The sequence below is a fragment of the Parabacteroides sp. AF14-59 genome, from assembly GCF_003479515.1.
Taxonomy (GTDB): Bacteria; Bacteroidota; Bacteroidia; order Bacteroidales; family Tannerellaceae; genus Parabacteroides; species Parabacteroides faecis.
The window spans coordinates 158,683-200,716 of sequence record NZ_QUHH01000012.1; the positions used below are offsets into that span (position 1 = coordinate 158,683).

35 protein-coding genes and 2 tRNA genes (1 of these 37 cut by a window edge) are annotated in these 42,034 nt (G+C 42.4%); 6 read left to right on the forward strand and 31 right to left on the reverse strand.

From position 1 onward, the window contains the following. Positions 1 to 373, forward strand: partial view of an HU family DNA-binding protein gene (locus DWW23_RS14400; protein ID WP_122353975.1) — the 3' portion only. The gene continues 233 nt to the left of window position 1, outside the view; only the last 373 of its 606 coding nucleotides appear in the window; its start codon lies beyond the left edge, outside the window; its stop codon occupies positions 371 to 373. Between the two features lie 123 nt (positions 374 to 496). Here DWW23_RS14400 and DWW23_RS14405 read toward each other — a convergent pair whose 3' ends face one another. The 6 genes from DWW23_RS14405 to DWW23_RS14430 all read right to left on the reverse strand — a co-directional run bounded on the left by DWW23_RS14405 (position 497) and on the right by DWW23_RS14430 (position 9,535). Beyond that, a complete protein-coding gene (locus DWW23_RS14405; RefSeq protein WP_122353976.1) occupies positions 497 to 1,762 on the reverse strand; it encodes a glycoside hydrolase family 76 protein in 1,266 nt (421 codons plus the stop codon). A gap of 340 nt (positions 1,763 to 2,102) precedes the next feature. Then, positions 2,103 to 2,423 (reverse strand): hypothetical protein, encoded by a 321-nt coding sequence (locus tag DWW23_RS14410; RefSeq protein WP_147382615.1) that lies wholly within the window; start codon positions 2,421 to 2,423, stop codon positions 2,103 to 2,105. Positions 2,424 to 2,472: 49 nt separating this feature from the next. Further along, positions 2,473 to 3,450 carry a metallophosphoesterase gene (locus DWW23_RS14415; RefSeq protein ID WP_122353978.1) on the reverse strand — a complete coding sequence of 326 codons (978 nt, stop codon included), beginning with the start codon at positions 3,448 to 3,450 and terminating at the stop codon, positions 2,473 to 2,475. Beyond that, on the reverse strand, positions 3,447 to 4,973 hold the full coding sequence (locus tag DWW23_RS14420; RefSeq protein WP_158583192.1) for a SusD/RagB family nutrient-binding outer membrane lipoprotein: 1,527 nt from the start codon (positions 4,971 to 4,973) through the stop codon (positions 3,447 to 3,449). Before DWW23_RS14420 ends, DWW23_RS14415 begins: the two co-directional genes overlap by 4 nt. Positions 4,974 to 4,985: 12 nt before the next feature. Further along, complete coding sequence (locus DWW23_RS14425) at positions 4,986 to 8,285, reverse strand: SusC/RagA family TonB-linked outer membrane protein (RefSeq protein WP_122353980.1); 3,300 nt, start codon at positions 8,283 to 8,285, stop codon at positions 4,986 to 4,988. Positions 8,286 to 8,518: 233 nt separating this feature from the next. Next, a complete protein-coding gene (locus DWW23_RS14430) occupies positions 8,519 to 9,535 on the reverse strand; it encodes a FecR family protein (RefSeq protein ID WP_122353981.1) in 1,017 nt (338 codons plus the stop codon). Between the two features lie 127 nt (positions 9,536 to 9,662). Here DWW23_RS14430 and DWW23_RS14435 point away from each other — a divergent pair, with 127 nt between their 5' ends. Further along, positions 9,663 to 10,253 carry an RNA polymerase sigma-70 factor gene (locus tag DWW23_RS14435; RefSeq protein WP_122353982.1) on the forward strand — a complete coding sequence of 197 codons (591 nt, stop codon included), beginning with the start codon at positions 9,663 to 9,665 and terminating at the stop codon, positions 10,251 to 10,253. Between the two features lie 34 nt (positions 10,254 to 10,287). Here DWW23_RS14435 and DWW23_RS14440 read toward each other — a convergent pair whose 3' ends face one another. From DWW23_RS14440 to hisH, 14 genes are all read right to left on the reverse strand, one after another. After that, positions 10,288 to 11,730: a TlpA disulfide reductase family protein gene (locus DWW23_RS14440; RefSeq protein ID WP_122353983.1), complete on the reverse strand. Its 1,443-nt coding sequence runs from the start codon at positions 11,728 to 11,730 to the stop codon at positions 10,288 to 10,290. A 65-nt stretch (positions 11,731 to 11,795) separates the two neighbouring features. Then, the gene (locus DWW23_RS14445) at positions 11,796 to 12,848 is read right to left on the reverse strand and encodes a DUF3810 domain-containing protein (protein ID WP_122353984.1); all 1,053 of its coding nucleotides are present in this window, start codon (positions 12,846 to 12,848) and stop codon (positions 11,796 to 11,798) included. Positions 12,849 to 12,872: 24 nt separating this feature from the next. Beyond that, entirely contained in the window at positions 12,873 to 14,936 is a 2,064-nt protein-coding gene (locus DWW23_RS14450) for an ATP-binding protein (protein ID WP_122353985.1), read from the reverse strand. Between the two features lie 104 nt (positions 14,937 to 15,040). Next, positions 15,041 to 18,733 carry a methionine synthase gene (metH, locus tag DWW23_RS14455; protein WP_122353986.1) on the reverse strand — a complete coding sequence of 1,231 codons (3,693 nt, stop codon included), beginning with the start codon at positions 18,731 to 18,733 and terminating at the stop codon, positions 15,041 to 15,043. Positions 18,734 to 18,778: 45 nt separating this feature from the next. Further along, complete coding sequence (gene smpB, locus DWW23_RS14460; protein WP_122353987.1) at positions 18,779 to 19,240, reverse strand: SsrA-binding protein; 462 nt, start codon at positions 19,238 to 19,240, stop codon at positions 18,779 to 18,781. A 13-nt stretch (positions 19,241 to 19,253) separates the two neighbouring features. Beyond that, the gene (locus DWW23_RS14465) at positions 19,254 to 19,820 is read right to left on the reverse strand and encodes a YIP1 family protein (RefSeq protein WP_122353988.1); all 567 of its coding nucleotides are present in this window, start codon (positions 19,818 to 19,820) and stop codon (positions 19,254 to 19,256) included. A 38-nt stretch (positions 19,821 to 19,858) separates the two neighbouring features. After that, a complete protein-coding gene (locus DWW23_RS14470) occupies positions 19,859 to 20,653 on the reverse strand; it encodes a hypothetical protein (RefSeq protein ID WP_122353989.1) in 795 nt (264 codons plus the stop codon). Positions 20,654 to 20,805: 152 nt separating this feature from the next. Beyond that, on the reverse strand, positions 20,806 to 21,963 hold the full coding sequence (lysA, locus tag DWW23_RS14475) for a diaminopimelate decarboxylase (protein ID WP_122353990.1): 1,158 nt from the start codon (positions 21,961 to 21,963) through the stop codon (positions 20,806 to 20,808). 62 nt (positions 21,964 to 22,025) lie between these two features. Then, complete coding sequence (locus DWW23_RS14480) at positions 22,026 to 23,342, reverse strand: aspartate kinase (RefSeq protein WP_122353991.1); 1,317 nt, start codon at positions 23,340 to 23,342, stop codon at positions 22,026 to 22,028. Positions 23,343 to 23,407: 65 nt separating this feature from the next. Continuing rightward, the gene (locus tag DWW23_RS14485) at positions 23,408 to 24,085 is read right to left on the reverse strand and encodes a cell division ATP-binding protein FtsE (RefSeq protein ID WP_122353992.1); all 678 of its coding nucleotides are present in this window, start codon (positions 24,083 to 24,085) and stop codon (positions 23,408 to 23,410) included. A 6-nt stretch (positions 24,086 to 24,091) separates the two neighbouring features. After that, positions 24,092 to 24,688, reverse strand: coding sequence for a bifunctional phosphoribosyl-AMP cyclohydrolase/phosphoribosyl-ATP diphosphatase HisIE (gene hisIE, locus DWW23_RS14490; RefSeq protein WP_122353993.1), 597 nt, complete (start codon positions 24,686 to 24,688; stop codon positions 24,092 to 24,094). A gap of 13 nt (positions 24,689 to 24,701) precedes the next feature. Further along, positions 24,702 to 25,457 (reverse strand): imidazole glycerol phosphate synthase subunit HisF, encoded by a 756-nt coding sequence (gene hisF / locus DWW23_RS14495; protein WP_122353994.1) that lies wholly within the window; start codon positions 25,455 to 25,457, stop codon positions 24,702 to 24,704. Between the two features lie 22 nt (positions 25,458 to 25,479). Then, complete coding sequence (hisA, locus tag DWW23_RS14500; RefSeq protein ID WP_122353995.1) at positions 25,480 to 26,199, reverse strand: 1-(5-phosphoribosyl)-5-[(5-phosphoribosylamino)methylideneamino]imidazole-4-carboxamide isomerase; 720 nt, start codon at positions 26,197 to 26,199, stop codon at positions 25,480 to 25,482. A gap of 6 nt (positions 26,200 to 26,205) precedes the next feature. Continuing rightward, a complete protein-coding gene (gene hisH, locus DWW23_RS14505) occupies positions 26,206 to 26,796 on the reverse strand; it encodes an imidazole glycerol phosphate synthase subunit HisH (RefSeq protein WP_122353996.1) in 591 nt (196 codons plus the stop codon). A gap of 298 nt (positions 26,797 to 27,094) precedes the next feature. On the opposite strand from hisH, the gene DWW23_RS14510 reads away from it, so the two are divergent. Further along, positions 27,095 to 27,168, forward strand: a tRNA-Asp gene (locus DWW23_RS14510). A 34-nt stretch (positions 27,169 to 27,202) separates the two neighbouring features. Beyond that, positions 27,203 to 27,279 (forward strand) — tRNA-Asp (locus DWW23_RS14515). A 141-nt stretch (positions 27,280 to 27,420) separates the two neighbouring features. Here DWW23_RS14515 and DWW23_RS14520 read toward each other — a convergent pair. Continuing rightward, positions 27,421 to 28,173, reverse strand: coding sequence for a GNAT family N-acetyltransferase (locus DWW23_RS14520; RefSeq protein ID WP_122353997.1), 753 nt, complete (start codon positions 28,171 to 28,173; stop codon positions 27,421 to 27,423). 286 nt (positions 28,174 to 28,459) lie between these two features. Here DWW23_RS14520 and DWW23_RS14525 point away from each other — a divergent pair, with 286 nt between their 5' ends. After that, positions 28,460 to 29,071 (forward strand): hypothetical protein, encoded by a 612-nt coding sequence (locus DWW23_RS14525; RefSeq protein WP_147382616.1) that lies wholly within the window; start codon positions 28,460 to 28,462, stop codon positions 29,069 to 29,071. 63 nt (positions 29,072 to 29,134) lie between these two features. Further along, positions 29,135 to 29,434: a thioredoxin gene (trxA, locus tag DWW23_RS14530; RefSeq protein ID WP_122353999.1), complete on the forward strand. Its 300-nt coding sequence runs from the start codon at positions 29,135 to 29,137 to the stop codon at positions 29,432 to 29,434. Between the two features lie 93 nt (positions 29,435 to 29,527). On the opposite strand, the gene DWW23_RS14535 is transcribed toward trxA, so the two are convergent. From DWW23_RS14535 to DWW23_RS14580, 10 genes are all read right to left on the reverse strand, one after another. Next, a complete protein-coding gene (locus DWW23_RS14535; protein ID WP_122354000.1) occupies positions 29,528 to 30,295 on the reverse strand; it encodes a hypothetical protein in 768 nt (255 codons plus the stop codon). A 47-nt stretch (positions 30,296 to 30,342) separates the two neighbouring features. Then, complete coding sequence (locus DWW23_RS14540; RefSeq protein WP_122354001.1) at positions 30,343 to 31,599, reverse strand: porin family protein; 1,257 nt, start codon at positions 31,597 to 31,599, stop codon at positions 30,343 to 30,345. Positions 31,600 to 31,608: 9 nt separating this feature from the next. Beyond that, entirely contained in the window at positions 31,609 to 32,136 is a 528-nt protein-coding gene (locus DWW23_RS14545; RefSeq protein ID WP_122354002.1) for an RNA polymerase sigma factor, read from the reverse strand. Between the two features lie 188 nt (positions 32,137 to 32,324). Then, positions 32,325 to 32,657 (reverse strand): cation transporter, encoded by a 333-nt coding sequence (locus tag DWW23_RS14550; protein ID WP_122354003.1) that lies wholly within the window; start codon positions 32,655 to 32,657, stop codon positions 32,325 to 32,327. A 36-nt stretch (positions 32,658 to 32,693) separates the two neighbouring features. Next, positions 32,694 to 34,904: a TonB-dependent siderophore receptor gene (locus DWW23_RS14555; RefSeq protein ID WP_122354004.1), complete on the reverse strand. Its 2,211-nt coding sequence runs from the start codon at positions 34,902 to 34,904 to the stop codon at positions 32,694 to 32,696. A gap of 533 nt (positions 34,905 to 35,437) precedes the next feature. Next, positions 35,438 to 35,875, reverse strand: coding sequence for a hypothetical protein (locus tag DWW23_RS14560; protein ID WP_122354005.1), 438 nt, complete (start codon positions 35,873 to 35,875; stop codon positions 35,438 to 35,440). Positions 35,876 to 35,922: 47 nt separating this feature from the next. After that, positions 35,923 to 37,404, reverse strand: coding sequence for a glycoside hydrolase family 10 protein (locus DWW23_RS14565; protein WP_122354006.1), 1,482 nt, complete (start codon positions 37,402 to 37,404; stop codon positions 35,923 to 35,925). A 108-nt stretch (positions 37,405 to 37,512) separates the two neighbouring features. Next, on the reverse strand, positions 37,513 to 38,466 hold the full coding sequence (trxB, locus tag DWW23_RS14570) for a thioredoxin-disulfide reductase (RefSeq protein ID WP_122354007.1): 954 nt from the start codon (positions 38,464 to 38,466) through the stop codon (positions 37,513 to 37,515). 52 nt (positions 38,467 to 38,518) lie between these two features. Further along, on the reverse strand, positions 38,519 to 39,193 hold the full coding sequence (locus tag DWW23_RS14575) for a LolA-like putative outer membrane lipoprotein chaperone (RefSeq protein ID WP_122354008.1): 675 nt from the start codon (positions 39,191 to 39,193) through the stop codon (positions 38,519 to 38,521). 32 nt (positions 39,194 to 39,225) lie between these two features. After that, positions 39,226 to 41,748 carry a DNA translocase FtsK gene (locus tag DWW23_RS14580; RefSeq protein WP_122354016.1) on the reverse strand — a complete coding sequence of 841 codons (2,523 nt, stop codon included), beginning with the start codon at positions 41,746 to 41,748 and terminating at the stop codon, positions 39,226 to 39,228. Positions 41,749 to 42,034 lie beyond the last annotated feature (286 nt).

Genomic DNA, 42,034 nt, shown 5'->3' on the forward strand with positions numbered 1-42,034 from the left:
CGGCTTCTTCAGTGTTTCGCTCGCTTCACGTCCGGTCATGAATAAAAAAGAGCTCCGTAGCGAATCAATTCATTTCCGTAATGTAAATTTCCGCTGCGGCAAATATCTAAAAAGTAAATTGAAGTCGATGCACCTGGAACGTATGCCGGAAGGGAAAGGCGTTCTTCCTCCTTTCGATGAACGGGTACGCAGGCTGACAGAATATCTGAACGTACATCACTATATCACTTGTAGTGACTACCGGGAACTGACAGGTTGCTCCAAATATCGTGCACTGGAAGACCTGAAGAAGTTGATAGATGAAGGAAAACTGGAGAAAGGAGGGTATAGAAGTACGAGGGTTTATTCATTTCCTTCAGCGGTAAAGGATTGATGGTGAATGAAAAACATCCACTAATGAAGGAATGAAGGATTATTTTCGGATTACATCACAAGTATAATCCCTATGGAATCAATCTCCAACATGTAGTACTATGTGAAACGATAGCCAAATACATTATTTATCTGCAGGAAACAACAGCATCAAAGCAGGTATACCGGATGCGGAGTAACTATCGATCGTTGAACCTGCTGGCAAAACTTTTTCATATTCCCCACTGCATACATTGCGTGACTTATCCCTGTTTTCCAAACCGTAACCAATCGTGCGTTTCAGAAAAGGAAGGTATTGCGTTTGCTTACAGTCATAAATCAACATAGCCACATATTGTGCAAAAATTGCTGTATAAATACCCTGTTCGATTCCATTTTCAAAGGGTAATAAATTATGTTTTGCAGACATGACATTCACAGTATAATCCGTAGCTAAAATGGCATTATTCAAATACTTTTTCTCGCCGGTCGCTTTATAAAGCAATACGGAGGCACCAATAAAGGTAGCTTGATTGTAAACGTGGGCAGTCCATGCGGGACGTCCGTTGCCATGGCGGCTATCAGCAATTTGCCCTGTTTGCTTATCCAACAAATTTTCGACACCCCATTCATAAATTTCTTTTCCTTTCGCCAGATATTGTTCTCTTGTCTGGTATTTCGGATATTCATCTGTCGACTCTTTTCTTTTCCGCGGCACATTATTATATAGAGTTAAAGCAGCAACTACAGTCGGAAAATTGATACAAGCCATCTTACCGTCGCCAGGTTTATTGGGTTTCGGGTTCTGTATAGGCTGCCATTGCCAGAACATTCCTCCATTTTCTTTATCATAAGAACCAGTATCCCCCACTTTCGGGGAACCATACCAGACTCTACTGAAACTCAATTCTGATAATGTCAGATATTCGTCAACTTTAAATAACTCATAGGCGCGTGCCAAAGAAATGGTCCACCACATGATATCATCATAAATAAACCAACCTGTATTTTCATTGTTGTCATCAAAATTAAAATTGGCATATTGCGCTTTATTACCCTCGAATATCTTTGTGCATAATCTCTTGTAAGTTGCTTGCTTATCTTTACTCTTTAATCTTTTAGCCAACTTATACGCATTCATCGCCATATCCCAATAAATCGGCTGGCACCAGATGGCCGCTGCCCCGTTGAAACGGTCTTTAGCTGAAAGGAAAGATGAATTTGTCTTGTAGATATATTTATCAGTATCGAGTAGCGTGTTGTTAAACCCCTCGTAAATAGTCCAAACATCCTCATTCGTATAGGTGAAAGACTTTTTACTTAAACTATCCAAACCTTCGGCCCGGCATACTACAGATGATGTAAATAATACAAGCAGTAAGTTTACAACTAAAAATAGATTGCTTTTCATCTTTGTTTGTTAAGTTTTTAAATTTTATCGTGATAAAGGGAACAAATCTCTCCCCAAGCGGCTGTTTGAGTATCTTTTGTTACATTGTCACGAGTTGCACCAGCGGATTTTTGAACAACCTTGCTTAGGCTGCAAAGATAAAAAAATTGCCGGCTCAATAATTCAAAATGATTGTAAAGGTTTTGATTTCTATCAAAAAGATCACCTAAGTACCTTTATAAATTCGTACTTAGGTGATCTTTTGTTTTAATTTGTATATTTAGTGTCTCAGGTTATCTCACAGAATTTCGGTTATACATTCTTTCATGTGTCCACCACCCGATAAATCAATAATGCCTCATTAGCTTCCTCTTACTATTTCACCGGCCTCTTTTTCTAAATCGAAAGACTGTATTTGGAACAGATATTCGCATTGTGAAGAGATTAAGCGGTTTATCGAACAATGAATACTCCCTTTAGGTAAGGATTCGCTGTGAATAAACGTATTGTATTTCGTAAATACAGAAACTGTAACATAACTGAAGTTGTCCTCCGTCGGCTCTTCCCAGATTAAATGAACAGCACCAGGAGCCGACTCTGCCGTTAAATTCTTGACGGCGGCAACCGAATTAAAAATCTTTTGTGGAGAAAGGAGGGTATAGAAGTACGAGGGTTTATTCATTTCCTTCATTTGTAAAACGCTGATAATAAAAAAGTAGAAGTATTTTCGTCTAATCTGCCGGTATAAAATGTATCAAAATATCTTTATTACTATAATTAGCAGCAGTCACATATTGAAGTTTATCATTGAAAAAATCTATAGCCTCTTCATGCGTATGTCCTGCATAAATACCAATCACTTCAGGACTATTCAGAACCATATCCCGAAATTGATAGGTCGTTTCAGTAAATCCTTTTTCTGGCCAGGGCTCTCGCCTTTCTATTTCGTAATAAATATCGTTATCCCTGTTCCAGTCAGGATGTCCGCACCCATAATCAATATTATGTCCCGGTAAATAAACAGGAATATGCATTGACAAAATAATAGGCAGTCCCCTACCGACCTGTTCCCGGAAAAATGCCAGTTGCTCTTGTGTTATTTCGAAAGCAGAATTATCAATCATTACAAAGTTTATATTGTGAATAATCTGAGAATGAAACATTGGATTATGTTTCTGATATAAAGCTTTTAAATTAGAGTGTATCCATTTATCTCGTTGAGAAAAAGTATCCCCCTGTTCACCCTCATAATGCCAATCGTGATTACCCGCAATATACACCCAGTTCAAGCCGGATTTATCAAGTATGGATTTGATATATTCAACCGAAGCGAGTGATGGAAAATTAATAATATCGCCACCCAGAATCACCAGTTCCGAATCTGCCTTCTTAGCCTTATCAAGAGATGCACGGAAAGCCATGTCCCGGCCATTTCCTTTCCCATAATTCTCAGGCTCAACAGCACTTCCCCCCATTCGACGGGTATAGGTATAATACTCTTCTCCACGTTCATCCTCTATTGTAAAGTGAGTATCGGAAAGAAATAATACATTAAACGGCATCTTCAACCCTTTTATATAATAATATACGTTTCCATCCTGTACCGTAATACTCTCTGCCATGCGAAAGTTCTGCCCTTCCCGGCAGCCTGCCAAAAGGCAGGCCAGGAAAGAGGCATAAAAGAAAAGCTTCATTTTTATCATCTTCATCTTTTTAATATCCACATTAAATCGTTGTTTGTATCCTTACCATTATACTGACGATCCAAAGCGATTTTCAGATTCTCTCCATTTTCATCATATTCCCGTTGCGGATACATCCAACGTTTCGGTAACTGATTAGGGACATCATTCATATTAGTCGACGGGTTAATCGGTAAAACAGGATATAAAACCCGACGGTATTCATAATACCCATCCCATGGATTTTGTAAAAAATAAATAAAATACTTTTGCTGGAAAATCTGTTTTAACTGAGTATTCACATCCGACGCAAATGCAGCTCGCCCATTCGATAGATACTCAGTTATATACTCATCGGTAATTTGGGGCCTTCCATCAACATAGGCATCAGGAGTATAGTCTTTTACGAACGACATTGCAGCACGAACACCTCGTTCATAAAACTCCTTAGCATTTCCAGACATCCATCCCCTAACAATTCCTTCTGCAATATTAAAACATTGTTCAGCATAACCTATTCTCATAATAGGTTCGCCAACCGGATTATTGATATCCCGGTAGCGTAAATTCAACTTACAACATTTACCCTCCCCATATAATTTAGTGATATCACTGAACGGCAAACTAGGATCAATAGAAATATAAGCATCGAAATCGCCATTCGCAAACCCTTGTCCTAAAGCATATTCCGAAGGTTCTGCAAAATAGAACAATCTGTTATCTTTCAACACTTTCAACGAATCGACTAAATTGGAAGATAAGACGCAATACCCGTTACTACGTGCCCACAGATCATTGAAAGGATAAACCTGTCCTCCCTTATTAGAATAGGCCAACTGGAAATTATCATCGTTACTTTCCATCAGCGGCCTGTTATTTACCAAATCACTGAACTGCGATTGAAGATTCAGGTCAGCTTCCGTATCATGCATATATAAATTAATGAGTACCTTTAGTTTAAAGCCATTCACAACTTTTACCCATTTAGCGGGATCGCCGTTTAAGATCGGATCCCCTTCGAAATTTTGACTTTTCCCAAATAGTTCAGCGGCTTTATCCAAATCTTTTAAAATAGCCAGCATTACCTCCTTCTGTGTATCATATTGGGGAGTATAAACTATTGTTTCCGGGTTCACTGCTTCCGAATAAGGAATATCCCCGAATATCAGCGACAAATAAAAACCTTTATAAGCCTTGATAAAACAAGCCAAAGCCTCGTAAGGCATTCTAATTTCGGGAACCGCGGATGCAACCATTTGGTTTGCATTGGTTATATCCAGAAAAGGAGTGAAATCCGAACGTGAAATCTTGTTATACAATTCATTTCGAATCAGTTCGGCTGTAATAGCATGCTTACTCATGAAATTATGATCGATAAATGATCCGTACTCATAATTTTGCTTGGTCATACCCATAAGTAACCCAGTAGCCAACATTCCAGGTGTTACCTGATTGGTAGCATTCGGATTATTATTAATCTCATCAAAATTCGAACAAGAGAACAGAATGGATAGAGATAAGACAATTCCTAATATATTATAGTATTTCATAATCATATATTTTTAAAAAGATGTTTTTAAATTGAACCCTATATATCTCATAGAAGGAGAATTCAAGTTGTCTGATCCTTTATCTGGATCCGAATATTTAAATTCCTTTGTCCATAACAATAAATTATTGCCAGTAATACCAACCGTTAAGTCAGTCATCTTTATTTTCTTCGTCAATGCATTCGGTACTGTATAGTTTAATGCAATTTCGCGAAGTTTAAAATATGTACGATTGTAATAAGACTGTGGTTTACCTGCATAATAATCATTAGAATAATGACGAATATAATTTTCATACGATATTTTTGTGTCGTTCGGAGCATATACACGATTATCGCTGAGAACCTGTCCGTATTCATCCCGCTCGATCGTTCCTGAAATAACTTTCACTCCAGGACCGACATAACTGATATTTTTGTTCACAACCTCATCATACCGCCATTGATTGTCAGATTTAATATGGGAACCGGAATTCCACATCACCTGGTCTGTCCAATTGTAAGCGACTCCGCCTACACATCCGTCAAAGGCAAAATGAAAGGTGAAATCTTTGTAACGCAATGTATTTGAAAATCCCCAAATCCAATCTGGTGACGAATATCCCATCAGGCCACTATAAGGTATACTTTCCGGTAATCCACTCGCTCCATGCACAATATTCCCATACGGATCAGTATCCCAAAGGGTCGTTGTAAGATAATCACAGCGCATTCCTTTTTTCACCCATGGAGCTTTGGTCGAATATTTCGGATCCAACTTCACAAAAACATCACGTTCGAACGACCAGTTGAATAGCGTATTCCACTCAAACTCTTTCGTTTTTACCGGAGTAGCTCCAATAGACAATTCAAAACCTCTTCTCTCCCGTTCCTCTTCCGAATTAATATAAGTCTGGTTGTATCCGGAACTCATACTCAACGGAGCTTTCACCGCAAAATCTTTTCTCCGTTTATTATAATAGGTTAAATCTACCCACACCCTATTATTCAGAAAGTTGACATTTGTACCCAACTCATACGAACGAGAACTTTCCGGACGTAAATCGATACCTCTGATCAATTGAGGATAATAGGCAGCCGTTTTTCCATCCCAGATATTAGTGGTGATAGAATAAGTATTGTTTATGGCATAAATATCCAAATCATTTTTATTCTGTGTCCACGATCCCCTTACTTTCAGTAAACTGATCCAGTCCGGCATTTTAACCAGCTCCGAGAGTACCAGACTGGCCGCCACTGACGGATAAAAGAAAGAACGTGTAGAGCTGGGCAATGTACTCGACCAGTCATTACGAGCAGTAACATCAATAAACAACAGGCTACCCCATGAGAGAGTCGCTTTTCCAAAAATACTGTTCACCTGTTTCTTGAATCCGTCCTGCCCGGTTTTTGCCGGATCTACAGAAGCATTCAAAGAATAAAATCCAGGGATAGAAAGGCCATTATTGGTTTCACCCCATACGTTACTTCCCTGTTTATAATTGATAGTACCACCGATCAGTCCGTCAATACCGAACTTTCCAAAGTGATGATTTGCAGTTATCAGGAAATCATTATTCATACTGAAAGCATTCTCCTGATCGACATAATAGTAACCTTTTTTATTCATAGTATAAGTTTTAGCATATTTCCACTCTTCTTTATCCTGATAATAGTCAAAACCGGAACGAAGTGTCATGCTTAACCAGGGTAACACATCGTATTTCATCGACAAAGAACCATTTGTCACATCATAATCATCGTTATGTCGTACCTCATTTGCCAGAAAGTATGGATTATCATACCAAGTATTTTCCATCCAGTTCTGCGCTTCTCCTTCTTTACCTCTTTGCCAATAATCCTTATAATCCCGGATATCATATTCAGTACCAGACCAGACTACGAGATTATAGATAAATCCACCGGAACCATATTTAGTTCCTTTATCATTTGGATAAAAGCGTTTATTATAGGTAAGATTCCCTTCGAAGCTAAATTTATCTACTTTAAAATCACCACCGACCGAATAAGTAAACTTATTCAATTTTGTATTCGGGTATTGTCCCTTATTATAAACATGCGTCAGAGATGTTCGGAAACTACCTTTCTCACTCTGATAAGAGAGATTAATATTATTATTGGTTACCAAACCTGTTTCAAGAAAATTCTTAAAATTATCTTTCCCTTTTGAAACCAATTCCTTTTCTTCCCATTCATAGGTGTACGGATTATATTGAGTTGCCATATAGCCAGCATCCAGCGGAGCTCCCCATACAAAATCACCAGTACGATATTGTCCGGCACCTCCGGAACTGTAAGATGTCTGAACTTCCGGGAATGCTACATAACCGGCTTCAAACATTGTATTACTACTGACATTTACCAGCAAACCTCCTTTCTTATTTCCTTTTTTCGTTGTAATAATAATTGCTCCCGAACCACCCCGAGAACCATAAAGGGCAGAAGCTGTAGCACCTTTCAGTACACTCATTGATTCTACATCATCAGCCGCAACATCCCGTAAAGATATATTTGTATAAGGAACACCATCTATCACCAATAGGGGTGATTCTCCACGCAATGTCAATGTCGGTGCTTCATTGAATTCCGTACTACTTTTTACATTCATACCCGCTACTTTTCCGATCAAGTTGGAAGTAACATCGATATTTTTCACACTCGTCAATTTATCTCCATCCACTTTTTGGACAGAATATCCAAGTCCTTTCTCCGAACGCATGATACCCAATGCCGTAACAACAACTTCCTCCAAATTTTGTGAATCTTCTACTAAAGTTAATTGTAAGGAATTTCTTCCTTTCACAGAGACTTCCTGGTCCATAAATCCAATAAAGCTCACCAAAACAGAAGCATTATCATCTACTTCCAAAACAAACTTTCCATCTAAATCCGTTATTGTCCCATTAGTCGTTCCTTTTTCCACGATATTAGCACCAATAACAGGTACCCCATTAGGTTCACAGACTATTCCTTCTATTTTTTTCTTTCTATTTTTCTGTTGAACTTCCTGATTTTCTGTTGAAAGAATAATCTTATTGTCTATTATCGTATAACGAACATTCGTTCCATTAAAAATATTCTCTAGTACTTTAAATATATCACTTTTCTCAGCGACAACAGAAACCTTCCGTTGTAAGTCCACATGTTTGATATTGAAAAAGAAAGAGAAGTCAGACTGTTCTTCGATCTCATCCAACACTTCTTTTACCGTTTGATCGCGCATTACCAGATTCACTGTTGCCTTCTGTGCATAACTGCCTGTTGCCTGCGCCAAACCGATAGAACATAATAGTAAGAAGACTGATAATTTCATAACTCTCGGTATTTTACTTAAAATAAACCGCAGAAACTCTGTTACCCAAAACTGTTGGGTATTAAAATGTTTTTGCATAACTTTGTACTGATCTAATTAATAAAAAATGATTTACTATGCTTGTCGCCAAACAAGCGTTTTAAATTAATTCTTTTCACCCGGTGAAATACGCCAATATTTCACCGGATGTTTTTCTTTAGGGTGGTCTACTTTTCATGATTTCTTCAATTAGGTTAATAAATTTCTATTCGAGTTTTCTCATTTGTCGTATTCTGGGGATCCAGGTAACGCCATTTTATATTCGATGATATTCCAAAGATTTCCAATATACGTTCCAGCCGCTGATGAGTAAAAGCCCCATTAAATGCTTCTTTACGAAGGCGGTCATTCGATAATACGAAACTTACATTAAACCTCTTCTCCAAGATTCGCAATGCTTCCGGCAGCGGTGTTTCCAGGAAAACAATCTTTCCGTCCTTCCAAGCCGTCTCGGTTTCACCTCTCGTCTGGATTAGTTTTACCTGCGAAGAAGTTGTATTATACATCAGTTTCTGTCCGGGTTTCATTACTATCGTGACAGGCTGCTGCTCCTTTTGGTAGGCAAAGCGAACTTTTCCTTCTACCAGGGTGGTGGATATAAATGAATCCTTCTCGAAAGCTTCTACATTAAAAGATGTTCCCAGTACTTCAATCTGCGTATGGGCGGGGGTTGAAACAATGAAACGGTGTTCAGGATCCTTCTGAACTTCGAAAAATGCTTCCCCTTTCAACTGTACATATCTCTTGTCCTGACTAAAAAAAGAAGGATAGGTCAAAGAAGATTCCGAATTAAGATAGACTTTCGATCCGTCGGGAAGATCGACTGTCGTGGTCATTCCCGGATTTGTTTTCACCTCGATCATACGGGCTATTTCAGTACGGGGGGTAAAATGATCGATCCCCCAGGTGATAAGAAGAGGGAGAAAAAGAATAGCGGCCACCCGTTGTACCCAGGTAAACCAGGCCACCTGCGGACGTTCCTTACTCATTTTACGGTTTACGGAAGCCAGGGCTTTCTCTGTATTCACCTTCGATTCCATCTGTGCCGTACCCATTACCTGGTCGATGGCATAGATTTGTTTGACAATCCGATAATTATCTTCCGACTGCCCGATCCACTCTTCCACCATCTGACATTCCTCTATCGTTGCCTCACCGGAACAATACCGGGGAAGGAGCTCCTCTGTCTGATCTATATTCAATGTTTCCATCTGCACTTTTATCCCTTTTATATATTAGACAAGGGAACTCCGACAGATTACTAAACGGATACTCACTTTTTTTGATATTTTTTTTCTACAACAAAAAAACTATCTTTGTGACCAAGGAGAAAATAGTATGAAAAACACCTCACAAGCGATAGAAGACTCACTTCTGTTATCAGCCATGCAACGTGGAGATAAAAAAGCCTATGGTACCTTATTCAGAAGATACTATCCGATGTTATGTACATATGCAAACCGGTTTGTCAGTATGGAAGATGCGGAAGAGATCGTGCAGGACGTCATGTTATGGTTATGGGAAAATCGGGAAATACAAATATTCAATACCTCCTTCAGTCAATATCTGTACAAAACAGTCTATCACAGAAGTCTCAACCAACTCACCCGCCAACAGTCGCAACTACGGGCAGAGACACGTTATTATGAATATATGCTGGAGATGTTGCAGGATATCGATTTCTATCAGGCGGAAGAACTGAAAAAACAGATCAGCCAGGCTATACATGCCTTACCGGCCAGCTACCGGGAAGCATTTGTGATGCATCGTTTTCAAAATAAAAGCTACAAGGAAATTGCCGAGATCCTGCAGGTTTCCACCCAAACGGTGAATTACCGAATCCAGCAAGCCTTAAAACAGTTACGAATCACTCTGAAAGATTATTTACCATTGATCTTGTTACTGTTTCCCAGAAACCTGATTTCATAAAGCTTGCTGAAATTCAATCTAATATCTTAACCGATCATTTACCTGCTTCCTGCAATTGTTCCGCCAGTTTATCCATATTTTCGGGACTGGATGCGACTTTGAACTGCAATTCTCCCTTTTTGTTGATTATAGCGCAATGAGGGATATATAATGCTCCGTTATTTCCGAATGTATTATAGATATCCATTTTAAAGAACTCGTTAATGATTACATGTTCCCCTTTCAGATTATAATATCCCGCCATTTTCTTCCATAAATCGGCTTCGCTCGGACGATCGATAGAAACATAAAGCAATACGATATCATTCTCTTCAGCATACTTCTGCAAGGGTTCCACATGTGCAAAAGACTGACGGCAGGGGCCGCACCAGGTTGCCCAGATATCGATAAAAATGACTTTACCCAGATAACGGTCGGTTATCTCTTTGAAAGAACGCACACTATCCGTGTTCAGAACATGAATATCCGCAGGTAGTTCCAGTTTGTTAAACGAGAGGTTTTTCCGTATCGCTTCCTCCAGAGAAGACTGAAGCATACTGCCCGGATACAACGCTTTAAACTGTTCATACAAAGCCGGCATACCCGTTGAATAACTCTCATTAACAGCATCTTCCAGGATAATATTCGCCATAGCGACTTCCTGTACACGCCCTTTCAGGTTCGCTTTATACCAGTCGAAAAGTTTCAGCTTGCCTTCATTCCGGTCTTTCGGCTGCTGCTGTGTTTTCATATAAAGTTCTATTCCGGCAATGTTCGATATCACATCGGAAAATGCGGTGGAAAAGACGTTCTCCGGTTGGTTTATATCGGCATACTCCAACATTTCCGGATAAACGGCCTCCCACTCTTTCTTTGTCTCTTCCGTACCCCGGTAATTGATCCCGAAATATTGATTCATAAAAGCCAGCAACATCTGCATACGGATATCCTGTACGGCTCTTTTCTTAAAGAGATCGTCGACTCCCGTTATTTTTTGCTCTATGCCAGCTCCATAGTCCGTCAGCTTCTTGTAAACGGAAGAGGCCACGGTGTCTTTTGCCACCTGGAATACATCCCCTTCGCGTGCCCTTAAACTGAAGACATCTTTCTGCAGGCGGGAAAGTTCTTTCACGACCTCATTCTCCCTCGCCAGCTTGTTCTCCACCTCCAGGCTGTTTTCCAGAGAGGCATCGATATCGAGCACATTTTTACCCGGTTCAACATAAACCGTTCCTAAATACTTTTGCCCATATACATAAAAAGAAAATTTTTCATTCTCCTTGCCAGGAAGCGTTATATGATACGTACTGTCAGCCTCCACAAAAAGAGTATCTCTCTGGGTAAACTGATAAATGCCATCCATTGTAGAATTATAGATGATCGTATTACCGGAAAGATTGGATACTTTCCCTTCAATGGTTATCGATCGGGGGGTACAACCTGCCAGCCCCAGGACAACTATACCGGCCAGCATATAACCGAGTCTTTGATTTTCCATCCTATTAGTTTTAAAGCTTTATACTTGATCTCTCTTGAAAAAGAATCGGTTACAAATGTAGCGGATTATTTTGTATTAAGTGCCATCAGGAGTGCTATCACTTCCGAATAATTTTTACGGCCGGAAGGGATGTTATTGCTTTTCAGGAACCAGTTATAAAGCGTATCCTGAATATCGCCGATCGTCGGACTATACAGCCCCTGCCAATAAGCCACCTTATCATTATATGCCTTTTTTATTTCAGGCGATATCGTTTCTTTCCACTGCTCAAACTCTTCTTCCGGTAATAACTGATACACATTTCCCAGTACGTAAGGCAACAAAGCGAAATAGGCAGAAAAACGTATCTCCGGCACTTCGGAACGCGAACAAACCAAAAAGCCATAAAGGTTCGCCTCGGCTTCACTGGAGATTCCCAGCACATGCGCCATTTCATGTGCATATGTGAAAGGATACTGGACCGGAAGCAGGTCCGGATTCAGATTATATTCTGTAAAGAAAGGCCCTATATATCCCAATACGCCGACACCGCTCATCAAAGACGGGATCAGCATCGGTTTCGGATGAAGATAAGCGGCAGGAGGAACCAGACCGAAACGCCCGGCTATTTCCTGATAGCCATTCTTCACCTCTTCGGCAACGACGGCATGATCGATCTTCTCGACCGGTGTAAAAGAAGCGTTCAACGAGTCGGTATAGGCCGAGAGAAAAGAGCGGAAATCATCTTCCGAATAATCGACATAAGGAATCTGCGTCCTGACAAAAAAGTTCTCCCGGAAATAATTCAGTCCCCAGGCCATATAGAACCAGACATATACCCACAGCAGGTATTCCGCCATACGCCCGGCCGTTTTTTTCCACGAACGGCGTTTTACGATCGCATATATCAGATAAACGACCAGCCCGGCAATGCTCCCGTAAATAAAACAATCACCGACAGAAAAAGGGAAAAAGGAAGAAACACGTGATAATACGATCGAAAAGAACGGATAAATTCTACGGGCATACCATTCGCCCCATACCGGTAAAGCCATCACAGTCCAGACAAAAGCCAGACAAACAACCAGGACTACCCAGCGTATACGTATCTTTTTAATCCAATCTATTCCTTTTATCATACAGACAAAGATAGAAAATAGCAGTTATTCGACAAAGGGATGCACAAATATAAAACGTGCTCCCCGGGTATAAGTAGCATCGAGGGTAAGGGTTCCGTTCAGACGATCGGCAATCACACGGCAGATCGGTAACCCTAAACCGGTACCCTGCTTGAATTCATCGATCTTTTCAAACCGGTTGAAAATACTTTCCTGCTTTTCCGGAGGAATGCCGGATCCCGTATCCGTAACAGAAAAGACAACCCGTTTTCCTTCCCGATCTACTCTATAATCCAGATTTATTTCCCCCTGTTCCGTAAACTTAGCCGCATTGCTAAGTAAGTTCAGCAGCAATTGCTGCACCCGTAAACCGTCCGTCTTCATAACGAAGTCTTTATCCGAAAATGTCAGGGTCAGGTCTACGCCCGATTGTATCCTGGGCTGTATGCTTTCCTGCACCTTCCGGCAACAATCATATATATTACAATCAGCAAGGGTCAGTTTAAAATTAGTCGAGTCGAGCCGTGACAGATCGAGTACGTCACTCACCAGGTTGAGCAGCAGATCGGAACTGTTATTAATGATATGGATAAACTCTTTCCGTTCCTCTTCGTCTGCGTCTTCCAGTAATCCGGAAAAACCGACTATGGCATTCAACGGTGTCCGTATCTCATGGCTGATATTGGCTACAAAAGCGGCTTTCATCCGGCTCGATTCTTCTGCCTCTTCCTTGGCTACACGTAGTTTCCTGGTGGTTTCGATCAGTGCCTCACGTTCTTTTTGGAGTACATTCTTCAAACGGGACGTACGGTAGGCATAGCAAAACAGCAAATACAGCAAAAAGACCAGGACCAATAATAAGATCACCAATACTTTTAACTGATCCTGCTTGTGTTCCAGACTCTTTTTCTGGTATTCCAGTTCTTTCTTCTGTATATTCTTTTCATTCAGATCGTGGATGGAACGAAGTTGGCTGATCTGTCGCGTATATGCCGAGATAATGCTCTGTTCCATAAATGTCAGCAACTCGTCATGGGTCTTCAACGCAGCATCTCTCATTCCGGTCGCTTCCTGTATTTCGATTTTCAATTTCAAGACCTCCACCGAATAATCCGTTTCCAGCGTGCGGTCGATCTCTTCAAGCGCCTTCGGATACTCTTTTATATGGAAATAATAACGGGCACGTGCCAGAAAATAAACAGACTCCACATCATTACCACAATTTTCAACAAAATAATAGGCAGCTTTATCCAATGCTTCGCGGGCACGGTCCATGTCGTTTCTGGCGACATACAGATTCAGGTAATTTGCGTACAGCACACAGTATTTACTTTTGAAAGGATAATTCATCCAACGGAGAGAGTCCTGCTTTTCCATATCCTTCAGCAGGGCTATTGCATAATCGAGCGTTTCATTCAACTGTTCTAATTTACCCAACCGTTGATAAGATATCAATAAATAGGGAATGATCTGAAGCTGATAATCCGGTGAATCGCCTTTCTGTTTCAGTAAATCGATTCCTTTCTCGAAAGCCACGACAGCATCGCTGTCACGTCCGATCAACAGATAGATCAATCCCATGTATTCATTACTGGAAATAAGTCCTTTCTGGTTACCCGTTTCTTCCGATAAAAGCTGAAGTCGCACGGCTTCATTCATCGCCAGTTCATAATTCTCCCCTATCAGATAATAACGGCAGTAACAGTTCAGAAACTCAAATACAGCATCCGGGACCTCCTGACGTGCAGTAGCAACGGAATCGACCAGATGCGCCCAAAGCTGCAGGCTATCCAGCTTTCTTTTGTTACAATAGTAACGTCCCAACTGCATGGCTGCCCAATAATACTCTTTGATCGAATCAGTCTCCCCGGCAATGGAAGCCATTTGCTTCAGATTTTCACAGCCTTCCGATGTATTCCAGTTCAGCCGGGCCAATTTAGTCAAGGCTTCCAGTTTAATCCCTGTATCTGAAGTTTCATTCAGTAAGGACAAAAGGCTGTCGCGAACAGAAACATATTGGGAATCTGCCACCGTTTCTGCCTGACTGCGCACAAGCCCCAGGAAGATCCCCGCTACAACTAATACTAGTCTTATATATATATTTCCCATAAATGCGTTACAATCGAAGCCAAAAATAGTTCTTTTCTATCAACCTTTTTTACTTCAAAACTATTATTTCAATATATATAAGATTATTATATACTTTCAGTTATTCAGGCAAAATTCTTGTTCAATAACTTCTTCGCTTCCGCTTCCGACAAGTTACGACGGGCCGCATAATCCTTCATTTGCTCTTCATCGATCGAACCAATCATAAAATACTGAGAATCAGGGTGAGCTATATAAATACCGCTTACCGTTGCCGTCGGATACATAGCACCGTTTTCCGTCAGTTTCACACCGATCTGCGACATATCCAGCAGCTTGTCCAAGGTGTAATTCAGTAACTGGTCGGGCAGCGACGGGTAACCTACCGCCGGACGGATTCCCTGATATTTCACTTTATACAGATCCGGGATGGATAAAGACTCGTCCGGAGCATAACCCCAGTATTCTTTGCGGACCTTTTCATGGAGATATTCGGCAAGTGCTTCCGCCAGACGGTCTGTCAAGGTTTGAAGCAGCATCGAATTATAGGTATCGCCTTCTTCTTCAAACTGGTTCTTCAAAGATTCGGCACCTACACCGGCTGTCACGACAAAGGCTCCGACATAATCCGTACGGTCTTCCGAAGCCGGTATGATGTAGTCGGCTAGCGATTTATAAACACCCTCTTCCTTTTTTGCCTGTTGACGCAACACAGGGATCACAAGGTCTCCTACCCGGATATTATCCCCATCGCTGTTAGCCGGGAAAAATCCGTAAATGGCCTTGCAGTATTCCACTTTCATATCGACCAGACGATCCAGCAGTTTAACGGCATCCTTGTATAACTGCATGGCCTCGGCAGCCTTCGGACGTTCATCTTCCGAAAAATCAGCCAACCACGCAGCACGACATCCGTCACATCCGTGTATCTTCGTTATGGAAGCAAAGCGGCCGCTCAGTTTCCAGGCACTAAAGAAGAAAATCCAGTTTATATAAGGTATGATTTCTTCCAACGGAATATAAGGAAGTACATGTACCCCCATCCGATCAGGAACAACCGGAGTATAGGCCGACCAGTCTATTTTCGGAGGATTGGCACGGGCTTCGCTCAATGAAACCAGTACCTCTTTCCTTTTTTCCATAGAAGCACGCAAGACCTCATATTCTTTATTGAGTTCCTCGATATAACTATCACGGGTTTTCGGGTTCAGCAACTTAGCCGCGATCAGCGGATTCTGCGAGGCATCGAGTACATGGATTACCGGATAATCATAATGGGGAGCTATCTTTATAGCAGTATGCAATTTAGAGGTTGTAGCACCGCCAACCATCACAGGTATGGTCAGTCCGGCTTTCTGCATTTCGTCCGTCACATGTACCATCTCCTCCAAAGAAGGAGTGATCAATCCTGACAGGCAGACCAGATCGGGCTGCTCGTCGATCGCTGTCTTCACGATCACCTCGGCAGGAACCATCACACCCAGGTCGATCACTTCGTAGTTGTTGCAGGCCAGAACGATCGAGACGATATTTTTACCGATATCATGCACGTCACCTTTCACGGTCGCAAAGACAACCTTTCCGGCTTTAGCCGAGCCGGATGCCGTCTTATCGGCTTCAATGGCCGGTTGCAGGATAGCGACTGCCTTTTTCATGGTACGGGCCGTCTTTACGACCTGCGGTAAAAACATTTTACCGGCACCAAACAGTTCGCCTACCTTATTCATGCCGCCCATCAGCGGACCGTCGATAATATTCACGGCACGCGGATATTCTTTCAACGCCTCCTGGAGGTCTTCTTCCAGATGGTCGCCGATACCCTTTATCAACGCATACTCCAACCGTTCTTTCAGCGGTTGCTCCCGCCAGGCTTCATGCTTTTCTTCAGGACCACCCTGCTTCTCCACATGCAGGTTCTGGGCATATGTGATCAGTTCTTCGGCTGCTTCCGGACGGCGTGCCAGAATAACATCTTCCAGCAGATTCCGGAACTCCGGCTCGATATCGTCATATAATACGGCAGAGGAAGGATTCACGATACCCATATCCAGTCCTTTGCTGATGGCGTGGTACAGGAATACGGAGTGCATTGCCTCACGTACATAATTATTTCCGCGGAATGAGAAAGAGAGGTTACTGATACCTCCGCTCACTTTTGCTCCCGGCAGATTCTGTTTGATCCATTCGACGGCACGGATAAAGTCCAGACCATATCCGTTATGTTCTTCCATACCGGTTGCGATTGCCAGTACGTTCGGGTCGAAAATAATACCATTCGGATCGAAATCGATTTTCTCCCGAAGCAAACGGTAGGCACGTCCGCAGACTTCCGCCTTTCGTTCAAACGTATCGGCCTGTCCTTTCTCATCGAAAGCCATCACGACGACAGCAGCCCCCAGTTGTTTGATACGGGCGGCATGGGCCAGGAACGCTTCTTCACCTTCTTTCAATGAGATCGAATTGACAATACTTTTTCCCTGCACACACATCAGACCTTCTTCGATCACCTCCCATTTGGAAGAGTCGATCATGACAGGCACACGGGCTATATCCGGTTCGGAAGCGACCAGGTTCAGGAAGGTCGTCATTTCCTTGACAGCATCCAACATCCCGTCATCCATATTGATGTCGATCACCTGTGCTCCGTCTTCTACCTGTTTACGGGCAATCGTAAGTGCTTCCTCGTAACTTCCCTCTTTGATCAGGCGGAGGAATTTACGGGAACCGGCGACGTTACAACGTTCGCCTATATTGATAAAGTTATTCTCTTTCTTTACTTCCAGCAATTCGAGGCCGGACAGCCACAGGCAATCCGGTTTCTGAGCAGGGATATGCGGCTTCGCTCCTTTTATCAACGCCGGATACTGGGCGATATGGGCGGGAGTCGTACCACAACAACCTCCCAGTATATTTACCAGACCTTCTTCGATAAATGGTTTGACATGACCGGCCATCTTTTCCGGTGTCTCGTCATAAGTTCCGAAAGTATTGGGTAATCCCGCATTCGGATAAGCACTTATATAATAGGGAGCATGTTTGGCTAGTTCGGCAAGGAAAGGTTTCATATCCGCCGCCCCGAAAGAACAGTTCAAACCGATACTTACCAGGTTAATGTGTTGAACCGAAGCCAGACAGGCTCCTAAAGTCTGGCCGGAAAGCGTCCGTCCTCCCTGAGCTGAAAGTGTCAGAGACAACATGATAGGTAAATCCTTGCCTTTTTCTTTCAAAACAGTTTCGGCTGCTTCCAATCCGGCTTTTACGTTCAGGGTATCGAAAGTCGTTTCAAAAAGAATAATATCCACACCTCCGTCGACCAGAGCTTCCACCTGCTCTTTATATGCCTTATATACATCTTTATAAGTAACGGCGCGATAAGCGGGATTGCTCACGTCGGGGCTCATGGAGGCCGTCTTATTGGTCGGTCCGACAGAACCGGCTACAAAGATGGTGCGGTCCGGATGCTCCGCCATGAACTCATCGGCGACTTCGCGTCCCAACATTCCTGCTGCCAGGTTAATTTCACGCACATACTCCTGCATGGCGTAATCTTCCATCGAAATAGCGTTCGCATTAAATGTATTTGTTGCAAAAATATCTGCTCCGGCATCCAGATACTGGCGGTGGATAGACTTGATGACGTCCGGACGGGTTATACACAACAGGTCGTTGTTTCCTTTCAGTTGTCCGGGAAAATCGGCGAAACGGTCGCCTCTGTAATCCTGTTCATTCAGCTTGAATCCCTGGATCATGGTACCCATACCACCATCCAAAATCAGGATACGTTCCTGCAGGGACCGTATAAATAATTCTTTATTCATAGATATGTTTTTTCTTTTTGAAAAAAGAAACGGCAGGAGTATCTCTTACCGTTTAAAAGCTCTGTCCATCTCCCGCTTATCGTCACGGGCCTTGATAGAATCGCGTTTATCATATTCCTTCTTACCTTTGGCGATGGCAACGACCACTTTTGCCAATCCTTTCTCGTTGATGAACATACGGGTCGGGATAATGGTAAAGCCGCTGTTACGGGCTGCACTGTCAATCTTTCGCAATTCCTTTTTGGTAAGCAGCAATTTACGGTCGCGGCGTGCGACATGATTGTTGTAAGTACCATAAAAATACTCGGCGATATACATGTTCTTAACCCACAACTCACCTTTTTCCATGATACAAAACGTATCGACCAGGCTGGCTTTGCCCAGACGGATAGATTTGATCTCCGTCCCGGTCAGCACGATCCCGGTAGTAAAAGTGTCGAGCAATTCATAATCGAAGGTTGCCCGCTTATTCTTTATCTGAATGTTGTTACTAATCTTTTCTTTCATCTTTTTCTAACTGTCAAAAACGTAACCCTGGCATCAACATGAACAAAACAAATTCAATCACAGCCGGAGTCAGTAAAATAATAACGGTCGTTATACCGGCAAATTTCAGGCGTTCATTTTCTTCCACCTGCATGTAAGGTCCGGCTCCTTCCCATACAATATAAAAAGTATAAAGTATAAAGATACGCAGGAAGAAAAACTCCGGCAACAGCATCAGTACGATATTCAATGCGAACATCAATGAGGATGAATAACCTACGAAACGTTGACAAAGTTTCAGGTCTTTCTCTCTCTTAAAGAATCCCTGCCAGAGTTCGTTCAGGAAGTAGGCAGCAAGATAGAATCCTCCGAAAGAGGCTACCAACGTTTTGATAGACGATTTCAAAGCCAATTCAACATCAAACTCCTTTCGCGTAAACAATACACCCAGAAAAGCAGCTACTGTAACCAGCCCGATTAACGGATATATGAATCGCGACAAGAACTCGTCGCCCTTCTCTTCTTTCCTCGACAACATATCCCAGGCCTTCCCCGGTTGGGATATAATGGCTATAACCCATTTAATTATCTCCTTATACATCTCTCTGTTTTTCTATTTAATACCCCCTTATCTTCCCCTTATTCAGTTCTTCCGTTGAATGAAATCTTTATCGTATCCGTCACGCTCCATAAACATGCTGTCGTATCTTTATTGTAGGCAGATGCATAATTTATAGCTATAGCAACTTCTTTTTCTCCATTCTCCTCTTCAAACGCCTTCGCTTTGTTATAGAACTCTTCGATATTGAAAGCATTTGTAATCAATACTTTTACAGTCTTTTCTTCTTCTGTCGGTTCAGTACCTTCCTCTCCTTCAGATCCTTCTTCTTTCTCTGTTACTTTTTTTATTGCTCTAAGATAAAGATTATAAATACGCTTGCCGTTCTCTGCTGTATACATCTTTTCAGGATCATAACTCATCATGAAACTATCCTGCTGAGATTCTGTTTCCGTATGATTGGACCATAAGAACAAACGTCCTCTGATATAGGCATTCCGTTTCAGCAATGATTCCGTCAAAACTTCGTTTTTCAATACTTTTGTCGTATCCGTCCATTGACTGTCCAAAGGCCATAAAGGAACACTTATAGGATTACCGATCAGTTCGATAGACAAACTGTCCGATCCTTGCAATTCAGGAGCCGATGAATCGAATGAATATTCTATCAGGAAACAATCGCCGCCATCACCGCTCACACTCAGATTAGAGTCATATAGGAAACGGCCGTCTTTAACATAAAAACCTTTAGTCGGACGTACCTGATAGACAGCCTCCTGCTCACCTACAGTAATCCGTGTATTCGTATCTCCCAGACAAGAGGACAACATCATCAAGCAAACAATGAGTATGCTATATAACTCTTTATTTTTCATCACTTTCAATCTTTATAAACATTCAAGTTTTACCACACCCCACATGACGGGATCGTACAAAGGTAGTAAAAAAGGAAACACTACAAACAAGAAAACCGGGAACCTTTGCAAAAACAAAGAAACCCGGCTTTCGTTATATTATTAATTAACAATTAAATCGTATCGGAATAATAGGCTTTCGGAAGCTGGCGGCAGTTATACTGGGATGCCATCACCTCTCCGTAAGCACCGGCTGAACGCAATGCGATCAGGTCGCCACGATGTGCTTTGTTCAACTCGACGTCTTTGCCGAACACGTCGGACGACTCACAGATCGGACCAACTACATCATACAATTCAACCTCTTCGTCACTGGATATATTCTCGATCCGGTGATAAGCATCGTACATTGCCGGACGGATCAATTCGGTAAAACCGGCATCCAGGATCGCAAACTTCTTCGTTTCACCGACTTTAACATACAGCACCTTGGAGATCAGTGTTCCGCATTGGGCGACAACCGAACGGCCCGGTTCGAAATGAACCTGTTGACCGGGGCGAACTTTCAGCAATTTATTGAATACTGCAAAGTAATTATCGAATGCCGGGATAGGCAAATGATTCGGGTGATAATAATCGATACCCAAACCGCCGCCAAAATTCAGATTTTCGATCCGGACGCCACGTGCCTCCAACTCTTCCTGTATTTCGTTCACCCGGATAACCAGGTTACGGAATGCCGACATATCCGTGATCTGCGAACCGATATGGCAATGGATACCGATTAGTTTCACATGTTTCAGCTTCGCCAGATTGTCCAGCACCTCTCCCAACTGACTCAGGTTGATACCGAACTTGTTTTCTTTCATTCCGGTCGTGATCTTTGCATGGGTATGGGCATCTACCTCCGGATTGATACGAAGGGCCACCGAAGCTACTTTGTTTTTAGCAGCAGCCAGCTCGTCAATGATATCCAGCTCGACAGCCGATTCCACATTAAAACAGAAAATATCGTTATCCAGCCCCAGGTTGATTTCCCAATCGGCTTTACCTACACCTGCAAAAACAATCTTACCGGCAGGGAATCCGGCATTCAGAGCAGCCTGTACTTCACCGCCACTCACACAATCGGCTCCCAACCCGTTCGCTGCTATAATAGAAAGGATACGCGGATTGGCATTCGCCTTGACGGCATAGTGCGCATGATAACCGTATTTACCGGCCTCGTTCTTCACCATATCCAATGTATCCTGCAATAACTTTACATCATAATAATAAAAAGGCGTAGGAAGTGCCTTCAGTTTGTCTATCGGGAATGTTCCTTTGAGCATATTATTTTATTATATATAAATTAAAAAAAAGGGCAGTCTCGAATAGGCTGCCCTCATATTACTTAGTTGTTAAATAAATGATCGCTTAACGCCTGCAGCGCCTTCTTCTTGTCTGCCGACTTGATCAGCAGCGATACGTTATAGTTGCTGCCTCCGTAGGAGATCATACGTACCGGCACATCCTTCATCGCATGAACGATGCGTGCTTCGAAGCCGACGTTATCCCATTCCAGGTCGCCCACAACACAAACGATTACCATATCCTGATCGACAGTAACCGTACCGTATTTCTTCAGGTCGTCTACGATTTCTTCCAGATGCTTGCGGTTGTCGATCGTTACCGATACACCTACTTCGGAAGTTGTAACCATGTCGATCGGCGTCTGGTAGTTTTCGAAGATTTCGAATACCTTGCGCAGGAAACCGGTAGCCAGCAACATACGACCGCTCTTTATCTTAATAGAGATGATATTATCTTTTGCTGCAACAGCTTTGATCTTTCCTTTTTCCGTTTCGTTAGAGATCAATGTACCCGGAGCTTCAGGCTGCATGGTATTCAGCAGGCGAACCGGGATATTGTTCAGCTTGGCAGGCAGGATACAGGTCGGATGCAGGATCTTCGCACCGAAGTAAGCCAGCTCTGCCGCTTCTTCGAAATGCAGGTTACGAACCGGCGACGTTTTATCTACGATACGCGGATCGTTGTTGTGCATGCCGTCGATATCCGTCCATATCTGGATTTCATCCGCATTCAGGGCTGCACCGATCAGAGATGCGCTATAGTCGCTGCCACCACGCTGCAGGTTATCCACCTCACCGTAGGCATTACGGCAGATATATCCCTGGGTGATATATAATTCAGCATCTTTATGCTCGTTCAGTAATTTAACCAGACGTTCCTTAATATAAACAGGATCCGGTTCTGCATTCTTGTCCGTACGCATATATTCCAGCGCAGGAAGCAGGACGGATTTCACACCTGTTTCATTCAGATATAGGTTCATCATCCCGGTAGAGATCAATTCTCCCTGAGCCAATACAACCTTTTCTTCAAACAAAGTGAACAGGTCTTTCGTAAAAGTACGGATATAATCGAAATGAGATTTTACAAGTTCTTTGGCTTTCTGTTTATATTCGTCGGTACTGTACAGTTCTTCGATATGTCCGTAATATTTCTGTGCAAGCTTATTGATGATTTCGTTTGCACCATCCGGATTTTTCTTGTACAGGTAGTCGGATATTTCAACCAACGAGTTGGTTGTACCTGACATGGCAGACAATACGACAATATTACGGTCGCCTGAGCAAATCAATTTTGCTACATCTTTCATTCTCTGTGCAGATCCCACAGAAGTACCGCCAAACTTTAAAATTTTCATTTTCTTTTCCTATAATTAAATTGTTTGTTCCTTGCTATTTTGCGTGTGCAAAGTTACATAAAAAATCATTCTCCGACATCACCGAGGCATGCATTCTCACATTTAACTATACGGGCCGGATAATTATGTACCAGTGTATAGTTATGTGTGGTCATTATCACGGCTGTACCCTTCTGGCAAATATCATGCAGAAGCTGTACGATCTGCCCGCTTGTTTCCGGGTCCAGATTACCGGTAGGCTCATCGGCCAATATAAGTTCAGGGTCATTCAGGAGTGCTCTTGCTATGACGATACGCTGTTGTTCGCCACCCGACAGTTCGTGCGGCATTTTATATCCTTTGGTCTGCATGCCTACCTGGTGAAGCACCTCTTCGATGCGTTCCTTTATCTCGCTCTTTTTCTTCCACCCGGTTGCCCGCAGGACGAACTCCAGGTTTTTAATCACCGAACGGTCGGTAAGCAGCTGAAAATCCTGAAAAACAATCCCCAGCTTCCGGCGAAGATAAGGGATGTCCTTCCGCTTCATCTTACAGAGATTGTAATCCATCAGCCAGGCTTCGCCCTGACTGATCGGAATTTCGCAATACAAGGATTTCAACAGACTGCTCTTTCCGGAGCCTACTTTTCCAATGACGTACACAAACTCTCCGCTACGCAAGCTAAAAGAAGCATTGTGTAGTATGACATTTTCGTCGCGGCAGATCTCTACGCCATCCAGTCTGAGCAGTGTTGTATCTTCCATAGCAATTTATCCTTTATGTCTTTTCTTTAATTCACGTGCCAGATCTTCCAGACGGAGACCTTTGCTGGTCAATAATACGATCAGATGATAGATCAGGTCGGATGCTTCATAAATAAAGCCTTCTTCTGTTCCGTTAGTTGCCTCGATCACGGTTTCAACAGCTTCTTCACCCACTTTCTGAGCCATACGGTTCACCCCTTTCAAAAACAGGGAAGTGGTATAGGAACCTTCAGGCATTTCCTGACGGCGCTGTTCGATAAAGTCCTGCAGATATTTCAGGAACATGATATCTTCCACATTCTTTTCACCGAAACAAGTATCAGCACCTGTATGGCAAACCGGACCAGCCGGAACTGCCTTGATAAGGATCGTGTCGTTATCGCAATCCACCATCATACTCACCACCTGCAGGGTGTTGCCGCTGGTTTCCCCTTTCATCCACAAACGGTTCTTCGTACGGCTGAAGAATGTAACCTTACCGGTTTCCCTTGTTTCTTCATAGGCTTCTTCATTCATAAAACCCAGCATCAATACTTTGTTGGTATTGTTATCCTGAACGATTGCCGGGATAAGTCCGCCCATTTTTTCAAAATCTAATTTCATCTTATTCTTGTAATTATATTCTTACATTGATTCCTTCCTTATTCAAATACAGCTTCAGGTCGGCTATGCCTATTTCACCGAAATGGAACACACTGGCTGCCAGTGCGGCATCGGCCTTTCCCCGGGCAAAGGTATCGCGAAAATGCTCCATCTTTCCGGCACCACCCGATGCAATAACCGGGATATGCAGGTTGTCGGCTAATGTCGACAAGGCATCATTGGCATATCCATCCTTTACCCCGTCGTGGGTCATACTGGTGAACAGGATCTCTCCGGCTCCGAGGTTTTCGGCTTCGGCTGCCCACTGGAAAAGATGCTTTTCTGTCGGGATACGTCCCCCGTTCAGATAGCAAATCCAGTCCCCGTCCTCGTAATTCGCATCGATAGCGACTACACAAACCTGGCTTCCGAAATTCTTCGCAATCTCTTCGATCAGCGAAGGGTTGCGTAGTGCTGCCGAATTGACCGATACTTTATCTGCACCGGCACTCAACAGACGGTCTACGTCTTTTAATTCGTTAATACCACCTCCCACCGTAAAAGGGATACTGATATTAGCTGCTACTTTTTTGACCAGTTCGGTGAAGGTCTTACGTCCTTCATGCGAAGCGGTTATATCCAGGTAGACAAGCTCGTCGGCTCCCTCCCGGCTATATTGTGCCCCCAACTCGACAGGATCTCCTGCGTCGCGGAAGTTCACAAAATTAATTCCTTTTACTGTTTTTCCATCTTTGATATCCAGACAGGGCACTATTCTCTTGGCTAGCATACGTTGATCTCTCCTCCAAATTTCAGGTAAAACGAAGCAGATCCTTTAAATCGATCTTCCCTTCGTAAATGGCCTTGCCGAAAATTACCGCCGGTATTCCCGCTTCAGCCAGTTTTTCTATATCTTCAATCGAACTGACACCGCCGCTGGCTATGATATATATAAAAGGGATTGCTTCCCGTATTTCCTTATACAATCCGATAGCCGGTCCCTGCAACATTCCATCCCGGCTGATATCCGTACAGATCACCTTCGTGATCCCCTTGCCGTAATATCCCTGGATAAAAGGGATCAGTTCTTTATCTGTAGTCTCTTCCCACCCGCTGATGGCAATTTTATTATCTTTCGCATCAGCTCCCAATATAATCTTTTCGCTTCCGAACTTCGTGATCCAGGAAGTAAAAACCTCCGGATTCTTAACGGCAATACTTCCTCCTGTCACCATCCGGGCACCGCTTTCGAATGCGATTTCCAGATCGTCCTCCTGCTTCAATCCTCCACCGAAGTCGATCACCAAAGAAGTACGCGTTGCCAGTCTTTCCAACACACGATAGTTGATGATCCTGCCCTGACGGGCGCCATCGAGGTCAACCACATGTAAACGACGGATACCATGTGCTTCGAACATCTTTGCTACTTCCAGCGGATCTTCATTATACACTTTCTTCGTATCATAGTCGCCTTGCGTAAGGCGGACACATTTGCCATCTATCAAATCTATAGCAGGGATAAGCTCGATCATATTATCTTACAATTTTAGAAAGTTCCTCAGAATGACTTCACCGACTGAACCGCTTTTCTCCGGATGGAACTGCGTTGCATAGAAATTGTCCTTATGCAGCGAAGCACTGAACGGTTGAATATAATTAGTGGTTGCAGCCGTATATTCATTTACGGGTACATAATAACTATGTACGAAGTAAACAAATTTATTCTCCAATTGTGCGGTAAATAAACCGTCTTTAACTTGAGTGATCGTATTCCACCCCATGTGAGGTACTTTATCCTCATGACGGTGTGGAATAAACTTCTTTACTTCCGCATCAAAAATCCCCAGGCACTCTGCATCTCCTTCTTCAGAATGACGACACATTAATTGCATACCCAGACAAATACCCAGTACGGGCTGTTTCAGATCCTTAATAACAGCATCCATTTTATGTTCTTTCAGATAGTCCATGGTAGTTTGTGCTTCCCCTACACCCGGGAAAATTACCTTATCTGCTTTATTTAATAGTTCCGGGTCGGCTGTAATCACTGGACTTACCCCTAATCTTTTCAAGGCGTAACTCACTGAGTAGATATTTCCGGCATTATACTTAATAATGGCGACGTCCATTTTCTTTCTCCGTTTTCTTTTTTTATATTGAGTTGCAAAAGTAACAAATTATCATAACATATTCCCCTTTGGTTTATGAAAAGTTGCGAAACAGTGTAGAAATGTGACAAACCTGTTTTAAATTGCCCGACAAAGAACTCCGGTACATCCGAAATAGGCAAAAAAAATTTCATTTCTTAATCTCCTGCATATCAGCCATGATTAAAAAAAACGCATATTTTCTTTGCACGAAGTATTGCAGAATTGAAATTAATACTTACCTTTGCACCGCAATCGAGAGAGATTGATAATAAAAAGAGGTTCGGTAGTTCAGCTGGTTAGAATACATGCCTGTCACGCATGGGGTCGCGGGTTCGAGTCCCGTCCGGACCGCTTCTTTTTAATTATTATTTTTCTTATTTGTTTTGGTTCGGTAGTTCAGCTGGTTAGAATACATGCCTGTCACGCATGGGGTCGCGGGTTCGAGTCCCGTCCGGACCGCCAAAACAAGAAAGGTTATGAAGTTATTAAATTTCATAACCTTTTTTTTATTCCCTTTTTTATAATGCTATTTTCAAACACGCAAAACCAGTAGATCAGCACTGGTATTATTATCATAAACAGGAAAAAGCAGGAATTACATTTTTACTTTTTGAGTATTCTCATTAAACTGGCAACATCCTGTAATAAATTCACTGTCTCAAAGTGTCCTTTATAAAATACGGCCCAGTTATTGAATACACAAGGTAGCTCCTTGGCTTTTTGCAGCGTATCCACTTGAATGAAAGATACTGGAACATCATTCATTTCACAATGCTGTCTGACAATCTCAATTTTTTGATCGATATAAGGGCACTGCATATCATAATAAATTGTCAGTTCTTTGCTTTCGATTTCCAGCTTTTTCGCATTTTGCGCAAACTTCGGTATGGTTCCGTCAAAAGAAAGTGCCAGCAATTCATATCCATTATCGGTAGTATCGACCACCTCAAAACCGAACTTCTTCGCAAATGACTGGTCGGAAAGCCAGGATTTTTGTTTTTTCGCCCCGAGCATACAAATACCTGATTTACCCTTTTCCCTGGCATCGGCAATGCAATACTCCATCAGCGATCTCCCATAACCTTTCCCTTTGTAACTTCCCAGCGTCCATAAACAATAGAGATAATAATAGTTATCACCAGTAATGGGGACCCAGGCCGTTTCCAAAGGGGCATACTCTATAAAAACGGTTGCCTTTGCATTCAACTTTCTAAAGACATGACCTTCATTCAGCCGGTCAGAAAGCCATTGCCGCTTTGCCTCGACACCAGGATGGAGCTTTTTAGAGCGGATAATGCAACATAAATGCTCATCGGCAAGATTTTCTGTTGTTAAGTTTATAAAATCAGTATCCATGTGTATTTCACTTCAAATTAGATATTAGCAATCAATAAGCCGTAATCACGTCGTTTATTGTTAACAGATTATGAAAGACAAATGTAATGAATTAATATGGATAATCTCTATTTTATCAATTTCCCATAGATCATTTCAAATCGACATCACCCCGACTTTAGCATTGTTTTTCAAAAGATCTCATCCATTACTGTTTAAATAACCTTAAATGCCTATTTACATTAAAGCAAAAATCACAACACCCAGAATTATCATTTATATTTGTATAAACAAATTTTATAATGTCATGAAAAATAAAATTGGAGTCCTATTCTTACTTGTATCATTTTTCTCACTGATATCATGCGGCAAAGACAATGATGAAGAACTAATCGAAGAAAAACAATATGAATTTAGTTCTATCATGTGGGCTTTGCAGGAAGGTGACGGAGAAGATCTTTTTGAAATAAAAACACCTGAACAGGTTTTCCGTAATACAGGGAATACAACAAAAGAGATTGTTATTAATTCGTCTGAAAAAGTAGAAGAATCTTCTCAATTTTTCATTGACGAAAATATATTGCCTTATTTGCCGGAAGAAGAGATAACGATCGCTTTTCCTGATGTATTCGAATTGTTATCTTCTGAATACAAATATTTCGTTGGAGGTAGAAAAGCACCTTTCAAAAATGAAAAAACACTTCTTCCACCAAACAGAACAACTACAGAAACGATATCGTTAGCTCCCTCATGTGAGTTACGAAACAGCTCAACTTTTACGATGAAAAAAATAAAAGCGACATATCGAATTCGTTTTGTTGAGAAAGAAGGTATTGATAGCTATGAAAAAGAAGGCAAATGGGAAGGTGTATTTATCGTTTTTGAAAACAGCCAAACTGTTATTAATGAAATTAAATAACCGGCTTCATCTGTCCTATGAACAAGCGTTACATTCCAATTGTTATAATAAATAAAAAGCAATATGGAAACTTTCAAAGATATCATAAACGGAGATCGACCTGTATTGGTAGATTTCTTTGCCACTTGGTGCGGTCCGTGTAAAGTTATGAGTCCGACAGTCGAAGCTGTAGGTAAGGAACTGATCGGTCAGGCACGCGTCCTGAAAATTGATGTCGATAAAAATGAGGCTGTTGCGAACTTATACCGGATCCAGTCAGTTCCGACATTAATCATTTTCAAAAGAGGAGAAGTCGTATGGCGAACATCCGGAGTAATGGAGAAAAGTGCTCTTATAGAGCAAATCAAGAAGTTTACAGACTAAAACTTATATTCCCGAAAAGTATTTCATTGGTTAGTACCAATAAAAAAGGAACTCATTACTGAATTCCTTTTTTATTGTAGATATTATATTGTCTTAATTAGTTTCCTTCAATATCTGGGTTTGATAAATCTGAGACTTAGCCCATGTTGCAGCTGTCGTATCTTTATTAAACTCTTTGATATAGTTAATTCGGATATTCAACGTTTCATTTCCGGCCGCAGTTTCTTTTGACTGTAAAGTTTTGAAATAACCATGTGTATCAAATGCATAATTAAAAGGATTAGTACCAACAACACCTTTACCATCAGCATTCTTCACAATACGCAAAAAGAAGTCATAAACACGTTTCCCATCTACAGTCTGGGGTTCTTGACTATAATCATATTCCAAAAAATATGTATTATCCTGATCTGCTGGGACTTTTTCATGACTGGAACCTACAAATAAATAATTTTTAAGAGTATACGAATATTGAGTCGCATACAAAAGACCGGCATTCAAAGCAGTTATTTCACCGGGTTTAATGTTAGCCGTATCCAGCTGACTATTGAAATATCCATCATTATCTATTTTGTTTGTGACTACAGCATTAGTTACTGTCACATATTTGTTCGAGCCATTATTTGCAGGATCATCCGAACTATAAGTGCTAGTAAAATAAATACAATCACCAGTTTTCAAATCTTTAAATACCGGAGAATATACAGGCGTATAATCATCTATATAAGCTACAGTCCTAAAATCATCCGAATAATCAATAACTCCAATGCCATTTAAACTACTCTCATTATTACCATCCAAACAAGAGGTCAACAACACAGTTGCCACAGCAACCGCTCCTAAAGATTTAAGCTTCTTCATTTTCCGTTTTTTTATTTTTATGTTATTAGTATTTGTTTCTTATCAGATTAAAAACCGAACCGGAAACCGGCTTGCAGATTTACATTAAATGGTTTTTCAGAACGAACTGTTTCAATGGTACTTCCGTTATCGAAGTAATAATTCGCTCCCACTTCAGCATAGAGACTTAAAAAACGAAGTAATGGGTAACTAACACCGGCACGGGCATTAACAGACCACAACCATTCCTTCATACGAATATGTTCGGATTCTTTACCGTATAATTCTTTATGCATATATTTGTTCGTAACCAATTTACCTGCTACATTCACTTCTGTCATAATTCCTGCTGCAGCATATACCTGGAAACGATTCCATTCCGCTATTTTATATGACAAAGACAACGGAATGCCTATAAAATGAAGCTTCTGACTCGTTTTATTATGATACGAAGCTGTTGTTTCCCAGGAAGAAGACAATAAAGAATAATTCAAACCGGTCACTAAAGCAAAACGATTATTCAAAGAATAACTTATCGACATCCCCACAGAAACCGGTGTCTTATGCTTTACATTGGTCCTCGGCAACGAACTCTCAAAATTAGCCGCGTTCAGGAATAACAATTCCTGATCTGTCAGCGATGTATTCTTCAAAGCATACGTATTCAACGAATTGCTTGTCCCGGCAGTAACACTACCGCCTCCCATACCGAATCCCCAACGACGAGTAGAAACATTCTTCTCTTTTTTGCCGACCGGAGCAGCATCTGCTATCAACGAACGGGGTTCATCAGCAGAACCTACTTTCGGATGATCCTGTACAACATCCTCTGTTTCAACCACAGCGGTATCATCCGAATGTATTATTACTTCTGCATTCTCCTCCATGTCATCATCTGAAGAAATAACGGCAGGTTCAGTATCGGCAACTGTTACAGTCGCCTTATATGTTTCATGCTTCACCGGCCGTTGCACCCTGGCAACCGGTGTAGCTGTAATTTGTTCTTCTACAGGCTGTATCTGAGTAACAGATGGTTCTGTTTCCTTTGCCAGCTCTGTTTCTATTTTCTTTGTTTCCTGTTCGATCTTTGCAGCAATCGGAGTTGCCTCCTTCTCTGATATGAATAAATAAACGCTACTCGTTATCATTAACAGCGATATAACCGCTGCTGCAGCCCAATAGCGCAGGGTCCGGCGGAAAGGTACCGGCGCTTTACCCGGCAAACGATCGGCTATCGCCTCCCAGTCGCCCGGCATTGTATCCACCTCAAAATCTTGTAATTTCGAGCGGAACAAATCATCAATTGTATCTCTTTCCTTTTCCATTTTTTCCTTTCAATACAAAGCGTTAATCCTCTTTTGCAACATCTGTTTGGCGCGCGTAAACTGTGAACGTGACGTACTTTCCGTTATATTCAACATATCACTGATCTCCTTATGCGAATATCCTTCTATTGCGAACAGGTTGAATACGGTACGGAAACCAGCCGGTAACTCCTGTACCAACCTCATCAGCTCCGCCGCCGACATATCCGATATGACCGAACTATCCGGCTGTATCAATTCAGCCGTGTTATCCAGATCGGTCGATTCGCGCAACACATCCGATTTACGCAAATGTTCCAATGCACAATTGACAAAGATCTTACGCATCCACCCTTCGAATGAACCTATACCCGAGAAAGAGTCCATACTGGTAAAAACTTTTACGAATCCATCCTGCAACAAATCGCGGGCAGTCTCCCTGTCGTTCACATAACGCAGACAAACTCCCATCATTTTGCGGGAATACCTCTCGTAAAGCTCTTTCTGAGCCAGCCTGTCCCCCTTCCTACAACCATTTATCAGTTGTGTCTCATCCATTCAGTGTGTGCCTTCTCACCTCTTACGAGGCCATACAACTATTATGATGTTATTCTCGTACAAAACGCTGCATGTTTTATGAACTTTTTTTTCATAAAAGAGGCGGACACATAGATCCGCCCCATACAGGTATGCTTTGCAAAGATAAGATGTTCTAACGAATTTTCGTGTTAACGGATATAGACTGCTTAATTTTTTTTCGCAGGACTGACCGGACAACCGGCACCATCATCCACCGGCACGGCTTCCATACCAATCTTTTTAAAGGCTGAAGCTAATTTCGTTTTCGATGTCTTATCCGTCTTGTAAGTAACCTCTACCGTGCGGGTTTTAAGATCACACTTCATATCGGTCACTCCTTTTTCGAATGAGATATTCTTTTCTACTTTTTTCTGACAATTGGCACACTCCATTCCTTCAACGAAGAAAGTCACGGTGTCTTTTTTCTTTTTTGCATCCTGTGCATACGCCGTAGAAAAAGTAAATACGGCACAAATCAATGCTACTACAAACTGTTTCATAATGTATCTGTATTAATTGGTGAATATGATCGTCATTTAATCGCGGCTGATGTTAAAACGCAGACCGGCATATATTTTTCGTCCGTGAACCGGCCCCCAGACCATTGAACCGTCAAAATTATCTCCCCGTGGATTTTCGGCATCTATGATAGGATGAGATTGTTTATAATCGAACAGGTTCTCCGCACCTATATAGACCGACCATCTGCGAAAATACTTCGTTATCTGCGCATTCACAACAGTATAAGCATTAAAGTCGGATTTCCACAACGGATTTGTTGCATCCGGGGCAGGCATCCGGCCTCCTCCATTGAACTGGCCGGTCAGGTCGAACTGCCATTTCTTCAAGGGAGTTTGATAAGAAGCAGTCAGCAGCCCCTTATAATCGCTGACCAACGGTTTCTTCAGACGTTGTGTTACTCCCGCAGCATTCCGGTAATCGGTTTTTGCATCCGTATAACGGTAAGCGGCCGTCAATGTAAATCCACGGAAGAAGGGATAAGTCGCTTCCACCTGAAAACTATTTGAATAAGATTTCCCATCCAGATTATAAAAACTAACGGCATGAGGATCGCTATCCATATCGACTACGACCTGTTTCAGGAAATTAGTATAATACCATTCTCCGTTCAATGTCAGTTCCTTTCCGAACAACGGGATATAGAAAGCCAGGTTTACACCTGTATTCCAGGCCTCTTCCTGATCCAGATTATCTGCGATATTCATTTTACGGCTACTCGACAGCAGGAAGTTATTTTCTGCAAGAATATTTGCAGTTCGGAAACCTTTACCGGCAGAAACACGGACATGAAACCAGTCAAACGGATTATATTTAATATGTACGCGCGGCGTAACAAAGAAATCATATAAAGAACTGTAATCTGCCCTGATACCTCCCAACAGAATTAATTTATCGTTCAGGTTGTAAGTATATTGCAGATAAGCGCCCGGCACCACCTCCGTCCGGTCAAAGACATTACGCACATCATTCTGCAACAGGTTTTCATTGAAGCCGTCATAATTCATGCTTAGACCGGTGCTCAGACTATGCGCCGGAGAAAATTCCTTTTCGTAAAGCAAACTTGCATAAACATTGTTCTGATACACATTGTAAGGGGTACGGTCATACATGGACTTCTGTTCGTGGTAAGAACCGGAAAGGATCAATGCCACGCTTTCTACTTTTTCATTATCGATAATATAGGCCTGCTTCGTATAGAGTTCCGCCCGGTTCGTATTCAGATGAACCTTGTACGGATCGGCAAAATCATGATGTTTGGTGGCTTGCCCCCCGGTACGGCTTTCATGCAGATAACGGACTCCATACTGGGCGACATATTTATCCAGTTTATGATACCAACGGTTCATCAGGTTGACCTGTTCCCTCAAAGGAGTATCCAGAAAACCGTCATCGTTACCGTCATGCTGCTTCTTATCATTGGAATAATGAACCAGCAAGCCGGTCGAAACCTTGTCATTGATATGCCAGGAAGCATCTGCATTTCCTTCATAACGTCCGGCATCACTACCGAACAGATTTACGGAAAAGATATCTGCCGTCGGCGGTTTCTTAAATTCCACATTGATCTGGCCAGCCAGTGCTTCATAGCCATTCTTAACGGAAGAGGTTCCTTTAGACACCTGAATACTCTCCATCCAGGCACCGGGTACATAGTCCAGTCCGTATAAAGAAGCTGCACCACGGAAATTCGGATAATTTTCCGTCAGCATCTGCACATAGGTTCCAGCCAACCCCAACAGTTTGATTTGTCGCGCTCCGGTAGCTGCATCCGCATAGGAGACATCGACAGAAGGGTTTGTCTCGAAACTTTCCGCCAGGTTACAACAGGCGGCACGGCAGAGTTCATCATAAGTGATCTTCTGTGTCTGCAACACACTGGTTCGTGAAGCGATCGTTCCTATTTTACGTTCACTGATCACGACTTCCTCCAGAGCGACTTCACCTTTCAGTTTTATCTTCAATGGCTCGTCTACATTCGTAACCGGTAAGACAAAAGTCTCATAACCGATATAACTTACGACCAGTTTATTCGCTCCTTCCCTAGTTTTCAGTTTGAAAGCACCGTCTACATCGGTTGTTGTCCCTTGCTGGGTTCCTTCCCAATAGACATTCGCTCCGATTATCGGCTGGTCATTATCATCAAACACATGCCCTTTTACTTCTTTCGCCTGGGCTGTAATGGCGAAGAAAATCAGTATTATAATAAGATAGAGTTGTTTCAACATTACTTTATATTTTGATTCAGTAGATATTCCTGTAAAACCGGAATTTGGGGTTTCTATTATTACAGAAATGTTTCATTTCTGTAGTTGACAGTTGACAAGTGACAGTTGACAGTTATTATCAGATTTGAATGTTTCAATAATTATCTGAATTGAATGTTTCAAAGATTATCAGTTTGAGCTATCCCCTTATCAAAGATATTTCGCTATTACAGCTTCATTTGCCGTCAGTTTTAACTGACGGATTAGTAAATGATCTATTTCTTTGGACTTTAGTCACATTTTAAACACACTCTCCATGCTAAAAGAAATGTGGCTAAAGCCAAAAAGAGAAACAACTTGTAATCCGTCAGTTAAAACTGACGGCAAATGAACCTGTAACTAAGCATGCCTTATTGATAACAGATAGCCGATTGACGGATAGACTCCCGTTTTATATATTCGATTGCGAAGCCTAACTGTCAACTGTCACTTGTCAACTGTCAACTGTCAACTGTCAACTGAAAAAGGTTTCACCTTTTTCTAATATTGAGCTACTAAATCAACAGAGAAGTAAGTAAATTCAAATAAATGCGGGGACAGACAATAGGTGGTCCGTCCTGATCCTGCGAGATATATTCTTTTATGGAAGGAACCGGTACCAATGAGGTCAGAGATGAACCGAACGACAATAAGTCGATCATTACCGGTTGTAGTTCTACTATGGGATTATTAAAATTGCTCCAATCAAAACTGATCCGTTCCAGATCACAACAGTCGTCTTCGCAACAACCGGAGGAGCAGGATGTCTCTTCTGTAGTTGTGTCACAGCAACCATGACCGTGCACTTCACAACAATTATCATTTAATAAAACGGCTACACCTTCCGTACGGCAATCATTGCAACAATACGTCACAAAGTTCACTCCGGCACCTCCATAGAAAATAAGAGACGCCAGAAAAACGATAAACAGATATGTAACAGTCTTTTTCATTCAGCACAAAGATAGTGCTTTCACATATTCGCTCCTAATCGTTAATATTATTTAGGAAACTTAGATAAGTAATAATAGGTTTCAGGAGACGGCTGCCCTTCTATATGATAGCGTGTAGAAGCTGAAACACAGAAACTATAACCTCTCTCCTCATTCGGTCCGACCGGCAGATACAAGACTGTATCCCTTATCCCTGTTGCGAGCATGGATTTGGCCGACGCCGTATCGATCGAATCCGTCAATGAGTAATATACAGTATAGGTAAGATCCTCTTTTTCCGTTGCCGGTTTCTGCCAGGATAATTTCAACTCATCTCCTGTCCGTTCCACGCATATCCCTTCCGGTGAGTCAGGGATGCGGTCATTCAACCAGGTCAGCGGTAACAACTGGGCGGGATATTTATAATAATTATCTTTCAGCTCATTATATAACCCTTTCGAATTATCCAGCACATTTGCACAGCGGAAAAAAGTACAACCGGCACCTCCATAATAACGGCTGTAATCTATCTGATCCGTAATGTCATTAACCGTCCAGTCTGCTTCGGATTTATCCATCCGGTAAGCCCCCAATCCCGGGACAACCAAACGCCCGTTACAATTTTCCACCCAGTTGTCCACAAACGGGAAAAAATTGTCGTGCAGGTAGTACATCATCGGAACGATCATATCCTGTTTCCCTTTCTCCATCCACATTTTAGGGTCCTGGAAAACACTTTCATACGCCGTCCATCCGGCATTGGGAACCCGTTCAATACGGTTGTATTTACCCAGCGGCGAACTGCTGACCTGAACCCAGGGCTTTGCCTGTTTGACCCAGTCATAAATGCGATATACCATCTTATTGATATTCTCACGGCGCCAATCGGGCAAACGGGTAGATTTTCCATATTTCTGATGGACCGCCTTGTCCGGAAAAGTCTTTGCCTGCTCCGGATAACGGATATAGTCGAACTGGATGCCATCGATGTCATATCCGTTCACCAATTCCTTCACCAGTGATAAGATATAATCGGCTGTCTCCGGCACTCCCGGATCGAGATACCACTCTCCATTATGCCGTTTACACAACTTCGGATTCCGTTTCACAACAGAAAGTTTGCCCTGTTCCTTCACGGCCTTTTCCGTACCGACTGGAAATGTGACAAACCAGGCATGGCACTCCATTCCCCGTTTATGACATTCTTCTATTGCAAAAGCCAACGGATCATATCCGGGCATTGTTCCGTATTTACCTGAGAAAGTTTTCGATGCCGGTTCAATTGCCGAACGGTAGATCACGTCACCCCTCAAGCGAACCTGCAAAAAGACGGTATTAAAATTGGCATCGGCCAGCTGATCCAATATAGTACATAACTCCTGCTGCTGGGCTTTTCGTCCGGCTTCTGTTGTCGCCGGTTTCTTCGGCCAGTCAAGGCCATATATAGTAGTCAGCCAAACCGCACGTATCTCCCGTTTCGGAGATTCCACCGCACGTACAGATCCTATTATCAATAAAAATACAGGCAACAACAATAAAATTTTCTTCATACCACTCCCTCTACGATATTATTTGGTGGACAAAAATAATACATCTATGCATGATACATAGATGTATTACCTATTATTTTACTGATATTTAGTTTAAAAGATCAGAGCTTATTTACCCATTTCAGACAGGTAGCGTTCAGCTTCAATGGCTGCCTTACAACCACTGCCGGCAGCAGTAATTGCCTGGCGATAGTGCGGATCTGCCACATCACCTGCCGCAAAAACACCGGGAACAGTTGTACGCGGCGTATCAGGTATTGTTTTGATATAACCGATCTCATCTGTTTCAAGCCACGGTTTGAAAATATCAGAGTTCGGCTTGTGTCCGATAGCCAGGAAGAAACCGTCGATAGCGATATCCACCTTTTCTTCATCCGGTTCACCCATACGTTTTACCAAGTGAGCACCTTCCACGCCATTTTCTCCGAACAGACCGATTGTATTATGCTCAAACAGCACCATGATATTCGGCGTATTGAACACACGGTCCTGCATCACTTTCGAAGCACGCAGATAAGGTTTACGTACGATCAGATACACCTGTTTAGCCAAACCTGCCAGATAAATAGCTTCTTCGCAAGCCGTATCGCCACCACCTACTACAGCTACCACTTTCTTACGATAGAAGAAACCGTCGCAGGTTGCACAGGCAGAAACACCCATCCCGGCATATTTATGTTCGTCGGGGATTCCCAGATATTTAGCGGTTGCACCGGTAGCAATGATCAATGTTTCTGTTTCAATCACTTTCTCACCGTCGATCGTTATTTTATAAGGAGCAGCGGAAAGGTCTGTCGCCGTAGCGATACCGAAACGAATATCGGCTCCGAAACGCAAAGCCTGCTGTTTCAAATCTTCCATTAACTCCGGACCGGTGATACCTTCAGGATATCCCGGAAAGTTTTCAACTTCTGTAGTCGTTGTCAGCTGGCCGCCCGGTTGAATTCCTTCGTACAATACGGGAGACAAATTAGCACGTGAAGCATAGATTGCTGCTGTATATCCTGCAGGACCGGAACCTATAATCAGGCAACGAACCTTTTCATTTATTGAATCACTCATAGTTTTATGTTAATTGAAATTGATACTTGAAACTTATTTTATCGCTTATATTTTAACGCAGGTCGATCACTTCGGCATCCGGATAATCGCTTTCCTTAAAAACAAAAAAATCGTCCGGTTGGTTTACGCCTGTCTTCAAATTGCTGATATGAATCGTATTACTGATACCATTCTTTGCTTCAACCTTTATTTTAGCAGGGAAATTGGAGAATTTCTCGATCTGTAATTCCACTTTCAGGATATCCCCTTTCTTTTTAGGCGTTAATTCGATATCATAGGCAGACTTTCCGTTCGAAGCTGTACTTTCACCGATATATTTAGGGGTAAACCCTTTCTTATACGCCCGTAACAATAAAGCCGGATTGGTAAATTGCAGTTCTTCACCGCTCGGGGTACTTACATTAACTTCGTCATTGCGTTCCACATAAGACCATTGGGTCGTTCCGTCGAACCAGGTAACCATATCGGGGGTAACTAATGTAAACTTATCCCCCTTCATATTGATCGTGCCTTCAAAACTCTCAGATACTTTCTGCACATCCGAACGGGTGTTCAGAGCGAAGGAGGCTGAAATACCATTTGACTTTTCATAAGCATCGGCCGCCTTATCCAGGACGGAAGCAGCATTCTGTGCCCGGCTTGTTACTCTGATCCCAAAGAGCAGGCATGCCAGCAGTCCGAAAATAGCGATCGCTCTCCATATTTTTATTTTCTGTTCTCTTTTCATAGGTAATTAATTATTTAGGAAAAAAGGAAACCTTATTTCAGCGAATTAAGTAATTGCTCCAGATTATATTCATCCTGAATCAATACCTGACGGGCTTTACTTCCTTCAAACGGTCCGACGATACCGGCAGCCTCCAACTGGTCCATCAAACGACCGGCACGGTTATACCCGATAGCAAACTTACGCTGGATCAGCGAAGTCGATCCCTGTTGCTGGATTACGATCAGGCGGGCTGCTTCATCGAACAAGGGGTCACGATCGGACAGGTCGACCGAACCCGGTGCTTTGTCGTCACCACCTTCGCCCACATATTCAGGCAACAGGAAAGCTGTAGCATATCCGACCTGGCCGGAGATATAATTGACGATCTGTTCCACTTCCGGAGTATCCACAAAGGCACACTGTACACGGTTCGTATCACCTCCCTGCGAAAACAGCAAGTCACCACGACCGATCAACTGGTTCGCTCCCGGAGCATCCAGAATAGTACGCGAGTCGACCATCTGCATTACACGGAATGCCATACGTGCCGGGAAGTTCGCCTTGATAATACCGGTAATGATATTGGTAGACGGACGTTGTGTCGCAATGATCATATGGATACCGACGGCACGCGCTTTCTGTGCGATACGGGCGATCGGCGTTTCAATTTCTTTACCTGCCTGCATGATCAGATCACCAAACTCATCGATGATCACCACGATGAACGGCATGAATTTATGTCCTTTTTCCGGATTCAGATGACGGGATACGAATTTGGCATTATATTCCTTGATATTACGCACATGCGCTTTCATCAGCAATTCATAACGGTCGTCCATCTCCTTACATACGGAATTCAGCGTCATGATCACTTTGGTACAGTCGGTAATAACGGCTTTGTCCGCATCCGGCAGTTTCGCCAGATAATGGCGTTCGAGATCGGAATAGATACCGAATTCCACCATCTTCGGATCGACGAGTACAAACTTCAGTTCAGACGGATGTTTTCTATATAACAAAGATGTTATTACGGCGTTCAGCCCGACAGATTTACCTTGTCCGGTAGCACCGGCCACCAGTAAGTGGGGCATCTTACACAGGTCGAACATAAAGATCTCGTTGGTAATGGTCTTACCCAAAACGACCGGCAGGTCATATTTCGACTCCTGGAATTTGCGTGAAGCAACAACCGACTGCATAGATACGATCTGCGGGTCTTTGTTCGGCACCTCGATACCGATCGTACCCTTACCCGGCATCGGAGCAATGATACGAATACCCAAAGCCGACAGGTTCAGGGCAATATCGTCTTCCAGATTCTTGATCTTCGAAATACGGACACCCGTATCCGGAATTACTTCATATAATGTAATGGTCGGACCGACCGTCGCCTTAATAGATGCGATGCTGATACCGAAACTTTCCAGTGTCTGTTTGATTCGTTTCTGGTTAGCCATCTGCTCTTCCATGTCTACCTGATGATCGCTGACATCATATTTCTTCAGCAGTTCGATCGGCGGATTGCGGAAGCTTGACAGATCCAGTTTCGGGTCGTAATCACCCAAAGCGGAAGCATCATACACTTCGTCATCACCGGTAGGAACTTCAACGGTAAAACGCGGATCGCCGGGAAGATCTTCCGGTTCATCCGGCTGATTTTCCGCATTCGGAGCATCATAAACATCTTCTTCCCGAGGTACTGTCACTTCAAACGTATCATCATTGGAGATATTCGAATAGGTTTCTGTTTTCTGCTTCTTCTCCTCATGGCGGGCAGTCTCCATTTCTCTTTCCGTATCGAATACGAAATCATCCGTTTCTGGTTTTTCATCCGGCTGTTCTACAGTTCTACCTGACACCTTCTCTTCATCCTCTTTATTTTCAACTACTTCTTCCGCATCATCTGTATCTTCCACCTTTTCTCTCTTCAGACGATTTTTCAGCCATCCGAAAGAAAGCACACTTTGCAGGAACGGGATCGTTCTCTTGCTTGAAAATATAGCAATGATCAGAAAAACTCCGGCCAACAGCAAGATAGTTCCGGGAATACCGACATTGGTGATCATCATTTCCGACAGGTAATATCCATGTTGTCCTCCCAGATAAATAAATGTATCTTCATATCCGCTGATAAATACAAAAGCAAAAAACATAGATCCCCAAACCAGCATAGCGGCACAAAACAGAAACCGCTTCAATAGCGATACCCGCCGAAGGTTCATCAGTTTGGCTCCTACAGATCCGAGGAAAAACAAGATCATAAAAGAAGATATCCCGAACCAGCGGTTCATCAGCAGGTCAGCCAAAACAGCCCCCCGCACTCCCGTCCAGTTCTCAACCGACCCTCTATTCGTCAGCAGATCTGCCAACGGGACGTTTTCAATCTTGCTCTGATCGGCACCTCCTGTAAAGAAGAAGGATATAAGTGCCAATCCTATATAAATAGTGATAATTGCTATTACCAATCCTGTAATGAAACGGGTACGCTCATTGGTGAAAAACATTTTCATCAACGCAAATTTGCCCGGCTCGTTATTACTATTTTGTTTTGTTGTAGTTGCTTTCTTTGCCATATAAATCCTCGTATATATTAAGATAAAGAGAGATTTACCCATCTTCTCCTTATTTTATAACATGCAAATATACGGGATTATCTCCAAACTGCCACGAAAAAAAATCTTTTATTCCGGTTTGATACTTTTCACTAATTTTAGAGATTTATATATCCTAATCCGGACATTGTCTATAAGATTTAGTAAACTCTAAAAGCTGTTATTAGAGACAATCCCTTTGAGCCAATTTATATTAGAATGTCACATCAATCCCTCCCATAAACACAGCCTTGGGCATCGGATAACC

Excerpts from the sequence above, each read along its gene's own strand:
- smpB (WP_122353987.1), bottom strand. The coding sequence starts at position 19,240 with ATGAAAGAAAAGATTAGTAACAACATTCAGATAAAGAATAAGCGGGCA.
- DWW23_RS14560 (WP_122354005.1), bottom strand. The coding sequence starts at position 35,875 with ATGAAAAAGACTGTTACATATCTGTTTATCGTTTTTCTGGCGTCTCTT.
- DWW23_RS14470 (WP_122353989.1), bottom strand. The coding sequence starts at position 20,653 with ATGAAAAATAAAGAGTTATATAGCATACTCATTGTTTGCTTGATGATG.
- DWW23_RS14580 (WP_122354016.1), bottom strand. The coding sequence starts at position 41,748 with ATGGCAAAGAAAGCAACTACAACAAAACAAAATAGTAATAACGAGCCG.
- hisF (WP_122353994.1), bottom strand. The coding sequence starts at position 25,457 with ATGCTAGCCAAGAGAATAGTGCCCTGTCTGGATATCAAAGATGGAAAA.
- metH (WP_122353986.1), bottom strand. The coding sequence starts at position 18,733 with ATGAATAAAGAATTATTTATACGGTCCCTGCAGGAACGTATCCTGATT.
- DWW23_RS14520 (WP_122353997.1), bottom strand. The coding sequence starts at position 28,173 with ATGGATACTGATTTTATAAACTTAACAACAGAAAATCTTGCCGATGAG.
- DWW23_RS14425 (WP_122353980.1), bottom strand. The coding sequence starts at position 8,285 with ATGAAATTATCAGTCTTCTTACTATTATGTTCTATCGGTTTGGCGCAG.
- DWW23_RS14410 (WP_147382615.1), bottom strand. The coding sequence starts at position 2,423 with ATGAATAAACCCTCGTACTTCTATACCCTCCTTTCTCCACAAAAGATT.
- DWW23_RS14565 (WP_122354006.1), bottom strand. The coding sequence starts at position 37,404 with ATGAAGAAAATTTTATTGTTGTTGCCTGTATTTTTATTGATAATAGGA.
- DWW23_RS14540 (WP_122354001.1), bottom strand. The coding sequence starts at position 31,599 with ATGGAAAAGGAAAGAGATACAATTGATGATTTGTTCCGCTCGAAATTA.
- DWW23_RS14435 (WP_122353982.1), top strand. The coding sequence starts at position 9,663 with ATGAAAAACACCTCACAAGCGATAGAAGACTCACTTCTGTTATCAGCC.
- hisIE (WP_122353993.1), bottom strand. The coding sequence starts at position 24,688 with ATGAAATTAGATTTTGAAAAAATGGGCGGACTTATCCCGGCAATCGTT.
- trxB (WP_122354007.1), bottom strand. The coding sequence starts at position 38,466 with ATGAGTGATTCAATAAATGAAAAGGTTCGTTGCCTGATTATAGGTTCC.
- DWW23_RS14465 (WP_122353988.1), bottom strand. The coding sequence starts at position 19,820 with ATGTATAAGGAGATAATTAAATGGGTTATAGCCATTATATCCCAACCG.
- DWW23_RS14485 (WP_122353992.1), bottom strand. The coding sequence starts at position 24,085 with ATGGAAGATACAACACTGCTCAGACTGGATGGCGTAGAGATCTGCCGC.
- DWW23_RS14545 (WP_122354002.1), bottom strand. The coding sequence starts at position 32,136 with ATGGATGAGACACAACTGATAAATGGTTGTAGGAAGGGGGACAGGCTG.
- DWW23_RS14420 (WP_158583192.1), bottom strand. The coding sequence starts at position 4,973 with ATGAAATACTATAATATATTAGGAATTGTCTTATCTCTATCCATTCTG.
- DWW23_RS14445 (WP_122353984.1), bottom strand. The coding sequence starts at position 12,848 with ATGATAAAAGGAATAGATTGGATTAAAAAGATACGTATACGCTGGGTA.
- DWW23_RS14550 (WP_122354003.1), bottom strand. The coding sequence starts at position 32,657 with ATGAAACAGTTTGTAGTAGCATTGATTTGTGCCGTATTTACTTTTTCT.
- lysA (WP_122353990.1), bottom strand. The coding sequence starts at position 21,963 with ATGCTCAAAGGAACATTCCCGATAGACAAACTGAAGGCACTTCCTACG.
- DWW23_RS14555 (WP_122354004.1), bottom strand. The coding sequence starts at position 34,904 with ATGTTGAAACAACTCTATCTTATTATAATACTGATTTTCTTCGCCATT.
- DWW23_RS14405 (WP_122353976.1), bottom strand. The coding sequence starts at position 1,762 with ATGAAAAGCAATCTATTTTTAGTTGTAAACTTACTGCTTGTATTATTT.
- DWW23_RS14535 (WP_122354000.1), bottom strand. The coding sequence starts at position 30,295 with ATGAAGAAGCTTAAATCTTTAGGAGCGGTTGCTGTGGCAACTGTGTTG.
- DWW23_RS14525 (WP_147382616.1), top strand. The coding sequence starts at position 28,460 with ATGAAAAATAAAATTGGAGTCCTATTCTTACTTGTATCATTTTTCTCA.
- DWW23_RS14450 (WP_122353985.1), bottom strand. The coding sequence starts at position 14,936 with ATGGGAAATATATATATAAGACTAGTATTAGTTGTAGCGGGGATCTTC.
- DWW23_RS14575 (WP_122354008.1), bottom strand. The coding sequence starts at position 39,193 with ATGAAAAGAGAACAGAAAATAAAAATATGGAGAGCGATCGCTATTTTC.
- hisH (WP_122353996.1), bottom strand. The coding sequence starts at position 26,796 with ATGGACGTCGCCATTATTAAGTATAATGCCGGAAATATCTACTCAGTG.
- DWW23_RS14430 (WP_122353981.1), bottom strand. The coding sequence starts at position 9,535 with ATGGAAACATTGAATATAGATCAGACAGAGGAGCTCCTTCCCCGGTAT.
- DWW23_RS14480 (WP_122353991.1), bottom strand. The coding sequence starts at position 23,342 with ATGAAAATTTTAAAGTTTGGCGGTACTTCTGTGGGATCTGCACAGAGA.
- trxA (WP_122353999.1), top strand. The coding sequence starts at position 29,135 with ATGGAAACTTTCAAAGATATCATAAACGGAGATCGACCTGTATTGGTA.
- DWW23_RS14440 (WP_122353983.1), bottom strand. The coding sequence starts at position 11,730 with ATGGAAAATCAAAGACTCGGTTATATGCTGGCCGGTATAGTTGTCCTG.
- DWW23_RS14415 (WP_122353978.1), bottom strand. The coding sequence starts at position 3,450 with ATGAAGATGATAAAAATGAAGCTTTTCTTTTATGCCTCTTTCCTGGCC.
- hisA (WP_122353995.1), bottom strand. The coding sequence starts at position 26,199 with ATGATCGAGCTTATCCCTGCTATAGATTTGATAGATGGCAAATGTGTC.